At 73.1% G+C, this 55,038-nt stretch carries 56 protein-coding genes and 3 pseudogenes (1 of these 59 only partly in view); 26 read left to right on the top strand and 33 right to left on the bottom strand.

Features of this window, described 5'->3' with window-relative positions:
* On the top strand, window positions 1–183 hold the 3' end of the coding sequence (locus tag E4198_RS00480) for an XRE family transcriptional regulator (protein WP_136185093.1). The gene continues 390 nt to the left of window position 1, outside the view; only the last 183 of its 573 coding nucleotides appear in the window; its start codon lies off the left edge, out of view; it ends in the stop codon at window positions 181–183.
* Window positions 184–268: 85 nt separating this feature from the next.
* Here the strand turns inward: E4198_RS00480 and E4198_RS00475 are convergent, their stop codons facing one another.
* Window positions 269–682 carry a CoA-binding protein gene (locus tag E4198_RS00475; protein WP_027764748.1) on the bottom strand — a complete coding sequence of 138 codons (414 nt, stop codon included), beginning with the start codon at window positions 680–682 and terminating at the stop codon, window positions 269–271.
* 61 nt (window positions 683–743) lie between these two features.
* Between E4198_RS00475 and E4198_RS00470 the strand changes: the two genes are divergently transcribed.
* The 3 genes from E4198_RS00470 to E4198_RS00460 all read left to right on the top strand — a co-directional run bounded on the left by E4198_RS00470 (window position 744) and on the right by E4198_RS00460 (window position 5,866).
* On the top strand, window positions 744–1,439 hold the full coding sequence (locus tag E4198_RS00470; RefSeq protein WP_136181365.1) for a YigZ family protein: 696 nt from the start codon (window positions 744–746) through the stop codon (window positions 1,437–1,439).
* Window positions 1,440–1,529: 90 nt separating this feature from the next.
* Entirely contained in the window at window positions 1,530–2,705 is a 1,176-nt protein-coding gene (locus E4198_RS00465) for an exonuclease SbcCD subunit D (protein ID WP_136181364.1), read from the top strand.
* Window positions 2,702–5,866, top strand: coding sequence for an SMC family ATPase (locus E4198_RS00460; RefSeq protein ID WP_136181363.1), 3,165 nt, complete (start codon window positions 2,702–2,704; stop codon window positions 5,864–5,866). The genes E4198_RS00465 and E4198_RS00460 overlap by 4 nt, the downstream gene beginning before the upstream one ends.
* 57 nt (window positions 5,867–5,923) lie before the next feature.
* Here the strand turns inward: E4198_RS00460 and E4198_RS00455 are convergent, their stop codons facing one another.
* Entirely contained in the window at window positions 5,924–7,642 is a 1,719-nt protein-coding gene (locus E4198_RS00455; RefSeq protein ID WP_136181362.1) for a DUF885 domain-containing protein, read from the bottom strand.
* 77 nt (window positions 7,643–7,719) lie between these two features.
* The gene (locus tag E4198_RS00450; RefSeq protein ID WP_136181361.1) at window positions 7,720–8,193 is read right to left on the bottom strand and encodes an Lrp/AsnC family transcriptional regulator; all 474 of its coding nucleotides are present in this window, start codon (window positions 8,191–8,193) and stop codon (window positions 7,720–7,722) included.
* Between the two features lie 59 nt (window positions 8,194–8,252).
* On the opposite strand from E4198_RS00450, the gene E4198_RS00445 reads away from it, so the two are divergent.
* Complete coding sequence (locus E4198_RS00445) at window positions 8,253–9,464, top strand: PLP-dependent transferase (protein ID WP_136181360.1); 1,212 nt, start codon at window positions 8,253–8,255, stop codon at window positions 9,462–9,464.
* Here the strand turns inward: E4198_RS00445 and E4198_RS00440 are convergent.
* The 3 genes from E4198_RS00440 to E4198_RS00430 form a co-directional block, all read right to left on the bottom strand.
* A complete protein-coding gene (locus E4198_RS00440; protein ID WP_136181359.1) occupies window positions 9,379–10,023 on the bottom strand; it encodes a GNAT family N-acetyltransferase in 645 nt (214 codons plus the stop codon). The two genes, E4198_RS00445 and E4198_RS00440, sit on opposite strands and share 86 nt — an antisense overlap.
* Window positions 10,024–10,147: 124 nt before the next feature.
* Window positions 10,148–10,675: a DUF1990 domain-containing protein gene (locus E4198_RS00435; RefSeq protein WP_136181358.1), complete on the bottom strand. Its 528-nt coding sequence runs from the start codon at window positions 10,673–10,675 to the stop codon at window positions 10,148–10,150.
* Window positions 10,676–10,778: 103 nt separating this feature from the next.
* Entirely contained in the window at window positions 10,779–11,606 is an 828-nt protein-coding gene (locus tag E4198_RS00430; RefSeq protein ID WP_247597831.1) for an alpha/beta fold hydrolase, read from the bottom strand.
* 194 nt (window positions 11,607–11,800) lie between these two features.
* On the opposite strand from E4198_RS00430, the gene E4198_RS00425 reads away from it, so the two are divergent.
* A complete protein-coding gene (locus E4198_RS00425) occupies window positions 11,801–12,697 on the top strand; it encodes an RNA polymerase sigma-70 factor (RefSeq protein WP_247597489.1) in 897 nt (298 codons plus the stop codon).
* A 27-nt stretch (window positions 12,698–12,724) separates the two neighbouring features.
* Here E4198_RS00425 and E4198_RS00420 read toward each other — a convergent pair whose 3' ends face one another.
* On the bottom strand, window positions 12,725–13,501 hold the full coding sequence (locus E4198_RS00420) for an SDR family oxidoreductase (protein ID WP_247597488.1): 777 nt from the start codon (window positions 13,499–13,501) through the stop codon (window positions 12,725–12,727).
* Between the two features lie 209 nt (window positions 13,502–13,710).
* Between E4198_RS00420 and E4198_RS00415 the strand changes: the two genes are divergently transcribed.
* Window positions 13,711–14,448, top strand: a complete 738-nt coding sequence (locus tag E4198_RS00415; RefSeq protein ID WP_136181354.1) for a GntR family transcriptional regulator — start codon at window positions 13,711–13,713, stop codon at window positions 14,446–14,448.
* Window positions 14,449–14,507: 59 nt separating this feature from the next.
* On the opposite strand, the gene E4198_RS00410 is transcribed toward E4198_RS00415, so the two are convergent.
* Window positions 14,508–15,668, bottom strand: coding sequence for an ROK family transcriptional regulator (locus tag E4198_RS00410; RefSeq protein WP_136181353.1), 1,161 nt, complete (start codon window positions 15,666–15,668; stop codon window positions 14,508–14,510).
* A 216-nt stretch (window positions 15,669–15,884) separates the two neighbouring features.
* Here E4198_RS00410 and E4198_RS00405 point away from each other — a divergent pair, with 216 nt between their 5' ends.
* A complete protein-coding gene (locus tag E4198_RS00405) occupies window positions 15,885–16,271 on the top strand; it encodes a hypothetical protein (RefSeq protein ID WP_136181352.1) in 387 nt (128 codons plus the stop codon).
* Window positions 16,272–16,331: 60 nt separating this feature from the next.
* On the opposite strand, the gene mug is transcribed toward E4198_RS00405, so the two are convergent.
* The 5 genes from mug to E4198_RS00380 form a co-directional block, all read right to left on the bottom strand.
* Window positions 16,332–16,913 carry a G/U mismatch-specific DNA glycosylase gene (gene mug, locus E4198_RS00400; RefSeq protein WP_136185092.1) on the bottom strand — a complete coding sequence of 194 codons (582 nt, stop codon included), beginning with the start codon at window positions 16,911–16,913 and terminating at the stop codon, window positions 16,332–16,334.
* The gene (gene purB / locus E4198_RS00395; protein WP_136181351.1) at window positions 16,910–18,340 is read right to left on the bottom strand and encodes an adenylosuccinate lyase; all 1,431 of its coding nucleotides are present in this window, start codon (window positions 18,338–18,340) and stop codon (window positions 16,910–16,912) included. The genes mug and purB overlap by 4 nt, the downstream gene beginning before the upstream one ends.
* Window positions 18,341–18,350: 10 nt before the next feature.
* Entirely contained in the window at window positions 18,351–19,139 is a 789-nt protein-coding gene (locus E4198_RS00390) for an SGNH/GDSL hydrolase family protein (protein ID WP_136181350.1), read from the bottom strand.
* A gap of 125 nt (window positions 19,140–19,264) precedes the next feature.
* Complete coding sequence (locus E4198_RS00385) at window positions 19,265–20,284, bottom strand: hemolysin family protein (protein WP_136181349.1); 1,020 nt, start codon at window positions 20,282–20,284, stop codon at window positions 19,265–19,267.
* Entirely contained in the window at window positions 20,281–21,627 is a 1,347-nt protein-coding gene (locus E4198_RS00380) for a hemolysin family protein (protein ID WP_136181348.1), read from the bottom strand. Before E4198_RS00380 ends, E4198_RS00385 begins: the two co-directional genes overlap by 4 nt.
* A 284-nt stretch (window positions 21,628–21,911) precedes the next feature.
* Here E4198_RS00380 and E4198_RS00375 point away from each other — a divergent pair, with 284 nt between their 5' ends.
* The gene (locus tag E4198_RS00375; RefSeq protein WP_136181347.1) at window positions 21,912–22,148 is read left to right on the top strand and encodes an antitoxin; all 237 of its coding nucleotides are present in this window, start codon (window positions 21,912–21,914) and stop codon (window positions 22,146–22,148) included.
* Window positions 22,145–22,516 carry a fic family toxin-antitoxin system, toxin component gene (locus E4198_RS00370; protein ID WP_136181346.1) on the top strand — a complete coding sequence of 124 codons (372 nt, stop codon included), beginning with the start codon at window positions 22,145–22,147 and terminating at the stop codon, window positions 22,514–22,516. The genes E4198_RS00375 and E4198_RS00370 overlap by 4 nt, the downstream gene beginning before the upstream one ends.
* A 73-nt stretch (window positions 22,517–22,589) precedes the next feature.
* On the opposite strand, the gene bioD is transcribed toward E4198_RS00370, so the two are convergent.
* The 3 genes from bioD to bioB are packed head-to-tail and all read right to left on the bottom strand — an operon-like array spanning window position 22,590 to window position 25,751.
* Window positions 22,590–23,324, bottom strand: a complete 735-nt coding sequence (gene bioD / locus E4198_RS00365) for a dethiobiotin synthase (RefSeq protein WP_136181345.1) — start codon at window positions 23,322–23,324, stop codon at window positions 22,590–22,592.
* Window positions 23,321–24,694 carry an adenosylmethionine--8-amino-7-oxononanoate transaminase gene (locus tag E4198_RS00360; protein WP_136181344.1) on the bottom strand — a complete coding sequence of 458 codons (1,374 nt, stop codon included), beginning with the start codon at window positions 24,692–24,694 and terminating at the stop codon, window positions 23,321–23,323. Before E4198_RS00360 ends, bioD begins: the two co-directional genes overlap by 4 nt.
* A complete protein-coding gene (bioB, locus tag E4198_RS00355; protein WP_136181343.1) occupies window positions 24,687–25,751 on the bottom strand; it encodes a biotin synthase BioB in 1,065 nt (354 codons plus the stop codon). The genes E4198_RS00360 and bioB overlap by 8 nt, the downstream gene beginning before the upstream one ends.
* Window positions 25,752–25,905: 154 nt before the next feature.
* Here bioB and E4198_RS00350 point away from each other — a divergent pair, with 154 nt between their 5' ends.
* Window positions 25,906–27,075: an 8-amino-7-oxononanoate synthase gene (locus E4198_RS00350; RefSeq protein ID WP_136181342.1), complete on the top strand. Its 1,170-nt coding sequence runs from the start codon at window positions 25,906–25,908 to the stop codon at window positions 27,073–27,075.
* 41 nt (window positions 27,076–27,116) lie between these two features.
* Here the strand turns inward: E4198_RS00350 and E4198_RS00345 are convergent, their stop codons facing one another.
* From E4198_RS00345 to E4198_RS00335, 3 genes are read right to left on the bottom strand one after another with little or no spacing between them, the layout of a single operon-like run.
* Window positions 27,117–27,653, bottom strand: coding sequence for a DUF6328 family protein (locus E4198_RS00345; RefSeq protein WP_247597487.1), 537 nt, complete (start codon window positions 27,651–27,653; stop codon window positions 27,117–27,119).
* Window positions 27,654–27,681: 28 nt separating this feature from the next.
* Window positions 27,682–28,002, bottom strand: a complete 321-nt coding sequence (locus tag E4198_RS00340) for a hypothetical protein (RefSeq protein WP_136181341.1) — start codon at window positions 28,000–28,002, stop codon at window positions 27,682–27,684.
* Between the two features lie 4 nt (window positions 28,003–28,006).
* Window positions 28,007–28,648 (bottom strand): ATP-dependent Clp protease proteolytic subunit, encoded by a 642-nt coding sequence (locus tag E4198_RS00335; RefSeq protein WP_136181340.1) that lies wholly within the window; start codon window positions 28,646–28,648, stop codon window positions 28,007–28,009.
* Window positions 28,649–28,738: 90 nt separating this feature from the next.
* Between E4198_RS00335 and E4198_RS00330 the strand changes: the two genes are divergently transcribed.
* Entirely contained in the window at window positions 28,739–29,059 is a 321-nt protein-coding gene (locus tag E4198_RS00330; RefSeq protein ID WP_136181339.1) for a type II toxin-antitoxin system Phd/YefM family antitoxin, read from the top strand.
* A 78-nt stretch (window positions 29,060–29,137) separates the two neighbouring features.
* Here the strand turns inward: E4198_RS00330 and E4198_RS00325 are convergent, their stop codons facing one another.
* The 6 genes from E4198_RS00325 to E4198_RS00300 all read right to left on the bottom strand — a co-directional run bounded on the left by E4198_RS00325 (window position 29,138) and on the right by E4198_RS00300 (window position 34,031).
* Window positions 29,138–29,869, bottom strand: coding sequence for a lysophospholipid acyltransferase family protein (locus E4198_RS00325; protein WP_136181338.1), 732 nt, complete (start codon window positions 29,867–29,869; stop codon window positions 29,138–29,140).
* Between the two features lie 77 nt (window positions 29,870–29,946).
* Window positions 29,947–30,084: a hypothetical protein gene (locus E4198_RS24725; RefSeq protein ID WP_168711331.1), complete on the bottom strand. Its 138-nt coding sequence runs from the start codon at window positions 30,082–30,084 to the stop codon at window positions 29,947–29,949.
* 160 nt (window positions 30,085–30,244) lie between these two features.
* Window positions 30,245–31,195: a cytochrome c oxidase assembly protein gene (locus tag E4198_RS00315; protein ID WP_136181336.1), complete on the bottom strand. Its 951-nt coding sequence runs from the start codon at window positions 31,193–31,195 to the stop codon at window positions 30,245–30,247.
* 119 nt (window positions 31,196–31,314) lie between these two features.
* On the bottom strand, window positions 31,315–32,043 hold the full coding sequence (locus tag E4198_RS00310) for a glutamine amidotransferase (RefSeq protein WP_027764720.1): 729 nt from the start codon (window positions 32,041–32,043) through the stop codon (window positions 31,315–31,317).
* Window positions 32,044–32,062: 19 nt separating this feature from the next.
* Window positions 32,063–33,301: a MurT ligase domain-containing protein gene (locus E4198_RS00305; protein ID WP_136181335.1), complete on the bottom strand. Its 1,239-nt coding sequence runs from the start codon at window positions 33,299–33,301 to the stop codon at window positions 32,063–32,065.
* Between the two features lie 85 nt (window positions 33,302–33,386).
* Entirely contained in the window at window positions 33,387–34,031 is a 645-nt protein-coding gene (locus E4198_RS00300) for a TetR family transcriptional regulator (RefSeq protein WP_136181334.1), read from the bottom strand.
* A 170-nt stretch (window positions 34,032–34,201) separates the two neighbouring features.
* On the opposite strand from E4198_RS00300, the gene E4198_RS00295 reads away from it, so the two are divergent.
* The 3 genes from E4198_RS00295 (at window position 34,202) to E4198_RS00285 (ending at window position 37,290) form a co-directional block, all read left to right on the top strand.
* Window positions 34,202–35,467, top strand: coding sequence for an acyl-CoA dehydrogenase family protein (locus E4198_RS00295; protein WP_136181333.1), 1,266 nt, complete (start codon window positions 34,202–34,204; stop codon window positions 35,465–35,467).
* 36 nt (window positions 35,468–35,503) lie between these two features.
* On the top strand, window positions 35,504–36,217 hold the full coding sequence (locus E4198_RS00290) for a hypothetical protein (protein WP_136181332.1): 714 nt from the start codon (window positions 35,504–35,506) through the stop codon (window positions 36,215–36,217).
* A gap of 134 nt (window positions 36,218–36,351) precedes the next feature.
* A complete protein-coding gene (locus E4198_RS00285) occupies window positions 36,352–37,290 on the top strand; it encodes a helix-turn-helix transcriptional regulator (protein ID WP_136181331.1) in 939 nt (312 codons plus the stop codon).
* Window positions 37,291–37,297: 7 nt separating this feature from the next.
* On the opposite strand, the pseudogene E4198_RS00280 reads toward E4198_RS00285, so the two are convergent.
* Together E4198_RS00280 and E4198_RS00275 are read right to left on the bottom strand one after the other, a co-directional pair.
* A pseudogene (locus E4198_RS00280) lies at window positions 37,298–38,459 on the bottom strand (AMP-binding protein); the annotation flags it as partial.
* Between the two features lie 73 nt (window positions 38,460–38,532).
* Window positions 38,533–39,750 (bottom strand): IS110 family transposase, encoded by a 1,218-nt coding sequence (locus E4198_RS00275; RefSeq protein WP_136181330.1) that lies wholly within the window; start codon window positions 39,748–39,750, stop codon window positions 38,533–38,535.
* 645 nt (window positions 39,751–40,395) lie between these two features.
* On the opposite strand from E4198_RS00275, the gene E4198_RS00270 reads away from it, so the two are divergent.
* Window positions 40,396–41,217: a DUF4397 domain-containing protein gene (locus E4198_RS00270; RefSeq protein ID WP_136181329.1), complete on the top strand. Its 822-nt coding sequence runs from the start codon at window positions 40,396–40,398 to the stop codon at window positions 41,215–41,217.
* Between the two features lie 74 nt (window positions 41,218–41,291).
* On the top strand, window positions 41,292–41,921 hold the full coding sequence (locus E4198_RS00265) for a class F sortase (protein WP_247597486.1): 630 nt from the start codon (window positions 41,292–41,294) through the stop codon (window positions 41,919–41,921).
* Between the two features lie 739 nt (window positions 41,922–42,660).
* Here the strand turns inward: E4198_RS00265 and E4198_RS00260 are convergent.
* Complete coding sequence (locus E4198_RS00260; RefSeq protein WP_136181328.1) at window positions 42,661–43,761, bottom strand: hypothetical protein; 1,101 nt, start codon at window positions 43,759–43,761, stop codon at window positions 42,661–42,663.
* Window positions 43,762–44,178: 417 nt separating this feature from the next.
* Between E4198_RS00260 and E4198_RS00255 the strand changes: the two genes are divergently transcribed.
* The 3 genes from E4198_RS00255 (at window position 44,179) to E4198_RS00245 (ending at window position 46,717) form a co-directional block, all read left to right on the top strand.
* Window positions 44,179–44,685, top strand: a complete 507-nt coding sequence (locus tag E4198_RS00255; RefSeq protein WP_136181327.1) for a hypothetical protein — start codon at window positions 44,179–44,181, stop codon at window positions 44,683–44,685.
* 128 nt (window positions 44,686–44,813) lie between these two features.
* A complete protein-coding gene (locus E4198_RS00250; RefSeq protein WP_136181326.1) occupies window positions 44,814–45,557 on the top strand; it encodes a DUF5819 family protein in 744 nt (247 codons plus the stop codon).
* Entirely contained in the window at window positions 45,554–46,717 is a 1,164-nt protein-coding gene (locus E4198_RS00245; RefSeq protein WP_136181325.1) for an HTTM domain-containing protein, read from the top strand. The genes E4198_RS00250 and E4198_RS00245 overlap by 4 nt, the downstream gene beginning before the upstream one ends.
* Before the next feature lie 183 nt (window positions 46,718–46,900).
* On the opposite strand, the gene E4198_RS00240 is transcribed toward E4198_RS00245, so the two are convergent.
* The 3 genes and pseudogenes from E4198_RS00240 to E4198_RS00230 form a co-directional block, all read right to left on the bottom strand.
* Window positions 46,901–48,172: a DUF6596 domain-containing protein gene (locus tag E4198_RS00240; protein WP_136181324.1), complete on the bottom strand. Its 1,272-nt coding sequence runs from the start codon at window positions 48,170–48,172 to the stop codon at window positions 46,901–46,903.
* A gap of 2 nt (window positions 48,173–48,174) precedes the next feature.
* A complete protein-coding gene (locus tag E4198_RS00235; RefSeq protein WP_136181323.1) occupies window positions 48,175–48,525 on the bottom strand; it encodes a YciI family protein in 351 nt (116 codons plus the stop codon).
* A 579-nt stretch (window positions 48,526–49,104) separates the two neighbouring features.
* A pseudogene (locus E4198_RS00230) lies at window positions 49,105–49,281 on the bottom strand (leucine zipper domain-containing protein); the annotation flags it as partial.
* 380 nt (window positions 49,282–49,661) lie between these two features.
* Here E4198_RS00230 and E4198_RS00225 point away from each other — a divergent pair.
* Complete coding sequence (locus tag E4198_RS00225; protein ID WP_281727953.1) at window positions 49,662–50,165, top strand: IS110 family transposase; 504 nt, start codon at window positions 49,662–49,664, stop codon at window positions 50,163–50,165.
* Here the strand turns inward: E4198_RS00225 and E4198_RS00220 are convergent.
* On the bottom strand, window positions 50,132–50,365 hold the full coding sequence (locus E4198_RS00220) for a hypothetical protein (protein ID WP_136181322.1): 234 nt from the start codon (window positions 50,363–50,365) through the stop codon (window positions 50,132–50,134). The two genes, E4198_RS00225 and E4198_RS00220, sit on opposite strands and share 34 nt — an antisense overlap.
* A 175-nt stretch (window positions 50,366–50,540) precedes the next feature.
* Here E4198_RS00220 and E4198_RS00215 point away from each other — a divergent pair, with 175 nt between their 5' ends.
* Complete coding sequence (locus tag E4198_RS00215) at window positions 50,541–50,741, top strand: alpha/beta hydrolase (RefSeq protein ID WP_136181321.1); 201 nt, start codon at window positions 50,541–50,543, stop codon at window positions 50,739–50,741.
* 411 nt (window positions 50,742–51,152) lie between these two features.
* Here E4198_RS00215 and E4198_RS00210 read toward each other — a convergent pair whose 3' ends face one another.
* Complete coding sequence (locus tag E4198_RS00210) at window positions 51,153–51,782, bottom strand: type III effector protein (RefSeq protein WP_136181320.1); 630 nt, start codon at window positions 51,780–51,782, stop codon at window positions 51,153–51,155.
* Window positions 51,783–51,910: 128 nt separating this feature from the next.
* Between E4198_RS00210 and E4198_RS00205 the strand changes: the two genes are divergently transcribed.
* From E4198_RS00205 to E4198_RS00185, 4 genes and pseudogenes are all read left to right on the top strand, one after another.
* A complete protein-coding gene (locus tag E4198_RS00205) occupies window positions 51,911–52,342 on the top strand; it encodes an Hsp20/alpha crystallin family protein (protein ID WP_136181319.1) in 432 nt (143 codons plus the stop codon).
* Window positions 52,343–52,447: 105 nt separating this feature from the next.
* On the top strand, window positions 52,448–52,843 hold the full coding sequence (locus tag E4198_RS00200) for a DUF2267 domain-containing protein (RefSeq protein WP_136181318.1): 396 nt from the start codon (window positions 52,448–52,450) through the stop codon (window positions 52,841–52,843).
* Between the two features lie 54 nt (window positions 52,844–52,897).
* Window positions 52,898–53,341, top strand: coding sequence for a DUF2267 domain-containing protein (locus E4198_RS00195; RefSeq protein ID WP_136181317.1), 444 nt, complete (start codon window positions 52,898–52,900; stop codon window positions 53,339–53,341).
* Between the two features lie 101 nt (window positions 53,342–53,442).
* Window positions 53,443–54,427, top strand: a pseudogene (locus E4198_RS00185) (IS481 family transposase).
* Window positions 54,428–55,038: the final 611 nt, after the last annotated feature.

Below are 55,038 nucleotides of genomic sequence, written 5' to 3'. Positions count from 1 at the left end.
GGCACGACGGAACTCGTCCACGTCACCGCCGGCGAACTCATCCTGACCGCCGACGGCGAGGACTACGCGCTGCCCGCGGGGACCTCGGCGTCCTTCGAGTCCCACGTACCGCACGGCTACCGCAACGACGGCACGCAGCCCGTGGAGATGACCATGGCGGTCGCCGTGCCCCCGCCCCGGTAAAGCCTCCGCCCGTCCCGGTCCCGCCTGAACCCCACCCGGGCGGGAGGGCCCCGGCGTGCCCGTCGGCCGAGGGCGGAGGCCGCGTTCAGCCCAGGCCGAGCCGCGGAATCTCGATGGCCGGGCACCGGTCCATCACCATGTCCAGCCCCGCCGCGCGCGTCCGCTCGTACGCCGCCTCGTCGACCACGTCCAGCTGGAACCACACGGCCTTCGCGCCGGCCGCCACCGCCTCGTCCGCGACACCGCCCGCGAGGGAGGAGTTCACGAACACGTCCACCACGTCCACCGGGAACGGCACGTCGGCCAGCTTCGCGTACCCCGGCTCGCCGTGCACGGTCTCCGCCCGCGGATGGACGGGCACCACCCTCTTGCCGAACCGCCGCAGCACCTGAGCGACGCCGTAGGCGGCCCGCGAGGTGTTGCCGGACAGCCCGACCACCGCCCAGGTGTCCCCGGAGGAGGTCAGGACGCGCCGCATGGTCTCCGTCTCGCTGCTCATGCCGTGCACAACCCGCGCACCGGCCCGCGGCATTCCCCCGCCGCCCGCATAGGCTGCCGTCATGCCGCACGAACGGGACCGGAGCGACGAGAAGCAGGACGGCTACCTCACCGTCGCCGCCGAGGGCGTGCACGAGACGGAGGTGAACCGCTCGCGGTTCCGCTGCCTGCTGGCCCCGGCCGCCACCGAGGAGCAGGCCCAGGAGGTGATCGCCCGCGTCCGCCGTGAGCACCCGACCGCGAGCCACCACTGCTGGGCGTACGTCATCGGCGCCGACGCGGGCGTGCAGCGCTCCGGCGACGACGGCGAACCCGGCGGCACCGCCGGACTGCCCATGCTCCAGATGCTCACCCGTCGCGAGACCCGCTGCCTCGTCGCCGTCGTCAGCCGCTGGTTCGGCGGCACCAAGCTCGGGGCGGGCGGACTCATCCGCGCCTACGGGGGCGCCGTCGGTGCCGCCCTCGACGCGGTCGGCACCGTGGAGCGGCGCCGCTGCCGCCTCGTCACGGTCACCGTCGGCCACGAACGGGCCGGGCGCCTGGAGAACGACCTCCGCGCCGCCGGTGACGCGGCCGTCCTCGACGTGCGCTACGGCGCGGAAGTCACCCTCGACCTCGCGCTGCCGGCCGCAACGGTGGAGGACTTCCGCGCCCGGCTCGCCGACGCCACTGCCGGCACCGCCCGCCTCGAACTCGGCGGCGACACCTACGCCGCGGGCGGCACGCCCCCCGTCACCGGAGGCGGCACGGCCGCCTGACCCCCCGTCGGCTGCGGACGGACCCGTCGGTTCCGGGACGCCGCAGGCCGCGAAAGACGATGTCAGTGGCCGCACCTAGAGTCTGTGACCATGCGTCTGCTGCACACCTCGGACTGGCACCTGGGCCGCTCCTTCCACCGCGTCGGGCTGCTCGACGCCCAACGCGACTTCCTCACGCACCTGGTGGCCACCGCCGAGGAACAGCGGGTCGACGCCGTCCTCGTCGCGGGCGACGTCTACGACCGGGCCGTGCCGCCGCTGGCCGCCGTGGAACTCTTCGACGACGTCCTGCACCGGCTCGCCGCCCTCGGCATCCCGACCGTCATGATCTCCGGCAACCACGACTCGGCCCGGCGCCTCGGCGTCGCCTCCGGCCTCATCCGCAGCGCCGGCGTCCACCTGCGCACCGACCCCGCCGGCTGCGGCACCCCCGTCGTCCTCCACGACGAGCACGGCGACGTCGCCTGCTACGGGTTGCCCTACCTCGAACCGACGCTCACCCAGACCACGCTCGGCGCCGGGCAGCGTAGCCACGAAGCCGTGCTGACCGCCGCGATGGACCGGGTGCGCGCCGACCTCGCCGGCCGCCCCGCCGACACCCGGTCCGTCGTCCTCGCGCACGCCTTCGTCACCGGCGGCCGGCCCTCCGACAGCGAACGCGACATCACCGTCGGCGGCGTCGAGTCCGTGCCCGCCGCCGTCTTCGACGGCGTCGACTACGCAGCCCTCGGCCACCTCCACGGCTGCCAGACCCTCACCCCGCGGGTGCGCTACTCCGGTTCGCCCCTGGCCTATTCCTTCTCCGAGAGCGAGCACCGCAAGTCCATGTGGATGATCGACCTCGACGCGGAGGGCGCGGTACGCGCCGAGCGCCTCGACTGCCCTGTCCCGCGCCCCCTCGCCCGCCTCCGCGGCACCCTCGACGACCTCCTCGCCGCCGAAGCGCACTCCCGGCACGAGGACGCCTGGGTGGAGGCCACGCTCACCGACGCCGTCCGCCCCTCCGAACCCATGGCCCGCCTGGCCCGCCGCTTCCCGCACGTCCTCAGCCTCGCCTTCGACCCCGAGGGCGCTCCCGACGACCCGCACACCGGGTACGCGGCCCGTGTCCGCGGGCGCACCGCACAGCAGATCGCCGAGGACTTCGTCCTGCACGTGCGCGGCGGCCGGGCCGCCGACGCCCACGAACGCGGCCTGCTCGGCGACGCCCTGGACGCCGTCCGTGCCCGGAGCACCGAGACCGCGGGAAGCGGAGCCGCCCGATGAGACTCCACTCCCTGACGCTCACCGCGTTCGGTCCCTTCGCCGGCACCCACCACGTCGACTTCGACGACCTGTCCGCCGGCGGGCTGTTCCTGCTGCACGGCGCGACCGGCGCCGGCAAGACCTCCGTCCTCGACGCCGTGTGCTACGCCCTGTACGCCGCCGTGCCCGGCGCCCGGCAGCAGCCCGGCGGCGTTCTCCGCAGCCACCATGCCGACCCGCACACCGCCACCTGCGTCGTCCTCGACCTCACGGTGGGAGACCGCCGCCTGGAGATCACCCGCGCCCCCGACCAGCTCCGTCCCAAGAAGACGGGCACCGGTTTCACCCGGGAGCGCGCCCGGTCCACCCTGCGTGAGCACGACCCCTCCACCGGCGGGTGGAAGGCGCTCAGCCTCTCCCACCAGGAGATCGGCGAGGAGATCACGCAGCTCCTCGGCATGAGCCGCGACCAGTTCTGCCAGGTCGTCCTGCTGCCGCAGGGCGACTTCGCCCGCTTCCTGAGGGCCTCCGCCGAAGAGCGTGCCAAGCTCCTCGGCCGCCTCTTCGACACCGCCGCCTTCGCCGCCGCCGAGGAGGAACTCGCCCGGATGCGCAAGGAGACCGAGCAGGACGTCTCCGAGAGCGACCAGGCCCTCACGGGCTACGCCCACCGCATCCGCCAGGCGGCCGGTGCCGACATCCTCGCCGACCTGGAACAGCCCGGCGGAGCCGATGAGCCGGCCCGCGCACGGCGACCGGCCGCGTCCGTACCCGACCCGCGCACCCCCGCCGCGACCGCTCCCCCCGCATCTGCCTCCGTCCCCGCTTCTGCCTCCACCCCTGCCGACGGCGAGACCACCGCACCCGCCACCACCGACGGGCTCCTCGCCTGGGCCGCGCAGGCCCGCTGCACCGCCCGCGAACGGCACGAGATCGCCGTACTCGCCTCCCGCGCCGCCGACGCCCGTCACGAAGCCGCCGCCCGCGAGGCCGAGCAGACCCGTGAACTCGACCGCCGCCGGCGCCGGTACGCCGAAGCCCGGCAGCGCCACACCGCCCTCGAGGCCCGCGCGGTCGAACGTCGTGACGCCGCCGCACGCCTCGCCGCCTCCCGCGCCGCCGACACCGTCGCTCCTCTCCTCGACCACGGCGACCGGGCCGCCGCCGACCACGACCGCGCCGCGGCGGCGGAGGCGCGCGCCCGCCACGACCTTCCCGCCGACGTCGCCGACGCCGGCCCGGACCGGCTCACCGACCTCGAACGCGCCACCCGCCGCGACCTCGGCGCCCTGGAAGCGGCCCGCCGCTCCGAGCAGCGCCGCACCGACCTGCACGCCCAACTCGCCACCCTGGAACGTGAAGCCCGCGCCGACGAGGAGGGTCTGCGCGAAGCCGCCGCCTGGCTCGCCGACTGGGACGCCACCCGCGCCGCACTCCAGCAGCGCGTGGACGCCGCGCAGGAGGCCGCCACCCGGGCCGAACACCTGGACGGCCGCCTGGGGACGGCGCGCCGCAGGCTGGAGGCCGCCCACCGGCGTGACCGGCTCGCCGAGGAGGAACCCCTGGCCGGCGCGGCGCTCCTCCGCGCCCGCGAGGAGGCCGCAGACGCCCGCGAGAACTGGCTCGACGTCAGGAACCGCCGGCTCGCCGGCTACGCCGCAGAACTCGCCACCGCCCTTCGCGACGGCGAACCCTGCGCGGTCTGCGGTGCCACCACCCACCCCGACCCGCGCGAGCCCGCCGACGACCACGCCGACCAGCGCGCCGAGGACGCAGCCCTGGACGCCCACCAGCGCGCCGACACCGCCCGCGAGGAAGCCGCCGGCCGGCTGCGCACCCTCCGGGACCACCTCGCCGCCGCCCGCGCCGAAACCGGCGACGCCACCCACGCCGCCCTCGAACAGGCCGCGACCACCCTGGAGGAACAGCACGCCGCGGCACGCACCGCCGCCGGCGGGGCCCACTCCGCCCGCGAGGCCCTCGACAGCGCCGACCGCGAACACGCCCGCCGCCGGTCCGCGGCCCAGGACGCCGAACGCCGCAGCGCCGCCCGCGCCTCCCGCCGTGAAGCGCTCCAGGTCGAGGAGGCAGCCCTCACCCGTGAACTGGAGCGCTTCCGGGCGGGGACCGGCACCTCCCGCACCACCGGCGCCGAGGGAACGCTCGCCGAGCACGCCGACCTCCTCGAACGCCGCGCCCGGCTGCTCGCCACCGCGGCCGACGCCGCGCGCACCCGTCTCACCGCGGCCCGCCATCAGGACGACGCGGACACGCGCCTCGCCGAAGCCCTGCGGGCAGCCGGCTTCCCCACCCGCGAAGCCGCCCGGGACGCCTTCCTCGACGCTGCCACGCAAAGCCGTCTCCAGCGGGACCTCGACGCCTGGCACACCGAGGAGAAGGCCGTCGCCGACGCCCTCTCCGACCCCGAACTCCTCGCGGCGGCCCAGGCACCCCCGGCCGACCCTGTCCGTGCGGAGACCGCCGCACGCGAGGCCGACCTGGCCCGGCGCCTCGCGGACACCGCCCTGGACGCCGCCCGCGCCCGGTGTCGCGAACTCGACGAACTCGGCGCCCGGGCCACCGCTCAGATCCGCCGCACCGCGCCGCTGCGCCGGGTGCACGAACGCGTCGCCGCCCTGGCCCACCTGGCGGCCGGCACCTCCGCGGAGAACCGGCACCGGATGCGCCTGGAGACCTACGTCCTCGCCGCACGACTGGAACAGGTCGCCGCCGCGGCCAGCGCCCGCCTCGCGCGCATGTCCGCCGGCCGCTACACCCTCGTGCACTCCGACGAACGCGCCTCCGGGCGCGGCCGCTCCGGCCTCGGCCTGCACGTCGTCGACTCCTGGACGGGGGTGCAGCGCGACACCGCCACCCTCTCCGGCGGCGAGACGTTCTTCGCCTCCCTCGCCCTCGCCCTCGGCCTCGCCGACGTCGTCACCGACGAGGCCGGCGGCACCCGCCTCGACACCCTTTTCATCGACGAGGGTTTCGGCAGCCTCGACGAGCAGACTCTCGACGAGGTCCTCGACGTCCTCGACGCACTCCGCGAACGCGACCGCTGCGTCGGCATCGTCAGCCACGTCGCCGACCTGCGCACCCGCATCCCGGTCCAGCTGGAGGTGCTCAAGACCCGTACCGGTTCCACCGTGCGCCACCGCGCCGCCCCGCTCACCTCGTGAGCGGTGGCGGCGGCCCGGCGCGCGCAGCGCGGAGGAAGGCCGTGCGCGCCGGGCGGCTCAGAGCGCCGACAGCTCCGCCACCAGGTCGTCGAGCCCCAGCGACCCCTGCGACAGGGCCGCCATGTGCCAGCGCTTGGCGTCGAACGCGTCGCCGTGCGCCGCCCGCGCCGCGTCCCGGCCCTTCAGCCAGGCACGTTCGCCCAGCTTGTAGCCGATCGCCTGCCCCGGCATCCCCAGGTAGCGCACCAGCTCGCTCTCCACGAAGTCCGCCGGACGCCCGCAGTGCATGCCGTAGAACTCCTGCGCCAGCTCAGGTGTCCACCGCTCGCCCGGACGGAACGGCGAGTCCGCCGGAATCTCCAGCTCCAGGTGCATGCCGATGTCCACGATCACCCGCAGCGCCCGCATCATCTGCGCGTCCAGGTAGCCCAGCCGGCGCTCCGCGTTCCGCAGGAACCCCAGCTCGTCCATCAGCCGTTCCGCGTACAGCGCCCACCCCTCCGCGTTGGCGCTGACCATCCCCACCGTCGTCTGGTAGCGGGACAGTTCACCGGCGACATGCGTCCACTGCGCCAGCTGGAGATGGTGGCCCGGCACGCCTTCGTGGTACCAGGTGGACACCAGGTCGTAGACCGGGAACCGGGTCTCGCCCAGCGTCGGCAGCCAGGTGCGGCCCGGGCGGGAGAAGTCGAGCGACGGCTGCGTGTAGTACGGCGCCGCGGCACTGCCCGGCGGCGCGATCCGCGACTCCACCCGCTTGACCCGCTCGGCCAGGTCGAAGTGGGTGCCGTCCAGCGACTCGATGGCCTCGTCCATCAGAGCCTGCAGCCAGTCCCGGACCTCCTCGACCCCCTCGACGGCCTCGCCCGCGGTGTCCAGATGGCGCAGCGCCTCCCACGGCGTGGCCGCACCGGGCAGCACGTTCTCCGCCTCGGCACGCATCTGAGCCAGCAGCCGGTGGAACTCCGCCCAGCCGTACGCGTACGCCTCGTCCAGATCCAGGTCCGCGCCGTTCCAGTACCGGGACCACCGGGCGTACCGCTCCCGGCCCACCGTCTCCGGGGCGCCCTCGACGGCCGGCCCGTACACCTTCACCAGCCACGCGCGCAGCTCCCGCACCGCCCCTGTGGCCTCGCCGGCCGCGGCGGCCAGCTCCTCGCCGAGCCGTTCCGGGCCCTCACCGGCGAACGAGACGAACCAGCTCTCCCCGCCGCCCTCGCCGGTCCACTCGGCCAACTGCCCCACGACCGTGGCGACCTGCCGCGGACCCGCCGCCAGACCCCGTTCCAGACCCTGCGCCAGCGACGCCCGGTAGCCCTCCAGCGCGGCCGGGACCGCCCGCAGCCGCCGTGCAACCGCCGCCCAGTCCTCCTCGGTCTCCGACGGCATCACCGTCAGCACGCCGCGCACCGCGTGCACCGGCGAGTGCAGGTTGCTGACCGCCCGCAGGCCCTCGCCCGCATCGTGCAGGGCCAGTTCGGCGGACAGCCGCTCCCGCAGCAGCCGGGCACACCGTCGTTCCGCGTCGCTGCCGGCCCGCGGACGCTGCTCGGCCTCGGTCAGCCGCGCGAGCGTGTCACGGCCCAGCCGGGCCAGTTCCTCCTGCCCGTGCGGCGAGAAGTCGGGGAGTCTGCTGTGGCTCTCGGACACACCCAGGTACGTTCCGGTGATGGGGTCGAGCGCGACGAGGGCGTCGACGTACGCGTCCGCGACCTGGCGGGGGAGTGGCCCCTCGGCGGACTCGGTGGACTGCGCGGCATTGGTTGCATCGGACATGCGGTCCATCCTCGTACGCGAGCGAGCCCCACGTCACGCCCATCGGCCGCCCCCGTTCGTGATCGGGTGCGCCGCGGTCAGGCGGGCGGGAGCAGCGGACCGCACGCCCACTGCTGGAAGATGAGCCGGGTCTCCACCCGCGCCACCTCCCGCCGGGAGGTGAATTCGTCGAGCACCAGCCGTTGCAGATCGGCCGTCCCGGTGACCGCGACGTGCACCAGGTAGTCGTCCGGGCCGGTCAGGTGGAACAGCGCCCGCGATTCCGGCAGCGCGCGGATGCGGTCCACGAACGGCCCGATCAGCTCCCGGCGGTGCGGCCGTACCTGCACCAGCAGCAGCGCCTCCAGCGACCGCCCCAGCCGCGCCGGGTCCAGCCGCAACTCATGCCCGAGGATGACCCCGCTGCGCCGCAGCCGGCCCACCCGGTCCAGACACGTCGACGGCGCGATGCCGACCGCGGCGGCGAGGTCCCGGTTGGTGGTCCGGGCGTCGTTCTGCAACAGGCGCAGAATCTCCAGATCCACCGGATCCAGAGCGACGGAATCGGTCATACTCCGAACGTAGCACGGCCGGATCCCGCTAAGTACCGGTCGCTGTTCAGTATCGGAGCATGGAGACGACCACTGCGGCCACCCGATCGCTGGCCACCGAAGCCGTGCACGCCGGACGCGAGGACCTCGCCGCCCTCGGCCTGCACGCGACGCCCCTGGACCTTTCCACCACCTACCCGTCGCACGACAGCCGCGCCGAGGCCGCCCGCATCGACGAGTTCGCCGCCACCGGTGCGCGCCCGGAAGGGCCGCCGGTCTACTCCCGCCTCGACAATCCCACCGTGGCGCGTTTCGAGGACGCCCTGGCCCGTCTCGAGGGCACCGAGGCGGCCGTGGCGTTCGCCAGCGGCATGGCCGCCCTCACCGCCACCCTGCTGGTACGCGCCTCGGCCGGACTCCGCCACGTCGTCGCCGTACGCCCGCTGTACGGCTGCAGCGACCACCTGCTGACCAGTGGCCTGCTCGGCACCGAGGTCACCTGGGTCGACCCGGGCGAGATCGCCGAGGCGATCCGCCCGGACACCGGCCTGGTCATGGTCGAGAGCCCCGCCAACCCCACCCTGGCCGAGCAGGACCTCGCCGCCGTGGCCGAGGCCGCCGGCTCGGTGCCGCTGCTGGTGGACAACACCTTCGCCACCCCCGTTCTGCAGCGGCCGTGCGAGAGCGGTGCACGGCTGGTGCTGCACAGCGCCACCAAGTACCTCGGCGGACACGGCGACGTGCTCGGCGGCGTCATCGCGTGCGACGAGGAGACCGCCCGGCAGCTCCGCCAGATCCGCTTCGCCACCGGCGGCGTGCTGCACCCGCTGGCCGGATACCTGCTGCTGCGCGGCCTCTCCACGCTGCCCGTCCGGGTGCGTGCCCAGTCCGCGACCGCCGCCGAACTCGTCCGCCGGCTGACCGAGGACCCCCGCGTGACCCGCGTCCACTACCCGAGGATCGGCGGCGCCATGGTCGCGTTCGAGGTGGCCGGCGACCCGCACGAGGTCATCTCCGGCGTGCGGCTCATCACCCCCGCGGTCAGCCTCGGCAGCGTCGATACGCTCATCCAGCACCCCGGCTCGATCAGCCACCGCATCGTCCCCGAGGACGACCGGCGCAGCGGTGGGATCGACGAGAAGCTGCTGCGCATGTCGGTCGGCCTGGAGGACGTCGAGGACCTGTGGCACGACCTCGACGTGGCGCTCAGCGGAGCCGGCAGCGTCGTCCCAGCCCCGGCGGACCGGCAGGCCGCGCCGGCCCACACGGTGCCGGAACCCGCGATGCCGTGACGACGACGGCGTCCTCCTCGTGACGGAACTCCAGCGGCAGCCCCAGCGTGCGCAGCACCGCCGCCGCGCCGGAAGCCGGTCGTGTCGCGACGGTGTAGACCCGGCCGAGCCCGCGCTCTCCGGCCGTGCTCACCAGCCGCCGCAGCAGCCCGGCGCCGACGCCCCGCCGCTGCCAGGAGTCCGCCACGAGGAGGGCGGCCTCCGCCTCGTCCGCGCCGTCCCACAGCAGGTGCCCCAGGCCGACCACTGCGCCGTCGGACCGGAACGCGCCCAGGGTGTGGCCCATGTGCGGAGCGAGCAGGTGCGACAGCAGCACGTCGGCCTCCCCGCGCAGCCGCGCGCCGGTCGCCGCGCCCGGCGCCCGGTAGCGGGCCCGCAGCGCGGCGTCGGAGCAGAGAGCGTGCAGTGCCGTCACGGCGTCCGCGTCGCGGACGTCCACCGGCCGCACCGTGAGCGTGTCGCCGCCGCGCGGCAGCAGCACGTCCCGCGGGGCGTGCCCGGCGGACCGTCCGCGCCGCCGGCTGCCGGGGCGGTTGCCCGCAGTCGTCGTCTCGTCCACCCGGCCACGTTCGCCCGGCCGTGTTGCCGCGTCCTCACCGTGGTGTGACGACGGGGTGAAATCCGCCCAGCCCGGGGCCGGTCGGGCGCCTCGCCGCTCCGGCGGGACGTTTCGGGGAGCCCTGTCAGTCCCCGGCACGTCCGCCCTCCCGCACCAGTCGCCGCAGCACGGTCCCGCACCGGTCGGCGTACCGGCGCTGGAACACCGGCACCAGCCCGCCCGCGGCGCGCGTCCACCACACCGCGGGCCGGCTGAAGGCCAGGACCGTCAGCCACACCGTGCCCGAGCCGTCGCGGGTGACGACGAACGCCTCCTCCCCGCACTGCGGGTGCCCGGCCAGCGTGCCGTACGCCCAGCCCGTGCGCCGCCGTTCGTCAAGCGTCCACACCACCCGGCACGGCGCGTGCAGCCGTAACGGTCCGATGCCCAGCCCCACGCGTACCCGCGCGCCCTCGACGGCCGACTCGGCGTCGGCGTCGACGCGCACTCCCATCGCCCGGTGCATCCGCCACCCGGACACCGCGCACGCGGCCGTCCGGAAGTCGGTGTCGCCCTCACCGATCCGCGTCCGCACCCACAGCCGGGAGAAGCCCTCCGGCTGCCGGTCCGTCGCGGTCGCCCCCACGTCCGCGTAAGTGAAGTCCCCATCCACGGCGCCAGTATGGCGCGGGCCGCGCGTCCGCGGGGAGCCCGGCCCCCGAACGGCACGCCGCACCCCCTGCGCCCGGACCCCGGCCGGTGTCGCGGCGTCACGGTCACACCGTGGCGCGCGCCACCGTGTCCAGGACGACCCGCGTCACCCTCGCGGGGTCGTCGTTCATCGGCACGTGCCCGCAGCCGTTCAGCCGGACCAGCCGCGCTCCGGGGATCGTCTTCTTGGCGCGTACCCCCTGACGCGGCAGCAGCAGCCGGTCCCGGTCGCCCCAGGCGAGGGTCACCGGGACGTCGGCGAGGTCGCTGGTGAAGCGGACGTCGCCGCGCCGCCCCGCAGCCAGAGCCGGGGCGAAGCCGGCCGCGTCCCGCAACGCCCGTGTCTCGGCCACCACCGCTTCCGGGGAACGCCGCCCCGGCCGGGCGTAGATGGTGCTGGTCAGCGCCGCGCGCCCGGCCGCGGTGCGGGCCAGCCGGCGCACCGCGCCGTCCGGAAGGGCCGCGGCGCCCGCCCGCATGCCGCGCAGCACCCCGAACGCATACCGTCGCTCCGGCTCGGTCCAGAACCCGGCGGGGGAGAGGGCCGTGACCGAGCGGGCGTGCCCGTGCCGCCCGAGCTCCAGCGCCAGGAGGCCGCCGAGGGAGTTGCCCACCACATGCGGCCGCTCGATGCCCAGCGCCTCCAGGGTGCGGGCCAGCAGCGGCACCACCGTGCCCAGGTCGTAGTCGTACGGCGGAGGCAGTGCAGGCGAGGCGCCGAAGCCCGGCAGGTCCACGGCCACCACCTCGTGCGAGGCGGCCAGTGCGGAGAGCACCGGTTCCCAGGCCTGCCAGTGGTGCCCGATGCCGTGCAGGAGCAGCACGGGAGCACCGCTGCCCCGCCGTTCGTGGACCACATCGAACGCCGGCCCGCCGGGCGGGCGCACCCGCACGGAGGTGTCGGAGACGGGCACGGCTGCGTGGACGGGGGCGACGGTCACGGCGGACTCCCTGCGCGCTGGTCGGAGTTGTCGGAGAGACAGTCCTAGACACCATGTCAGCAAGGGGTGGAGGAGGGAAGTGCGAAACCCGCAGCGAGCCGCCCACCCGGCGACGTCGTCGCCCGCCCGGATGCCATCATGGAGCCGTGGCAGCCGAGAACTCCACCACCGCCCCCGCCCGGGAATTCCAGCAGCACCGCGACGTGCTCCTCGCTGTCGCCTACCGCATGCTGGGCCGCGTTGCGGACGCCGAGGACGTCGTCCAGGAGGCCTGGCTGCGCTGGTCCGCCGCCGACACCACCGCCGTGCGCGACGCCCGCGGCTACCTGGTCAGGACCACCACCCGCCTCGCCATCGACCGGCTCCGCCAGGTCCAGGCGCGCAAGGAGACCTACGTCGGCCCCTGGCTGCCCGAGCCGTTCCCCACCGACCTCGCCTCCGCCCCGGTGCCCGACGGCGCCGACCGGGTGGTGCTGGCCGAGTCGGTCTCCCTCGCCCTCCTGGTGGTGCTCGAGTCGCTATCCCCGCTGGAACGCGCGGTATTCGTACTCCGCGAGGCCTTCGGCTACCCGTACACCGAGATCGCCGCCACCCTGGAGCGCGCCGAACCGGCGGTGCGGCAGTTGGCCGGACGGGCACGTCGGCACGTCGCCGAGCGCCGGCCGCGGTTCGAGGTCGACCCGGCACAGCAACGCGACCTGACCGAGCGCTTCCTGGCCGCCGCGACCGCCGGCGATCTCGAGGGGCTGCTGGCCGTCCTCGCGCCCGACGCCCACCTGGTCGGCGACGCCGGAGGCAAGGCGAAGGCGCCGCGCCGCGTCATCGAGTCGGCCCGCAAGGTCGCCCGCTTCCTCGCAGCCATCGGCCCCAAGGAGATCCCCGACGTGCGGTGGACCTTCCTCGAACTCAACGGCGCCCCCGCGGTCCTGGTCACCAGCGGTGGGCGCCCGCACACCGTCATGTCGGTGGACGTCATCGACGGCCGCATCCGCACCCTGTACCTGATGGCCAACCCGGACAAGGTCGCCCACCTGGCCCCGTGACCCCGCAGCCGTCCTCGGCGCGGGGTCTCACAGCCCGCCGGACACCCGCAGCACGGCGCCGGAGGTGAACGACGCCTCGTCCGACAGCAGCCAGGCGATCGCGTCCGCGATCTCGCGCGGCTCGCCCGGCCGCCGCAGTGGCGTGACCTCGGCCTTCCGCCACGCGCGGTCCGGGTCGCCCATCGCCGCGTGCATGTCGGTGAGGACCGACCCGGGCTGCACCGAGTTCACCCGCACGCCCTCCGGCCCGTACTCCTTCGCCAGCCCCACCGTCATCGCGTCGACGGCCGCCTTCGTCGCCGCGTAGTGCACGTACTCGCCAGGGCTGCCCAGCGTCGCCGCGCACGAGGAGACGGCGACGATCGCGCCGCCCGCCCCGCCGTGCGCGGTCGACATCTCGCGCAGCGCGCGACGCGCACACAGCAGCGTGCCCAGGACGTTCACCTCGGTCACGCGGCGCATCACGGACGCCGGGGTCTCGGTGAAGCGGCCCAGCGGTCCGGTGACGCCCGCGTTGCACACCGCTCCCGTCACCGGCCCCAGGCGCTCGCGCACCTCGGTGAACAACGCGTCCACCTGGTCCTCGTCGCTGACGTCCAGGCGGAAGGTCACCGCTCTCCCGCCCGCGTCCCGCACCGCTGCGGCCGTCCGCTGCGCCGCCTCCGCGTCGCGTTCGTAGCCGATGCCCACGTCGTGCCCGGCCCGCGACAGCCGTAGCGCGGTCGCCGCACCGATGCCCCGCCCGCCCCCGGTGACCACCGTCACCGGCCGGGTGGCGCCCTCCGCCCGCGTCACTCCCGTCACCCCCGCCCTTCTGCCGACACCCGATCGATGATCGAGCATCCCACCGGCGCCCGGCCGTGGACAACACCGAGCGCGACCCCTCGCGGTCGATTGGTCTTGACCAGCGCACCACGCCGTCCTATGGTCGGGCTTACGCAACAACCTTTCATAAAGGACCACGCGTAAAGAACCCGACTGCCGCCCCCGCGCGGCGACATGCGGAGGCAAGGGTGGGGACGACACAGCTCGAACAGGTTCCGGAGCCGAAGTACTGGCACCTGAAGACCGTCCTGACCGACGCGCTCGACTCCGAGTTCTCCGTCGGCGAGATCCTGCCCAACGAACGGGAACTGGCAGCCCGGTTCGGGGTGGCCCGCGCCACCCTCCGTCAGGCCCTCGAACAGCTCGAACTCGAAGGACGGCTTCAGCGCCGCCGCGGCGTCGGCACCACCGTGGCGCCCCCGCGCGTGGGCGTCGACGTCGGTCCCGAGCCCCACCGCTGGCCGGGCCTGCCCGGCGAGGCGTGGCAGACCGACGGCGTCGAGCCGGCCGCGCCGCCCGCTCCTGTGGCCCGGCTGCTGGCCACCACTCCCGGCACGCAGGTGCACGCGGTGCGCCGCACCCGCATCAGCCACGGACAGCCGGTCGCCACCGAGCTCCTCTACCTCCCCGCCGCCTCGCTGCCGGGTGCGCCCGACCTCACCCACGGCGACGCCGACGCCGCCCACGCACTGCTGCGGCTGCTGCACACCAACGCGCTGGAGGGCCAGGACCGCGCGGTCGAACTGGGCTCCGCCCGTGCGGAGGACGCCCGTCAGCTCGACCGGCTGCCCGGCGCGCCCGTCCTTGTCGTCACCACCCGCTACTTCTCCGCCGGCCGCACCGCCGCCGTCGCCGTGGCCACCTACCGCGCCGACACCTGCCGGCTCACCTTCGCCGAGACCGGTCCGCTGCCCCTGGCGGGCTGACCGGCCCCCGCGGGGCGCGGGGCAACCGGGGAAACGGCGAGCCGTGCTCGCGTCCCGCCTCAGCCGCCGACCGTCGTGCCCTCGACCGCGAACAGCCGCTCCTCCCAATGGTCCACCGCCAGCCGCAGCGCGCCGGTCGCGACCGCCGCCTCACCCAGCTCCGACAGCGCCACCCGCGGCGGCCGCAGGCAGTACCGCTCCAGCTCGTCACGCAGCGGACCCAGCACCCCGTCCAGCCCGGAGGCCCAGCCGCCCACGACCACCAGCTCGGGGTCCAGGGCCAGGACCAGTGCCGCCACGTCGTGCACCAGCCGCCGGATGAACCTGCCGACCGCCTCCGTCGCCCGGGGGTCGCCCTCCCGGGCGAGCTCGAAGACCCGGGCCACCGCCTCCTCGTCCAGCGGGTGCAGCGGCTCGCCCGTCGTGGACAGCAGACGCTCCGGGGTGGCCTCCCTGCCCAGCAGGTGGAGCGCCCCGATCTCCCCCGCCGCGCCGCCGAACCCGCGGTGCAGCCGGCCGCCGATCAGCGACCCGGCGCCCGGGCTCAGACCCGCCAGGACGAACACCACGTCGTCGGAGCCGGCGGCCGCGCCCTTCCAGTGCTCGGCGAGCGCCGCCGCGTTTGCGTCGTTCTCCACCAGCACCGGGCAGCGAAAGGAGCGCCGCAGCCGGTCGCCCAGAGGGAGGCCGGTCCATCCCGGCAGCGCCGTGCCCAGCCGTACCCGGCCGTCCGCCTCCACGATGCCGGGGCTCCCCACGCCGACCGCGCGCAGCGAGGTGCGGGCCACCCCCGCCCGGCGCAGCAGGTCCGCGACCAGCGTGCGGACGTGCTCCAGCCGCCGGCCGGCCTCGGCGTCCTCCGCGACCGGCCGTGCCATCGTCGAGGTGGTGCGCCCCGTCAGGTCCGCCAGCACCGCGGCGACGCGGTGCGGTCCGATCTCCACGCCCAGCAGGTGCCCCGCCTCGGAGCAGAACCGGAACCGGCGTGCGGGCCGCCCGCGGCGGGCGTCGCCGCCGCCCTGGGTGTCCTCGGCGACCAGTCCGGCATCCGCCAGGCCCTCCACCACACCTTCGACAGTGGGGCGCGACAGGCCCGTCGCGTGGGCGAGGTCGGTAAGCGTCAGCGTCGGCGGTTCGTCCGTCCCGCGCAGGGCCCGCAGCACGACGGCGGAGTTGATACGACGCAGCAGCGACGGGTCGCCGCCGGTGAGCCTCCCCACGTCCGCCTCCCTGGTCGTGCGCGTGCAGCGGATCGTATCCGCTCCGCCGCGGCCCTGCGAGCAGCGCCGCCCTCACGAAACGGACCCGTGGCGGGCCGCGCGGACTCCCCCGGGGCCGGGCCGGGGGCGGCATCCCGGCGGCTCCCGTTCCGGCGTCGCGGAAAGCCCGTGCCTGAACCGTCGTCAACCCACCCCGGAGGACGGTTTACTGGTCCCATGATCCTCGCCCACCACGCCGCCGCCGTCGAGCGCCTCCTGGCGGTGCCCGGACCGCGCACCGCGGACCTCGCCGTCGGCGCGGACCCGTCCGAGGACGACCCGAGCGCGGGTCTGGAGGCGGAGGAGGCCTTCGGCGCCGACTGCGACGCGCTGGTGGAGCTGCTCACTCGCCGCTGGGGCGAGCCCGAGGTACTCGACCTCACCGACGACCTGGTGCGGCTGGCCTCGGGGGAGCCGGTCCCCGAACCCCTGCGCACCCTCTGTGCCTCCGTCCGCGTCCTGCGCCGCTGGCAGGTCGGCGACCGCTGGCTGGGTGTCGGCGTGGGCCGGCAGGGCGACAATCTGCCCTTCCACCTGGTCGCCGCCGTCGGCGACACCGACTGACACCGGCCGACACCGACTGACACCGACCAGCAGCGGCCGACGCGGCACACAGCGCGCGGCTCAGCCGTCCGCCCGGTCCGCCTCCGAGGCGGCACGCAGCCGGCCGAACTCCTCCGCCATCGCGGCCGGTTGCCAATGGGCGTTGAGGCCGCTGGGGTTGGGCAGCACCCAGATGCGCGTGCCGCCCATGGTCCGCTCCTGCGGGCCCACGCCCGCCCGCCGTTCGCCGAACGCCGCCCGGTACGCGGTCACCCCCACCACCGCCAGCCACGCCGGACGCCACCGCGCGACCCTGCGCTCCAGCGCGCGCCCGCCGGTCTCGTACTCCTCGCGGGTCAGCTCGTCCGCACGTGCACTGGCCCGGGCGACCACGTTGGTGATGCCCAGGCCGTGCTCCAGCAACTCGCGCTCCTCGTGCGGCGCCAGCTGCCGCGGTGTGAACCCGGAGCGGTGCAGGACCGGCCAGAACCGGTTGCCCGGCCGCGCGAAGTGGTGGCCGGTCGCCGCCGACCAGAGCCCGGGGTTGATGCCGCAGAACAGCACCCGCAAGCCCCCCGCGACCACGTCCGGCACCAGGCGGTCGCGCGCGGCCTCCAGGTCGGCGGGGGAGGGGCGGAACGGCGGCGGGGGCGGGCTGCTCAGAGGATCGACCCCGGCGTGTAACCGGCCGCCTCCGGGTGGCGCTTGACGATCTCCTCGATCCTCGCCGCCACGGCGGCCGTCTGCTCGCCCGCTGCGCCGGTGAACGACAGCCGGTCGGCCATCAGCGCGTCCAGCGCCGCACGGTCCAGCGGGATGCGGCGGTCGGCGGCGAGCCGGTCCAGCAGCTCGTTGCGCTCCGCGCCCTGACGCATCGCCAGCGCCGAGGCGACCGCGTGCTCCTTGATCGCCTCGTGAGCGGTCTCCCGCCCCACACCGGCCCGCACGGCGCCCATCAGCACCTTCGTCGTGGCCAGGAAGGGCAGGTAGCGGTCCAGTTCGCGGGCGACCACGGCCGGGAAGGCGCCGAACTCGTCCAGCACCGTCAGGAAGGTCTCCAGCAGCCCGTCGAACGCGAAGAACGCGTCCGGCAGCGCCACCCGGCGCACCACGGAGCACGACACGTCACCCTCGTTCCACTGGTCGCCCGCCAGCTCGCCGGCCATCGACGCGTACCCGCGCAGGATCACCGCGAGGCCGTTGACCCGTTCGCAGGAACGTGTGTTCATCTTGTGCGGCATCGCCGACGACCCGACCTGGCCCTCCTTGAAGCCCTCGGTGACCAGCTCCTGGCCCGCCATCAGGCGGATCGTCTTCGCCAGCGACGACGGCGCCGCCGCGAGCTGCACCAGGGCCGTCACCACGTCGTAGTCCAGCGACCGCGGGTAGACCTGCCCGACGGAGGTGAAGGCGCGTGCGAAACCGAGGTGCCCGGCGACGCGACGCTCCAGCTCGGCCAGCTTCCCCGCGTCGCCGCCCAGCAGGTCCAGCATGTCCTGCGCGGTGCCCACCGGGCCCTTCACCCCCCGCAGCGGGTACCGGCCGAGCAGGTCCTCCAGCCGCTCGTAGGCGGCCAGCAGCTCGTCCGCCGCGGTCGCGAACCTCTTGCCCAGCGTCGTCGCCTGCGCGGCCACGTTGTGCGAGCGGCCGGCCATCACCAGCTCCGCGTGCTCGCCCGCCAGCCTCCCCAGCCGCGCCAGCAGCGCCACCGTGCGGTCCCGCACGTGCTCCAGCGACAGCCGCACCTGCAGCTGCTCGACGTTCTCCGTCAGGTCCCGGGACGTCATGCCCTTGTGGACCTGCTCGTGCCCGGCGAGCGCGTTGAACTCCTCGATGCGGGCCTTCACATCGTGCCGGGTGACGCGTTCCCGCGCGGCGACGGACTCCAGGTCCACCTGCTCCAGCACCCGCTCGTAGTCCTCGACGGCCCCGTCCGGGACCTCCACACCCAGGTCCCGCTGGGCGCGGAGCACCGCGAGCCACAGCCGCCGCTCCAGCGTGACCTTGTACTCGGGAGACCACAGGACGGCCAGCTCCGTCGAGGCGTAGCGGCCGGCCAGAACGTTCGGGATGCGGGGCTTGTCACTCACACCGCGGATTCTACGGGGTGTCCTCGCAGGCCAGCGGGGTGAGGTCCGGGCGCTTGGGCGCACGTCCGTCGCCGGAGGAACGCCCGGTGAGCCGGCGACCGACCCACGGCACCAGATGTTCGCGCGTGAACCGCAGGTCCGCGCGCCGCCGCAGCAGCCAGCCGGGCGGCGCGGACTCCGGCAGCGGCGTCTCCCAGTCGGTCTCGGCGGGCAGCCCGACCGCCTGCCACACCGCCTCGGCGACCCTGCGGTGCCCCTCGTCCGTCAGATGCAGCCGGTCGTCCGCCCACAGCCGCGGGTCGGTCAGCGACGGGGCGGAGTACAGGTCGACCACCGTCGCGCCGTGCCGGCCGGCGAGATCGTCGACGAAGGAGAAGAGCTGCTCCATCCGGGGCCGGCAGCGCTCCAGCCCCGGCCCGCGCCGCCCGGGGCTGCGCATCAGCACCAGCCGGCCGCAGTACGGCGCGAGCCGTTCCACCGACTCCTCCAGCACGCCGCACACCCGGCCCATGTCGCAGCGCGGCCGCAGCACGTCGTTCAGCCCGCCGACCAGCGTCGCCAGGTCCGGGCGCAGCGCCGCCGCGACCGCCACCTGTTCGTCGGCGATCTGACGGATCAGCTTGCCCCGCACCGCGAGGTTGGCGTAACGGAAGCCGCCGGACCGCGCGGCGAGCCGGGTGGCCAGCAGATCCGCCCAGCCCCGGTAGCTGCCGTCCGGCAGCAGGTCCGACATGCCTTCGGTGAAGGAGTCGCCCAGGGCGACGAAGCTGGTGATCGGGGGCGCGGCGGCGTTGTCCATGGCCGCCCCAGAATACTGGTTGCCCCGGTCAAGCAGATCGCCGGTACGTCCCGCCCGGCCGCCCGGCTCACAGGGGTCCACCGCTGCGGCACGCCGGCCCCGGCGTGCCGCAGCGGGTCCGCACGTCACCCGCCGGGAAGCCTGCCCACCAGCTCCCGCAGCACGTCCTCCATGGTGACCAGGCCGGCCGCCTTCCCCTCGGCGCCGATCACTGCCGCCAGATGCGTACGGCTGCCGCGCATCGCGCCCAGCACGTCGTCCAGGGGCGTCGCCCCGCGCACCAGCGCGATCGGGCGCAGGGCGCTCCGTGGGAACGCCTCGTCGCGCGGCACCGCGTCCAGGGCGTCCTTGACGTGCAGGTAGCCCATCGCACGTCCGCTCGAGTCGACGACCGGGAAGCGAGAGTAACCGGAGTCGGACGACAGCCGTTCCAGTTCCTCCGGCGTCACGCCCAGCGGCGCCGACACCACCCGCTCCAGCGGCCGCGCCACGTCGGAAACGGGGCGGCGGCCCAGTTCCAGTGCGTCCCGCAGCCGTTCCGTGGACCGGTCGTCCAGCAGTCCCGCTTCGCTGGAGTCCGCGACCATGCGGGCCAGTTCGTCGTCCGAGAACGTCGACTCGACCTCGTCCCTGGGCTCCACCCGGATCAGCTTCAACAGCGTGTTCGCGAACGCGTTCACCGTGAAGATCACCGGACGCAGTGCCCGGGTCAGCGCCACCATCGGCGGCCCAAGGACCATGGCCGAGCGGTACGGCGCGGCCAGCGCGATGTTCTTCGGCACCATCTCGCCGACCAGCATGTGCAGGTAGGTCGCCGCGGACAGGGCGATCGCGAACGCGATCGGATGGATCAGGCCCTCCGGCATCGACACGGCGTGGAACAGCGGCTCCAGCAGGTGGGCGATCGCCGGCTCCGCGACGACGCCGAGTACCAGCGTGGACAGCGTGATGCCCAGTTGCGCGGCGGCCAGGATCTGCGACACGTGTTCCAGGCCCCACATCACGCTCCGCGCCCGGCGGTCGCCCTCCTGCGCACGCGGTTCGATCTGGCTGCGGCGCACCGAGACCATGGCGAACTCGCCGCCGACGAAGAAGGCGTTGGCCACCAGCGTCAGCAGGCCGATGAACAACTGCAGCGCGGTCATCGCCAGGCCCCCTCGTCCTCGTCGTGTTCGGCGTGCGGCAGCGGCCCCGTGAGGCGTACGCCCGCCGCGCGCCGCCCGGAGGCGTCCCGCACCTCCAGCCGCCATCCGGCGACCTCCAGCACGTCGCCCTCGGACGGGATCCGCCCCAGCTCCGTTGCGACCAGGCCGGCCAGCGTCTCGTACGGCCCCTCCGGTGCCCGCAGGCCGATCTGCGCCAGTTGGTCGGTGCGTGCCGCGCCGTCGGCGTCGAACAGCCTGCGACCGTCCGCGTCCTGCCCGGCGGGTGCGAGGTCGGGCGCCTCGTGCGGGTCGTGCTCGTCCCGCACCTCACCGACGACCTCCTCGACGATGTCCTCCAGCGTCACCACCCCGGCGGTGCCGCCGTATTCGTCGATGACGACCGCGATCGACCGATCGCCGCCCGGCATCCGGTCCAGCAGGCGGTCCACGGTCAGCGACTCCGGGACCAGCAGCGGCTCCCGCAGCAGCTCCGTCACCGGCAGACGCGGCCGTTCCTCAGCCGGGACGGCCAGCACGTCCTTGATCCGCACGATCCCCACGACGGTGTCCAGGTTGCCGCGGAAGACGGGGAAGCGGGACAGGCCGGTCGCCCGGGTCGCGTTGGCGACGTCCTCCGCGGTGGCCTGTACCTCCAGCGCGGTGACCTGCACACGCGGCGTCATCACGTTCTCCGCGGTCAGCTCCGCCAGATGCAGGGTGCGCACGAACAGGTCCGCCGTGTCGGCCTCCAGCGCCCCCTCCTTCGCGGAGTGCCGGGCCAGTGCCACCAGCTCCTGCGGGGACCGTGCGGACGCCAGCTCCTCGGTGGGCTCCAGGCCCATCCGGACCACCACGCGGTTCGCGGTGTTGTTCAGATGCCGGATCAGCGGCCGGAAGGCGGCCGAGAACAGCCGTTGCGGCGTGGCGACCGCCTTCGCCACCGGCAGCGGGCGGGAGATCGCCCAGTTCTTCGGCACCAGCTCGCCGATCACCATCATGACCAGCGTGGACAGCGCGGTACCGATGATCAGCGCCACGGACGACGACGCCGACTCGGGAACCCCCAGGTCGCCGAGCGGGCCGGCCAGCAGCGCGCCGATGGACGGCTCGGCCAGCATGCCGACCACCAGGTTGGTCACGGTGATGCCGAGCTGCGCGCCGGAGAGCTGGAACGTGAGGGAGGTGACCGCGCTCATCGCGCTCCGCGCGCCGCGCTCGCCGCGGTCCACCGCGTTCTCCAGCTCGGCGCGTTCGACGGTGGTCAGCGAGAACTCGGCCGCCACGAAGGCGCCGCAGGCAACGGCGAGGAGGAGCGCCACCAGAAGCAGGAGCACTTCGGTCATCGTGCCGTCACCCCCCACCCGGGATCGGGCACGCTGGCGGGGCAGCACGTGTGGCGGCCCTGACGGCCGCCGGAGTCGGTACTGGGAGGCTCGCCCATGGGCGGACGCTCACACCTTCCGGTCGATCTGGAACCCCGGACGACTGTCCGGTGAGCCACCCATCGTAAAGCGTCCGCAAAGCAGCCCGCACGGAGCACCCCTGGTCACGCGCCCGCGCCGTCCCGTCTCCGCTTCCGCGGTCGCCACTGCTTGCCGTGATAGCGCTCACGCGCTAGCGTGGGAGCGTGGCCAAGACCCAGCTGAACGTCCGGGTGGACGAGGTGACGGCGGAGACGGCGCGCGAGCGCGCGTTGCAGAGGGGCATGAGCATGAACCGCTACATCGAAGAGCTGGTGCAGCGCGACGCCGGCGAGGTGGGGCACACCTTCGTGGAGGCCGCCGCCGATTTCATGAAGAGCTACGAGTCCGTCTTCGCCGAGGAGTTCGGCACCCCGGAGAGCGAGGGCCGCAACGCCGCGTGACCGTCCGCATCGACCTGGCCTGGCTGCTCATGATCGCTGAGGAGAAGGCCCCCGGCGACCCCCGTGTCACCGACTACGGCGCGCTCGTCGCCGCCGTCAGCCGGCACGACGCGACCATATTCGACCGGCCCGTCTACCCCGAGCCGCACGACCGGGCCGCCGCGCTGCTCCAGCTGCTGCTGCACGTCCCGGCGCTGGAGCGCACCAACGCCCTGTTCGCCTCCGCCGTCGCGTATGCCTACCTGGTGGCCAGCGGCATGCGGGTCGTCATCTCGCCCGAACGCATCCGGGACCTGGCCCGGCTGGTGAAGGACGGCTCCGCGGACGTCCACGCCATCGCCGACGAGCTCCGCACCTGGAGCGACTGACCACCGCACGTACGGCAGCCCACCCGGCCGGGCCGCCCGCGGCACGCCGGACCGGCCACCGGCCGCGGCACCGTCAGCCGCCCGCCCCGGTTTCCCCGGTCGCCGGCGCGCACGGCCCCCCGTCCCACGTGCCGCCCAGCGACGGCGCCAGCCAGCCCGCAGCCGCAGCCCGGAAGGCCTCCGGCGACATGCCGCCCGCGCCCTGGGGCAGCAGCCCGGCCAGCGGTGCGCCCGCGACCACCGGGAGATCCTCCAGGTTGCACCGGTGGTCCAGCCCCGGCGCGGCCGGCCACGCGCCGACCACCACACCCGCGCAGTCGAGCCCGCGCGCCCGCAGCGCCTCCGCGGTGAGTGCCGTCGCGTTCAGCGTTCCCAGTGCCGCGTCCGCGACCACCACCACCGGCGCCGAGAGCAGCCGCGCCGTGTCGGCGAGCGTGGTGCCCTCCTGGTCGAACCGCACCAGCAGCCCGCCGGCGCCCTCGACGAGCACCAGATCGTGCCGCCCGGCCAGGTCCCGCACCGCCGCGGCGACCCGCGCCGGCGGCAGCGTGTCCATCCCGGCCCGGCGCGCGGCCGTGGCCGGAGCCAGCGGCTCGGGGTAGCGGGCCAGCTCCGCGGTCTCCACCGCGTCCCCGGCCAGCCGTGCGACCTCCGCCACGTCACCGGCCTCACCGGGCGCGACGCCCGTCTGCGCTGGCTTGACCACCGCCGTCGAACGCCCCGCCCGAACCGCGGCGGCGGCGAGCGCCGCGGTGGCCACCGTCTTGCCGACCCCGGTGCCCGTACCGGTGACGACCAGGACCGTCATCGCGCCGTCCCCGTTGCGCCCGTGGCCTCCACCGAGGCGGCCACGGCCGCCCGTACGCCGGCACAGACGCGTGCCACGTCCTCGTCGCCGGTCACGTAGGGAGGCATCGTGTACACCGTGTCGCGGAACGGACGCAGCCACACGCCCTCGCGTACGGCCGCCCGCCCGGCCGCGGCGGTGTCCACCGGGTCGTCCAGCTGCACCACCCCGACGGCACCGAGCACCCGCACGTCCCGCACCCCGGGCAGTGCCCGTACCGGCTCAAGACCGGCGCGCAGCCCCGACTCCACCCGTGCGACCTCCGCCGCCCAGTCCTGCCCGAGCAGCAGATCCAGCGAAGCGTCGGCGACCGCCGCCGCCAGCGGATTCCCCATGAACGTCGGTCCGTGCGCGAGCACCGGCACCTCGCCCCGCGAGATCCCCTCGGCCACCCGCGACGTGCACAGCGTCGCCGCCATCGTCAGGTAGCCGCCCGTCAGGGCCTTGCCCACACACAGCACGTCCGGCGCGATCCCGGCGTGCCCGGAAGCGAACAGTGCGCCCGTACGGCCGAAGCCGGTGGCGATCTCGTCCAGCACCAGCAGCACGTCGTGCTCGTCGCACGCCTCCCGCAGCACCCGCAGATAGCCGGGGGAGTGGAAGCGCATGCCGCCCGCGCCCTGCACCACCGGTTCCACGATCACCGCGGCCAGTTCGTCCGCGTGCCGCGCCACCAACTCCCGCAGGTGCGCGGCGTACACCGGGTCCACCGCGGCGTCGAAGCCGGACGGCGGCGCGTCCGCGAACACCTGACGGGGCAGTACCCCGGCCCACAGGCCGTGCATACCGCCGTCCGGATCGCACACCGACATCGGGTTCCACGTGTCGCCGTGGTAGCCACCTCGCCAGGTCAGCAGCCGCTGCCGGCGCGGCTGGCCCCGGGACCGCTGGTACTGCAGACACATCTTGAGCGCGACCTCCACCGACACCGAACCGGAGTCGGCGAGGAAGACGTGCTCCAGCCCCTCGGGGGTGATGTCGACCAGCCGCCTGCTCAGCCGCACCGCCGGCCCGTGCGTCAGCCCGCCGAACATCACGTGGCTCATCCGCCCCAGCTGCTCGGTCACGGCGGCGTTGAGCACCGGGTGGTTGTAGCCGTGGACGGCCGACCACCACGACGACATGCCGTCCACCAGCTCACGGCGGCCCTCCACCGGCTCGGCCAGCCGCAGCCGCACACCCGACGCGGACTCCACCAGCAGCGGCTCCTCCCGCCCGGGCATCGGCCCGTACGGGTGCCACACGTGGCGCCGGTCCAGCGCCAGCAGTTCGGACGCCGTGAGCCCGCCTCCGCCGACGGGGTGGCCTCCTCCGGTGAACGGCTCAGGCATTGGGCGGCAGTCCGGTGCCGGCGCCGCGCCGCCGCACGGACACCAGCCCGTCGGTCCGGTGCTCGGGCAGGGTGGTGGTGTCCGCGCCCTCCACCTCGAAACCGGCGTCGGCGATCATCTCCAGGTCCGCCTTGCCCGCCTGCCCCTCGCTGGTGAGGTAGTCGCCGAGGAAGATGGAGTTCGCCAGGTGCAGCGCGAGCGGCTGCATCGACCGCAGCTGAACCTCGCGGCCCCCCGCCAGCCGGACCTCGGCGTCCGGGCACACGAAGCGCACCATCGCCAGGATGCGCAGGCAGCGCTGCGGCGTCAGGTTCCACTCGCCGGCGAGCGGAGTGCCCTCGAACGGGATGAGGAAGTTGACGGGCACCGAGTCCGGGTCCATCTCACGCAGCCCGAACACCACGTCGACCAGGTCCTCGTCGGACTCGCCCATGCCGGCGATCAGCCCGGAACACGCCGACAGCCCGGCCTGCTGGGCCTGCTGCACCGTCTCCACCCGGTCGGCGTAGTCGTGCGTGGTGCAGATGTCCTTGTACGTCGACTCGGAGGTGTTGAGGTTGTGGTTGTAGGCGTCCGCTCCGGCGTCCTTGAGGCGGCTGGCCTGCCCGTCGGAAAGCAGTCCGAGGCACGCGCACACCTCCACGTCCCCGTGCTCGCCCTTGACCGCCGCGATCGTCTCCGACACGCGGTCCACGTCCCGGTCGGTGGGGCCCCGCCCGCTGGCCACCAGGCACACCCGCTTGGCGCCGCCCGCCACCCCGGCGGCGGCGGCCTGCGCGGCCTCGTCCGGCTTCAGCCACGTGTACTTGAGGATCTCCGCCTTCGAACCCAGGCGCTGCGAGCAGTACGAGCAGTCCTCCGGGCACAGCCCGGACTTCAGGTTGATCAGGTAGTTGAGTTTGACCCGCCGTCCGAACCAGTGGCGCCGTACCTTCCCGGCCGCGGCGACCACGTCGAGGAGTTCGTCGTCCGCCGTCGCCAGTACCGCCAGCGCCTCGTCGCGCGTCGGCAGTTCGCGCCGCAGCCCCTTGTCCACCAGAGTGTTCAGCAGGTCCATGGCGCTGATACTCGCCTACGCCGGGCGCGCCGCGAAAGGAGAGAGTCCACAAGATCGGCGGAAACGGGTGTGTGTATCGCCACACCCCGGCCTGTCCGGCCCGCGGCTACCTTTGTCGGAAGCCTACGACCGCAGACGAGGACAGGACCCCGCCATGCCCGGCCGGCCCCGCGACCCCTTCCACTGGCTGGAGGAGGCCGAACGCCTGCGCCACCGCGCCGGACTGAACCGGACGCTGAGGCCGCGCGCCGCGGACCGCTCCGGTGTGGACCTCGCGGGCAACGACTATCTCGGCCTCGCCCGTCACCCGCAGATCACCGACGCGGCGGCCGCTGCCGCCCGCCGCTGGGGCGCCGGCTCCACCGGCTCCCGCCTCGTCACCGGCTCCACCGAGCTGCACGCCGAACTCGAGGCCGAACTCGCCGCTTTCTGCGGCTTCGAAGCGGGCCTCGTGCTCGCCTCCGGCTACGCCGCCAACCTCGCCGCCGTCACCGCACTGACCGACTCCGGCACGCTGCTGGTCTCCGACGCAGCCAACCACGCCTCTCTCATCGACGGATGCCGGCTCTCCCGCGCCCGCACCGTCGTCGTCCCGCACAGCGACCCGGACGCGGTGGGTAAGACCCTCGACGGGCACCCGGGGCGGGCCCTGGCGCTCACCGACTCGGTTTTCTCCGTCGACGGCGATGCCGCGCCCCTGGGCGCCCTCGCGGCCGCCTGCCGCGCGCACGGTACCGCGCTCCTCGTCGACGACGCCCATGGTCTCGGCGTGCTCGGCGACGGCGGACGCGGTGCCCCGCACGCCGCCGGTCTGGCCGGCAGTCCCGACACCGTCGTCACCGTCACCCTCTCCAAGTCGCTGGCCGCCCAGGGCGGGGCCGTCCTGGGGCCCGCACGCGTCATCGACCACCTCGTGAGCACGGCCCGCACCTTCATCTTCGACACCGGCCTGGCGCCCGCCGCCACGGCCGCCGCCCTCGCCGCGCTCCGCCTGCTCCGCGCCGAGCCCGCCCGCGCCGCGCGGGTACGGGCCGCCGCCGCCGGACTGCACGACCGGCTCACCGCTGCCGGCCTGATCGGGGCACGTCCCGACGCCGCGGTGGTCTCCGTGCACGCCCCCACGCCGCAGGAGGCGGTCCGCTGGCAGGCCGAGTGCGCGTCCCGTGGGCTGACCGTGGGCTGCTTCCGCCCGCCCTCCGTCCCTGACGGCATCTCCCGCCTGCGCCTCACCGCCCGTGCCGACCTCACCGGCGCCGACCTCGACCACGCCGCCGATGTCATCGTCTCCACCGCCCCGCCAGGAGCCCGGTACGGTCACCGCTGACCGCCCCGGGGCGAGCCGCCGGACCAACGCGCCGGCGCCGCTCAGCGCACCGAGCCGGCGGCCGGGCCCGGCCCGTCGCCCGGCCGGCGCGTCCCCTCGGGCTCGTCGGGATCCCGGCGTACCCGGCCCCGGCGCAGCCACAGCGGAAGCAGCGCCCACGATCCTGCGCACACCGCGAGCGCCGCCACCGCCACCGATACGCCCGCACTCCGGCCCAGTACCACGTCCACCACCAGCAGCACCGCGCCCGCCAGTGCCAGCGCCAGCGCGAACAGCCCGGCGGCGGCGAACCGTGCGGAGACGTCCACGATGAGCCGCTTGGCTCCCCGCCGGAACAGCGTGCGGTGCAGTGCCGCCGGGGCGGTGAACAGGATCGCCGCCAGCACGGACAGCAGGAGCGTCGCGATGTAGGTGCCGCGCTGGAAGGAGTCCAGTTCCGGGAACCGCGCCGTGAACGCGAGGGTGAGCAGGAACGCGAAGAGGATCTGCACACCGGTCTGGATGACGCGGAGCTCCTGGAGCAGTTCCAGGAAGTTCCGGTCGGCGCGTTCCGCGGGCGTCTCGTTGCGGGTGGTCATGCCCGTCATGTTGCCGCGTGGTGCCCGTTCACTCCTTCGTGGCACCGTTTCCCGTCGCGGGCAGTGTCACCCGAGCGGCGCGCCGCTCACCGTCCAGCACCCGCAGCGCGCGGGCCAGCGTCGCGGCGTGCAGATCCCGCTCGCCGCGCTGCTGCATGAGCGTCAACGCGTCCCGCAGCGCGGCCGCCCGGCCGGTCAGCGCCTGTGCGGCACGCAGCGCGCCGTAGGTGTCGCTGCCGCGGGCGGGGTTGATGCGGCCCAGCAGGTCGACGACCTCGAGGTAGGAGTCGACCACTGCCCCCTCGGCCCGGGTGAGTGACGGCAGCGGCGGGAGTTCCGGCGGCAGCACGCCCTCACCCCCGCCCGCGCGCCGCGAACGCACCTTTGCGGGGGACCGTGATCCGGTCGACCAGGCCGTGCGCCACGGCGCCCTCCGCGTCCAGCACCGTGTCCCGGTCCAGGTCGGCCCGTACCGCCTCGGCGCTGCGGCCGGTGTGCCGCACGTACAGCTCCTCCAGCAGGGCACGGGTCCGCAGCAGTTCCCGGGCCTGGATGGCCAGATCCTCGGCCTGCCCCTGCACCGGCTCGTCGAACGCCGGTTCGTGCAGGAGCACGCGCGCACCGGGCAGGGCGAGCCGCTTGCCGGGCGTCCCTGCCGCCAGCAGCACCGACGCCGCCGACGCGGCCTGTCCCAGGCAGACGGTCTCGATGTCGCACTCGATGAACCGCATCGTGTCGTACACCGCCGTCATGGCTGTGAACGAGCCGCCGGGGGAGTTGATGTACAGCGAGATGTCCCGGTCCGGCGCGGCATGTTCGAGATGCAGCAGCTGCGCCATCACGTCGTTGGCGCTGGTGTCGTCGATGCGGGTGCCGAGGAGGACGATCCGCTCGTCGAGGAGTTTGGAGTACGGGTCGTGGGTTCGGGTCCCCGAGGTGGTGCGCTCGGTGAACTCCGGAAGGACGTAGCGCGCAGTCGGCACCGGTCGGCGCATCGCGGACACCTCTGTTCGGGTACGTCGGGGCACCTGTGCCCCCGAATCTGTACAGAAAATACAGGAAGTACAGTCCGTATGCTGGTGAGCATGGCCTACGAGATTCCGGTGACGCAAGCCCGCGCTGAGCTCGCGGATCTGATCAACCGCGTCGTCTACGGCGGTGAACGTGTCGTCGTGACCCGCCACGGCCGGCCCCTGGTCGCGCTCGTCTCCGCCGCTGACCTGGAACGACTTCAGCAGCCGGCCGAGGAGCACGACGGGGTGATCACCACCGTCTCCACCGTCCGCCCCGCCCCGTCCGCTGCCGGCGAACGCCGCCGCTTCGGCATCGCCGCAGAACACCGCGGCGCGGCGGACGAACACCGCGGCCCGGCCGCCGGAGACCGGCGGCCGGGCCGTGAGAAGTGAAAGGCCGCCCTCCGCCACCCCAGGACGGCTGAGGAGAGGTGCCGGGCCCGGAGGCGCGCTGCTCCCGCCCGGCGGGACCTACCGGCCCTGCTCGTCCTCGGCGCGCGCGTCGCCCGCGCCCGCCTGCTTCGCCGCCTGCGCGGCAGCCTTGGCCTCGGGCGCGTACAGGTCGACGTACTCCTGGCCGGACAGCTCCAGAACGGCGTGCATGATCTCGTCCGTGACCGCCCGGAGCACGGTGCGCTCACCCTCCATCCCGGCGAACCGGGAGAAGTCCAGCGGCTCGCCGAACCGGATCGTCACACGCCCCATCCGCGGCAACCGCCTTCCCGGCGGCTGCAGTTCGAAGGTGCCGAGCATCGCGCACGGCACCACCTTCACCCCGGTGCGCAGCGTCATCGCCGCCACCCCCACCCGGCCCTTGTACAGACGGCCGTCGTGCGACCGGGTGCCTTCGGGGTAGATGCCGAGCAGTTCGCCCCGCTCCAGCACCCGCACGCCCTCCTCGACCGCAGCCTGACCCGCACCCCGGCCCGAGCGGTCCACGGGGATCTGCCCCACGCTGCGGAAGAACGCCGCGGTCAGGCGCCCCTTCAGCCCCGGGCCGGTGAAGTACTCGGCCTTCGCCAGGAAGGTGATGCGCCGTCGCAGGATCGCCGGCATCAGGAAGTGGTCGGAGAAGGACAGATGATTCCCCGCGACGATCGCCGCGCCCTCCTCGGGTACCCGTTCCAGCCCTTCGATCCGGGGCCGGAACAGCAGTCGCAGCAGCGGCCCCAGGATGACGTACTTGCAGAGCTGGTAGAACACGCGTCGGCCTCCCCCGTTGGTCAAGGTGCCGCAGCACCCTAACTCCTGTCCCACGGGTAAGGGAGAGGCGGGGCGGCTCAGCCCCGCCGTGTCGAGATCACCCCGGCCGTCGCCAGGCCCAGGATTACCCACGAGAACCACAGCCAGCCGCTTCCGCCCAGCCCCACCGTGTACGCGGTCACCACGATCAGCGCCGCCACGGTGGTCACAGACATCGCCTTCGCCGCTCCCGGCATGGCAGCCTCCTCCCGGCGGCCGGGCACCGTCAGGCGTCCGCCTGAGCGCCCTGCCGCGGCCAGGTCTCCATGGTCACCGGCCACGGCCCGGACCGCTACCGAGCGCGTACCCCCTGTGGCCCCGGGCAACCCGTGCCCTTCACCGTCCGCGTGCGTCCAGCGCCGCCAGATAGGCGTTGTAGGCGGCCAGCTCCTTGTCGCCGTCGCGGTCCGCGGCCCGGTCCCTAGCGCGCGCGGCGCGCTCCTCGGAGAAGTACCACTGGAACACCAACGCGATCAGGACCAGCACCGACGGGATCTCACTGAAGGCCCACGCGATGCCCCCCGCCCACTCCTGGTCCTCCAGTGCGGTGACTCCCAGCGAGGCGGGCGGGTCCGCGTACGTGCCGATCAGCGGCTCGCTGGCCATCATCAGCGCGATGCCGAAGAACGCGTGGAAGGGCATGCCGGCGAACAGCTCCAGCATCCGCATCACGTAGCCCGGGCGGTGGGGGCCGGGGTCGACTCCCATGATCGGCCAGAAGAACACCAGGCCGACCGCGAGGAAGTGCACCATCATCGTCAGGTGTCCCGCCCGCGACGACATGAGCAGGTCGAACAGCGAGGTGAAGTAGAGGCCGTACAGGCTCGCGATGAACAGCGGGATCGTGAACGCCGGGTGCGACACCACGCGCACGTACCGGCTGTGCAGCAGCGCCACCAGGAGCTCGCGCGGCCCCCGACGCCCCCGCCCGGCGGCGGGCAGCGCCCGCAGCGCCAGCGTCACGGGAGCGCCCAGCAGCAGGAGGATCGGCGACAGCATGCTGATGATCATGTGCTGCACCATGTGGGCGCTGAACAGGACCATCCCGTACTCGTTCAGCCCGGTGCACATCACCAGGCCCACGCTCAGCACGCCCAGCACGAACCCGGCCGTCCGGGACACCGGCCACGCGTCGCCGCGCCACCGCAGCCGCACCACGCCCGCGCCGTACAGCAGCAGCGCGAGCAGACAGCCCACGAGGAAGAAGGGGTCGGCGGAGAACTCCAGAGCCCGCCCCAGTGTGATCGGCGGCAGATCCATCGTCATGCCGTGTCCGCCGTGATCCATCCCTACGCTCCCGGTTCGTACCGATCCGCCCGCACCAGACTAGGACCGCCCTCCGCAGGCGACGGCGCCGGGGCACCCGCGCGCTCCGCGGGTGCCCCGGCGCCGTACCGCAGCGCGGCTCAGGCGGGCTGGACCGCCGCCGCGATGCGCTCGCCGCGCAGCGCCTCGTACCACCGGTCGTCCACCGGCGGCAGTGCGTTGACGTCCAGCGCCAGCTTGATCAGCAGGTCGGCGATCAGCGGGTTCCTGGCGAGCACCGGGCCGTGCATGTAGGTACCGAAGACGGTGTCCTGCCAGGCGCCCTCGGTGCCGTCGCCGGTCCCGTTGCCCTTGCCCAGCCGGACCCGGGCGAACGGCCGGGCGTTCGGCCCGACGTGCGTGACGCCCTGGTGGTTCTCGAAGCCTGTCAGCTGCGGCAGCCCCAGCCGGTCGTCGATGTCGGCCAGCACGTCGCCGACGCACCGCTCGGCCTCGCCGCGGCCCGACGTCACGTCCAGCAGCCCCAGGCCGGGCTCGCGCTTGCCGAGGTCGTTGATGAACTCGTGCCCGATGATCTGGTAGCCGGCGCACACCGAGAACACGATCGCTCCGTTGTCCACCGCGCGGTTCAGCCCGCCGTCCCGCCGCAGCCGCTCCGCGGCCAGCCGCTGCGGCCGGTCCTCGCCGCCGCCGATCAGGTAGATGTCGCCCGAGGTCGGCACCGGCTGGTCGGAGCGGATGTCGATGCGCTGCACCTCCAGGCCGCGCTGCTGCGCGCGCCGCTCCACCACCAGGGCGTTCCCCTGGTCCCCGTACGTGCTCAGCAGGTCCGGGTAGACCCACACCAGACGCAGACTCGTGTCACCCATGCTCGTCTCCTCGCCCCGCTCAGTTGCCCACGACGCGGCGCAGGTCCTGGAACGCCGTGTAGTTCGCGATCGCCTCGATCCGGCCCGGTGGGCACGCCCGCACCGCCTCCTGGGCGCTCTGACAGACCTGGAAGTCGACGCCCGCGACCTCCAGCCGCACCGCCAGGTCCAGCTTGCGGTCGCCGATCACGCAGATCGGGTGACCGGCCAGCCGCGAGTAGTCCACGTCCCACAGCCAGGAGGTGTCGGTGCCGTCCGCGCTGCGTGCGTTCACGGACAAGATCACCGGCGCCGGGGGCGGGTCGATCAGGGAGAACGTCTCCAGCCAGCCGGCCGGGTTCTTCGCCAGGAGCAGTCGTACGTCGCGACCCTGGTACGACACCACGTCGTACCGGCCGGCTACGGCCGTCACCGCGTACATCCGCTCCAGGGCCACCTGCGGCGCCACGCCGAAGCTGGCCGCCACTGCGGCCGAGGTGGCGGCGTTGGCCTTGTTCGCCCGGCCGGGCAGTTGCAGCTTGATCGGCCACGCCGAACCGTGCGGGTCCAGCACGTGGTCCCCGGACAGGGCCCAGGTCGGCATGGGGCGGCGGAAGCCGCACTCGCCGCAGAACCAGTCGTCGCCGGGTCGCTGCATCACACCGCCGCACGCGGGGCACGACCAGGCGTCGTCCTTCCACTCCTGGCCGGCGGCGACCCACACCACGTTAGGAGAGTCGGAGGCGGCCCACACCACCAGCGGGTCGTCCGCGTTGGCGATGATGACGGCCTTCTGCCCGGCCAGCCCCTCCCGCCAGTGCTCCGCCAGCATCCGGGTCTCCGCGGCGCGGTCCAGCTGGTCCCTGGAGAGGTTCAGCAGCGCGATGGCCTTCGGCGTGACGTCGCGGGCCACCCCTGCCAGGTACTTCTCGTCCACCTCGATCACACCGAAGCGCGCGGACGACCCGCCCGCCAGCGCCGAGGTGATCCCGGCCGGCATGTTGGCGCCCAGCGCGTTGGAGACGACCTCGCCGCCGGCCCGCAGCGCCTCGGCGATCAGCCGGGTCGTGGTGGTCTTGCCGTTCGTCGCCGACACCAGCACCACGTCCAGGTGCCGTGCCAGCCGTGCCAGCAGGTCGGGGTCGAGTCTGAGGGCCACCTTGCCGCCGATCACCGATCCGCTGCCGCGGCCTGCTGCCCGCGAGAAGGCCGCCGCGGCCCGTCCCGCCGTCACGGCCAGCTTCGCCCGCGGCGTCAGCGGCTCCGTGTTCCCTGCCATCTTCCTTGGTCCTCCAATGCGCCTGGGTCGGGGGCAAGCCTATCGAGAAGGCCGACTGCCCCCGAATCGCGGCACGGAGGGGCGTTCAGAAGCCGGGACCGCCGCGCACGTCACCGGCGACGGCCAGCCTCCCCCACAGCAGATCCGCCAGGGACCGCACCAACTCATGCCGTGAACACGGACGTTCCGCCAGCCACCAGTCGCCGGCGGCGTGCATCATCCCCACGATCCCGTGCCCCCAGACCCGCGCCACCCGCTGGGCGTCCGGGCCCAGCTCCACCCGTTCGGCGATCACCGAGGCGAGCTCCTCGCCGAGCCGGCGCAGCAGGGGAGCGGAATGACGGCCCACGTCGAAACCGCGCTCGCCCGTGGTGGTCTCCTCCGCCGGGTGCATCAGGAAGCGGTAGACCTGCGGCCGGGCCTCGATCGCGGCCAGGTAGGTGTCCAGGGTCGCCTCGACCCGCTCGCGGCGGCCGGCCGGGGCGTCCAGGGCGCCGCGGAGCGCGTCCAGCAGTGCGTCGGTGTGCCGTACCGCCAACGCACGGTACAGTCCGCCCTTGTCGCCGAAGTGCCGGTACAGGATCGGCTTGGTGATCCCCGCCTCCGCGGCGATCGCGTTCATCGACGCGCCCGGGCCGTCGCGCAGCACCACCCGGTCGGCGGCCTCCAGCAGTTCCCGCCGTCTGCGCTCGGCCGTATCGTGCCGGTCCTCGCGCCGTGTGGTGCCCATCGCCGTTCTCTCCCCGCCCGTCGTCGCCGGTCCCCTGCGCAACGTAACACCCGCGGGGGAGGGGCCGCGCGGCGGCGAGCGGGTGAGTTGACAGCCCTTACTCGCCGGTAACAGACTGTCCGGCGGGATGACCTGTTACTGCAGGTAACACGCTTCGGGAAGGGCCTGCCATGGCGGAATTCGCATTCGACCTCAACGACGACCAGAAGGCCGTCCGCGACTGGATCCACGGGTTCGCAGCCGATGTGATCCGTCCGGCGGCCGCCGAATGGGACGAACGGGAGGAGACCCCCTGGCCCATCATCCAGGAGGCGGCCAAGATAGGTCTCTATTCCCTCGACTTCTACGCCCAGCAGTTCTTCGACCCCACGGGCCTCGGCATCCCCATGACCATGGAGGAGCTGTTCTGGGGCGACGCCGGCATCGCCCTGTCCATCGTCGGCACCGGCCTGGCCGCCGTCGGCGTCCTCGCCAACGGCACCGAGGAACAGATCGGCACCTGGGTCCCGCAGATGTACGGCGACGCCGACGACGTCAAGGTCGCCGCCTTCTGCTCCTCCGAGCCCGACGCCGGCTCCGACGTCGCCTCCATGCGCACCCGCGCCGTCTACGACGAGGCCAAGGACGAATGGGTGCTCAACGGCACCAAGACCTGGGCCACCAACGGCGGCATAGCGAACGTCCACGTCGTCGTCGCCGTCGTTGACGCCGAACTCGGATCCAAGGGCCACGCCTCCTTCATCGTCCCGCCGAACACCCCCGGGCTCTCCCAGGGCCAGAAGTTCCTCAAGCACGGCATCCGCGCCTCCCACACCGCCGAAGTCGTCCTCGAGGACGTCCGCGTCCCCGGCTCCTGCCTCCTCGGCGGCAAGGAGAAGCTCGACGAGCGCCTCGCCCGCGCCCGCGAACGCGCCCGCAAGGGTGGCGAGCGAAGCGAGACGGGGGTTCCCCAGGCCGGAGGCAGGGAGAGGCTGAAGAACGCCGCCATGGCCACCTTCGAGGCCTCCCGCCCCGCCGTCGGCGCCATGGCCGTCGGCACCGCCCGTGCCGCCTATGAGGTGGCACTCGACTACGCCCGGACCCGCGAGCAGTTCGGCCGCCCCATCATCGACAACCAGGGCGTCGCCTTCCAGCTCGCCGACATGCGCACCCAGATCGACGCCGCCCGCCTCCTGGTCTGGCGCGCCTCCTGGATGGCCGCCGCCGGCAAGCCCTTCGAGTCCGCCGAAGGCTCCATGTCCAAGCTGTACGCCAGCGAGATCGCCAAGTCCGTCACCGGCCAGGCCATCCAGATCCTCGGCGGCAACGGCTACACCCGCGAATACCCCGTGGAGCGCATGCACCGCGACAGCGCGATCTACACCATCTTCGAAGGCACCAGCGAGATCCAGCGCCTGGTCATCTCCCGCACGGTCTCCGGCGTCCCCGTCCGCTGACCCGCCCCCGTCACAGCGGCGCCGTACCCTGCCGGTATGACGCCGCCCCGCGCCGGCCGGGACACACCCGGCCGGGGACACGGCCGCCCGCCGCTGACAACCGCTCAGCGCCGGGCGGTCACCGCAGCCGACCCGGCCACCGGCGAGATCCGCGCGAGCGCCGCCGTCACGGCGCGCCTCACCGCCCTCGGCCTCGCCCGCCGCCACGGCACCCGCGGCGCCCACTACCTCACCCCTGCCGGACGCACTCTCCGCGACGGCCTGCTCCGCACCACCGCGGACCCCGACCACCACCACCCGGGGACACCGTCCTCCGGCTTCACCCCCGCCACCGGTGACGGCCCGCCGCACGCCGGAGCCCGTCACCCCGAGGCCGCCACCCGGGCCTGGCGCTCCCTCCTGGAGATTCGCCGCCTCACCGGCACCCCTGGCACACCCGCCGACTGGGAACGCGCCCGCCCCGTCCACGCCGTCGCCCTCACCCTCGAAGCCGCCGGCCTGCCGCCCACCGCACTGGACGACACCGGACGGTGCACCAGCAGCGGCTACCGCGTGACCGCTCGCCACGCCGACCCCGGCACCGTGCGCGTCGCCTGGCACACCGCCGACGACGACCCGGACCGGCGGCAGGGCCGCGACGGTCTCGACGACTGCGCCCACCTCCTGTCCACCCATGGCTGGGACGCCGACCGCTACACCGACACCCGCCGCCGCCCCTACCTCCTGGTCACCCCCGGACCCCGCCGCTGACAGACACTGCCCCGTTCCCTACATTGGCAACGGGCGCCGCGAAGACCGTGCTTGTGGAAAAGTGAACGCTGCGACACGGCGGGGCAGAACACCAAGGTGGACCGTTGCGGCGTTCGTGGACGGAGAGCGAGACCATGCGAAGCACACACGGCACCAGAACCAGCCCCGCCGGCACCGCCCGGCCCACCCATGCCACCACCCCGGCCGGACCGGCCGTGGCCCGCATGGTCCTCGGGAGCCGGCTGCGCGAACTGCGCGAAGCCCAGTACGTCTCCCGGCAGGAGGCCGCCGAGGCGATCCGCAGCACCGACACCCGCCTCGCCGGGGTCGAACTCGGCCGCACCGGCTGCCGGCTCCGCGACGTCGCCGACCTGCTGACCATCTTCAGCGTCGACGACGACGCCGAGCGTGCCGTGCTCCTCGGCCTCGCCGAACAGGCCAACCGGCCCGGCTGGTGGGACGACTACCGCGACATCGTCCCCGCCTGGCTGGAGACCTATCTGGGCCTCGAGCAGGCCGCCTCCGTCATCCGCGCCTACGAACCCCAGTTCGTGCCCGGGCTGCTCCAGACACCCGAGTACGCCCGCGCACTCTTCGCCCTCGGCCATCCCGGCACCAGCACCTCCGAGCGCGAACGCCGCGTCCGGCTGCGCACCCGCCGCCAGGACGTCCTGCACCGCACGGATCCCCCGCACCTGTGGGCCGTCGTCGACGAGGCCGCTCTCCGCCGCCCGGTCGGCGGCCCCGACACCCTGCGCGCTCAGCTGCACCATCTGGCCGCAGTCAGCCGTCTGCCGCACGTCACCGTCCAGGTACTGCCCCTGCACACCGGCGGGCTCGTGACCGGCGGCGGTGCCGTCAGCCTCCTCCGGTTCGCCGAAAGCGGCCTGCCCGACGTGGCCTACCTCGAGCAGCTCCGCAGTGCCCGCTACCCCGAGGACCCCGAGGAAGTCGAGTTCTACCGGCACCTGATCGACCGGCTCGTCACCCTTGCCGAACCGGCCGCCCGGACCCCGGCCCTCCTGCACGAGCTGATCCACGACTGCTGTCCCGACCCAAGCGGCGCCGCCTGACGCCTCGTCAGCGCGCGTACAGCTCGTCGATCTCCTTCGCGTACCTCTCCGCCACGGCCTGCCGACGGACTTTCAGCGCCGCAGCCGCGCATGCCGTCGGTTTCGGTGAACTCGCCGTCCACGAACACGAAACGCCGGATCGAATCCGCCCGCGAGGCCGCCTCGCTGGCGTGGTCCGCCGCACGCTGCAGGTCCGCCAGCAGCTCGGGGTCTTCCCGTAGCCGGGCACGCGGTGTTTCCGCCGGTCGCCCGCGCACCGCCAGCCAGTGCCGTATCGCCTCCTCCTCCAGCGTCATCAGCGCCGCCACGCAGGGTCGGCCGTCGCCCACCATGCACTGCCCCACCGGTGGCCCGGCCCCGCAGCCGGTCCTCCAGCACGCTGGGGGAGACGTTCTTGCCGTCGGAGGTGACCAGGATGTCCTTCTTCCGCCCGGTGATCGTCAGGAACCTCTCGTCGTCCAGCGCGCCCAGGTCGCCGGTGGCGGGCCAGCCGTCCGCCAGCACCTCCTCGGTGGCGGCCGCGTTCCGCCGGTCGGAGTCGAAGACGATCCCGCCGCGCACCAGTACCTCGCCGTCGTCCGCGACCCGTATCGCCGTGCCCGGCACCGGCGGCCCCACCGTGCCCGGCCGCGGCTCGAGAGGCGGTACCAGGGTCACCGCGGCCGTCGTCTCCGTCAGCCCGTAGCCCTCGTAGACCACGACTCCGGCGGCGAAGAAGAACAGGTTCAGCCGGCGGTCCAGGGGCGAGCCACCGCTGATGGCGTAGCGCAGCCGGGCCGCCCAGCTTCTTGCGCACTCGCCGGTACACCAGCAGGTCGTACAGCGCCCACGCGGCGCGAACGCCCACCCCCGGCCCCGGGCCGGTGCCGAGGAACCGCGCCAGCGCCGCCTCGGCGAACCGCACCGCCACCCGGTCCGCCCGGTCGCACGACGCCCCACGGTCCACTTCGTGGTGGTGTGTGCGGTGTTGTGGATCTTTTCGGACGGGTACGGCGCCCCCCGCCGTGAACGTTGGTGGGAACTCCCGCAGCTTGGGCTGCAGTTCGTCCGGCTGGATGTTCGGGCAGGGTCCCGCCTCGATGTGTGCCAGTAGGCAGGCGATCTGGATGGCGGCCCAGGATGTGTGTCAGCGGCAGGAACAGTGGTGTTGTCGCGGTCTGCCCGGTCACCGCCGGGGGGGTGCCTCTATGTCTTTCGTCAAGGCGCCCCTGTCGGGTTTGGGGTGGTTCAGGGTTGCTGAGGTCATGCGGCGAGTTCGACGTCCTTGGGGACGCGGGGTTCGTAGAAGGTGCCGTCGCGGAGCATGGCAAACAGGACGCTGATGCGTTGACGGGCCAGTCGGAGGAGGGCCTGGGTGTGGGTCTTGCCGCGGGCTCGTTGCTTGTCGTAGTAGGTGCGGGAGGCCGGATCGGCGTTCATGCAGGCGAAGGCGGACAGGAACATGGCCCGTTTGAGCTGCCGGTTTCCGCCTCGTGGTGCGTGTTCGCCGTGGATCGAGGTCCCGGACGACTTCGTGGTCGGGGCGAGGCCGGCGTAGGAGGCGAGGTGGGCTGCGGTGGGGAAGCTGGTGCCGTCGCCGACGGTGACCAACAGGACGGCGGCGGTCCTGACGCCGACGCCGGGCATCGACGTCAGGACCTCGGAAAGAGGGTGAGCCTCCAGCAGGGCGTTGATCTGGGCTTCCAGGGCCCGGCGCTGGGTGTGGACGGTGGCCAGATAGGCGGCCAGGGTGGGGATCACGAGGTCGAGGGTGCCGGTGCCCGGGACCACGACGGTCTGCTCGTCGAGCGCATCGAACACCTCGTCGATCAGCCGGGCGGCCATGCGCGGAGCCTTGGGCCGGATCACCTCAACGAGCCTGCGACGACCGGCCTTTCGCAGGGCGGCCGGGGATCCGTAGCGTTCCAGCAGCCAGGTCACCGCGGGGTGGTCCAGACGCGGGCCGAGGACGCGCTCCAGGCTGGGGTGGAACTGGGTGAGCAGGCCGCGTATCCGGTTCGAGGTGCGGGTCGCCTCGGCCGCCAGGTCCTGGTCGAAGCCCACCAGCACGGTCAGCTCGGCGGTGATCTCGTCGGTCAGTTCCAGGGAGCGCAGGGTGTGCGGCATGGTCCGGGCGGCGTCCGCGATCACCGCGGCGTCCTTCGCGTCGGTCTTCGCCTCGCCCGGGTAGAGGTCGGCGATCCGCCGCATGGACAGACCGGGCAGATAGGCGACCTTGCAGCCGGCGTCCCGGGCGACGGTCAGGGGCAGGGCTCCGATCGAGGCGGGCTGGTCCACGATCACCAGCACGGTGCCGAACTTCGCTGCCAGCTTGTCGAAGACGGCCCGCAGCTTCGGCTCGCTGTTGGGCGGCTGCTTGTCGAAGACCTTCTTGCCAGCCGGGGTGAGCCCGTGGCCGTGATGGGCACTCTTGCCGACGTCCAGGCCGAGGAACACGCCCACGTCTTCGATCTCGAACATCGCACCCCTCCGGGTGAGTTGATCGTGCCGGCCTCGGCGTCGGTGTCGTATGCGCGCATCCACGTTATGCAGACCTGCCATCCGCGAGCTGCCCAGCATTGCGCCGGACCGGGTGGCGGCCGGACCTCTCATCAGCGTCTCCGACGGCGCCTCTTGGGCCCGGTGACACCACCCCCCAGGTCATCTGTTCGACAGGGGGGAACAGTCATGCCGGGCCCGGAGGCCAGCGGCCCTCTTGCAGGACCGCGGAAAACATAACGGGGGCGGATGTGGTAGTGGCGCGGTGTTCGTGGCTTCCGGTCCAGAGGTTGCCGTGGGTGAGCACGTAGCCCTTTGGGGTGGCCGGTCGACGGGGGCTGCATCAGGACCGCGATGCCGCCGTGCAGCCCGATAGTTCTGTTTTGCTCTTGGTGTTCACCTGAATGGGGGGCGCTGCTTCGCGGTTCCTTTCCCGAGCCCGTGTCTGGCCTTTCTCTGCTCCGGGCGCGGGTTTGCTGCCGTTTCCGGTTGTGTGCCGGCGGGGCTGCTTCGATCGTGATCGGTGAGCCGCTCACGACCGGAGCAGTCGACCCCGGTGGCTCGGCAGGCTGGCCGTACTGCCAGCCGGTTGGGTAGGCCGGAAGGGCTGTGAGGAAGGGACGTCATATGAGCAGTCGTATCGTGCGTGCCGCGTGCACGCTCGCCGCATCCGGAGTACTCGCTCTCGCTCTCGCGCCCGTGGCCCCGGCCGCCCCGGCGGAGGGCGCGGCGACGGTCACCGTCTTCCATGGCATCCCCGGCACGCCGGTGGATGTGTACGCCGACGGCAAGGAGCTGCTGTCGGACTTCCAGCCCGGCACACTGACCGACCCGCTGACGCTGCCGGCCGGGTCCTACGACATCGAGGTGTTCGCGGTGGGCACCTCGCCCTCCTCCGGCGATCCCGTCGTGGAGAAGCAGATCGATGTGCCGGGCGGGGCGAACGCCTCGGTGACGGCGAACCTCAGCGAGGGCGGCCAGCCGGCCCTGAACGCCTACGTCAACGACGTCTCCACCGTGCCCGACGGCAAGTCGCGGCTCACCGTGCGCCACGTCGCCGCCGCTCCGGCCGTCGATGTACGGGCCGACGGCCAGGCCGTCTTCAAGGACCTGAAGAACCCCGGCGAGGCCACTGGCGAGGTACCCGCGGGCACGGTCAACGCCGACGTGACGCTCGCCGGCACCGGGGAGGTGGTGATCGGCCCGGCGAAGCTCGACCTCGCCGACGGAGCTTCGACCATCGTCTACGCCTGGGGCAGCGCCGAGGACGACAACCTCGCGCTCAAGGTGCAGACGCTCACCACCGGCTCGAAGACGCCGGGCGCGCCGTCCGCGGGCGGCGCGGGGGCGGCCGTCGCGAACGACGACGCCGCGCTGTACGCCGCTGCGGCGGGCGCGGGCCTCGTAGCCCTGATCGCCGGCGTCCGACTGGCCCACCGCAGGCGGTGAACCAGCCCTGCGAGGCGGATCCGGTGGTGCCGGGACCGGAGAGTCCCGGCACCACCGGCCGACCGCGCCCACCCGTGCGCGCGGTGGGCTGGTGGGCGGTACTGGTGGCCGCCCTGCTCACCTCGGCCACCACGCTGGTCCTTGCGGCGGCGCCGCAACAGGCTCCGTCCGACTTCGGCCGCGCCCCTACGGCCGGCCATGACGGTCGCCACGGCGGCGCTGCGGCGTCCGGCAGCAGACGACCGGGCGTGCCGGTGCGGTTGCGGCTTCCCAACCAGCATGTACGGGCGGACGTGGTGCCGGTCGGCGTCACCTCCGCAGGCGACCTCGCCGTTCCGGGCGACGCCGACGACGTCGGCTGGTACCGCCCCGGCGCCCGCCCGGGCTCCCGCCACGGTTCCGCGGTCCTGGTCGGGCACGTGGACTCCCGGTCCGGCGAGCTGGGGGCGCTGGCCGCCCTGGCCACCGTCCGACGCGGCGACCCGCTGCTCGTCCGCCAAGACGACGGCACCCATACCCGCTACCGCATCACCGCGCGCCGCACGGTGAACAAGACCGCCCTCTCCGACCGCGTCTTCCGCACCACCGGGCCACCCGTCCTGACGCTGATCACCTGCACCGGCCCCTTCCAGCCCGAAGACGGTGGGTACCAGCAACTCCTCCTGGTCACCGCCACCCCCGCCGGTCCGCGCGCGAAGGGCTGAGGGCGGCTCCTCCGCGCTCGCCCGTCTCCGTAGCGGAGGCAGGTCAGTGAGCCGCGGTCGTCAAGGCCCCGTCCGGCTCAGGGCGGGGGGCCTCTGCTCCTTCAGCCGGCGCATCAACCGGGGCCGTCGCCGCGCTCTTGGCGTGCGTGGTTTCGGGGACCGCCGGCGGAGTGCCGCCAACAGCCACGCGAGGCCGGTATCCAGATGCGGCGGCCGGTCGTCCAGTACCTGCACCCTGCGCCGGCGTTCCTCGGCCCGTACCGCGGAGAGCCACTGGGACAGGGCAGCCTTGGCCGCGCCGTGGTCCGCTACGCCCGGCATCGCGTTCCACCGGCACGCCATCCACCGCGCCGATGGCGCCGCCGCGGCCGACGAGCGGCAGCGCGGTGCGGAAGGGTGGTGCGGAGGGTGGCGATAGGGGCGGCGCGCCCCCACACGTCGTCGATGGCATGCCGGCCTCGGGCTTCGGGGCCGCGCGCGCATCCACGTCATGCAGACCTGTCGCCCGCGGAGGACCTGGTGTTGCACCAGGTCAGGCGACGGCCGGTCCTCTCATCGGCGTCTCCTGCGGTACCCCCCGGGCCCGGTGACACCAACCCCAGGTCCTTCGAGCTCATTCGAGCGACAGGGGGCAGCAGTCATGCCGGGCCCGGAGACCGACGGTCCCGTTGCAGGGCCGCGAAGCAGATGACGGCGTAGGACGAGGCACGACTGCCGGCCTTTCGTGAAGGGCCGCCAGTCAGCCACCGCATCTGGAACCCAGGGCATGAGGCAGGTCACCGCTGTCGTTTGGCCGTGCTGCGGGGGGTGGGAGCCAGCCTTGGTGTGCGGCGGTTGCGATGAGTTCGCAGCGGCTGTCGGCGTGCAGGAGGTTCATGGCCTGGGTGATGCGGCGACGGACGCTGCGTGTGGATACGCGTGTGCGGCGTGCGATCGATGCGTCTTTGTGTCCTCGGGCCAAGAGGATCAGGGTGTCCAGTACCTGTGGTGGCAGGGGTGAGGGGGGATGCGCGGCGGTGTCGGATGTGCTCGCTTCCTGGGGCGACAGGGCTCTTTTGTGTGGTTCGTCTGGTTCTGGTCGGCGGATTCGGGCGGTGGACCAGATGGTCTCGAACAGGGCGGCCGCCGGCGCCACGAGCGCCGTCCCGTTTATCAGGTAGGCGCCGTTCGACGGGTGGGGGCCGGCCGGTATCACCGCCGTCCGCTCGTCGAGGATCAGGAGCCGCGTCGGCAGGGCGGGAGCGGTCCGCACCTGTGCCCGGGCCTCGGTCAGTGACGCGCACGGGTGGCGTAGGTGCGTGGCCTCGAGAGCAGTCTGTGAACACAGCGTGCGGATCACCGGTACCCGTTCGAGGGCGTCACGGTCCAGGTGGAATCCCGAGGACGGTTCGTCGCTGGTCGACCCGTCGTCGGGGAGTATCGACTGGACCGTGCGGCGGACGCTACGGGCGAGTCGGTACAGCGTCGCTGTGGCCACCGTGGCATCCGGGAGTAGCTCGACACCCGCTTCGACCTGGTGGCTGCGCGCGGATGCGTAGTCGTGAACCAGGTCTTCCAGGGCGTCCTGAGCTTGCCTCAGCACATGCTGCCGCTGCTTCAGGCGGCCTTCTTCCTCGCGTAGCAGAGTGAGCACCGCGTCCTGGGGCGGGCGGAGGTCCGGGGGCTCCGACAGATCCTCGCCGGTCGGCCGCACGAGGAGACCGGCCCCGGCCAGTGTGCGTAAAGCGTTCTTCAGCTCGGCCTCCCCGAGACCGAGCAGGGTACCGATCTGTGCAGCGGTGCGGTCGGGATGGGCGAGGGCGGTGCGGTAGACGGATTCCGCCAGCGCACCGATACCCAATCTGTCCAGCATGGTGTCCTCCGGGGTAACCAGAATCGACAAGCGACTTGTTTGGAACCGCCGTTCTCGAAGAACGGCTCCCGGCCCCCGCCGAGGAACATCTCGTGCGGCACCGTCAGTGACCAGTTCCGCACCCGCAGTGTCACAGTGGGCTGCCGGTTGTACAAGACGGCAACGCACCCCATGTGCCGCCGGCTGAGGGAACTGCCGGGGCCGGGAGCGGGCGGTGCCCGCCGCACGCCGAACCGGGCGCCGCGCCTGTGTCCGGATCCGGCAATGGCCGCTTGTGGCCGCCGGTGCGCTCTTCTCGTCGGGCCGGGTGATCGGGAGTGTGGTGGGCTGCGGGCGGCCCACGGCGTGTCCGGACGCGTCACGACCGCCTGCGTCATCCGTGTTCCCCACCCAGAAGGAGTTCCCATGCGGAACAAGAGACTGTGGACGGCCACCACGGTGGTTGCCTGCTCGCTGGGCCTGATCACCGGGCCTCTGGGCATGACCGCGGCAGCCGATGCGAAGGGTGCCGCCGCGCCCGCCGACGCCCGCCCGGCGAGCCAGGCCTTCGCGGCGGCGGCAGCCGGCGACGGCGCCGGCCTGGCCCCGGGCGAAGCCCCGAACGCCTGGGCCAGCGACATGGGCAAGGCCGCGGCGGCCGGTTTCGCGGGCGGAGTCGCCGCTGGGGCCGTGGACGCCGCTCGCGGTGCGATCGCCGGAGTCTCCACGCCCACCGACGCCGAGCTCGTCGACGAGCGGGCCTTCGATGCCCCCGCGGGCCCGAACGCCTGGGGCAGGGACATGGCGTCGGCGGCGGTCGGAGGAGCGGCAGGCGCACTCGGCGCTGGGGCCGTGGACGCCGCTCGGGGCGCCATCGCCGGGGTCTCCACGCCGCAGGCCGAGGACACCGCGGGCGAGACGCTCTTCGACTGACGGTACAGGGCCATGTCGGCTCCCGGGGCAGGGTGTGCGCCCGAGCGCAGCCTGTCCCGGGGGGCTCCGCACCCGGCTCTTCCCGCCTCGGTCCCTGAGGCGCCACCCTTCGAGAGGAGAACAACCGTATGAGTGCCCGTCCCCGCACCGCGGGCAGACGAGGGGAACGAGCCGTCGCCGCCCTGGCTGTGACCGCCGTGGGCGCCCTGCTGGTCCACTTCACGCTGAGTTTCCTGCATGTCGCCCCGGCCAATCCGGTGTCCCACCGGTACCAGAACCTCATCGATGGATACGTGCAGCCCTACTTCCTGCAGAACTGGCACCTGTTCGCACCCGAGCCGGTCAACACCGACCGCGGGGTCCTCGCACGGGCAGAGATCCGCACACCGGACGGCACCACCATCACGCCCTACCTCGACCTCACCTCGCCGGAACTCGACATGGTCGAAGGCCATGCCGCTCCCAGCCGCGCGGCCCGTCAGGTGAGCGGTGCACTGCAGATGTATGACGAGGCCGTCCGGCAGCTCACCAAGACCGGGGCGGGCCCCAAGACACAGGAGACCAGAGCCCCGGTCACCGGCCGCAAGGACCAAGAGGCCCCGAACCCCCCGGCCGAGGCAGACGTCCGCATCGGCCCGGACACCCCGCCCGTACTGGCACGGTTCTACGACCGCACGGTCGACCAGCTCGGCAGCCTCGCCCTCGACGGCCTCCAGCGCCGCTACGGCACACCGATCCACATCGAGGCCGTACAACTACGCGTCGTCGAGCACACGTTCCCGCGCTTCTCCCAGCGGGACGACCCCGGGATGGGCGAAGTCGCCTACCGCACCCTGCCCTGGTGGGACGCCGAGGAAGTGAGGAGCGCATGAGCGCGGCGGCTCGCGAGGCCCTGCGCGAAGAGATGACGCGTGCCGCGGCACGGCTGCGCGCACAGACCGGTGCCCTCTACGATTCGGCCACCGGGCGCCGCTGGGCCACGCACGGCCTGGCCGCGCTCCGCGTCGGCTACGGACTCGCCATCCTCGGCATCCTCCTCAGCAGCCTCAACGAATGGCAGCGGATCTGGGGCACCCAATCCCCCTTCACCCCCGAGCTGATGCAGCGGTACCTCACCGACGCTGGGGCCGTGACACTCTTCACGCTGTCAGACAGCGCATGGTGGAGCACCCTGCTGCTCGCCGCCACCGTGGCTGCCGCTCTCCTTTTCGCCCTCGGGTGGCGGACCCGACTGGTCACCCCGGTGCTGTTCGTTCTGGTGGTGTCCTGGCACGAACGCAACCCGCTTGTGGTGGACGGCGGTGACAACGTCCTCCGCCTGGTTCTGGTCTATCTGCTGCTGGCCGACTGCTCCGCCGTGTGGTCGCTGGACGCTCGCCGCCGCCGGCTGCAGGGACGGGCGGGTACCAGCGCCCCGACCGACGGCTCCCTCTGGCGAGCGTGCACCGTGCTGCACAACACTGCGATCGTGGCCGTCATCGTTCAGATCTGTTACGTCTACCTCGCCTCCGCCATGTTCAAGGTGCAGGGGTCCATGTGGCAGAACGGCACCGCGCTGTACTACACGCTCAGGGTCGCCGAATTCTCACCATGGCCGGGGCTGTCCGAGCTCCTCTACACGCACGCCTCGCTGATCACCGCTCTCACCTATGGAACGGTGTTCTTCCAGATCGCCTTCCCCTTCCTTCTGCTGAACCGCACGACCAGAGGACTCGCAGTTCTCGGCGGGATCGGGCTGCACGGCGGCATCGCGGTCCTGATGGGGCTGCCGTTCTTCTCCCTGGCGATGATCGCCACGGAGATGGTGCTGGTGAGCGAACGCCGCTGGCACGCCCTGGCGCACCTCGCCGGCCGCCTGCGGCAACGGCAGGGGCCGGAGGCGTCGCTGCGCAGCCCGCGCTCGGCGGTGTCCCCGCAACGGCATCCTGCGATTCCGGCCGCGAAGCTCCCTTCCCGGCCACGAGGCGTCGTGTCGGCCGACCAGGGCGTCCCGCTGGACGGTGGGGGAGTCCGGACCCGTACGGGCGACTGACGCGGCAGCGACGTCTGCCGGGGTGTCAGGACTCGTAGGCCCTGGGCGTTTTCGCAGTGGCCGTTGCTCGGGTGGGGAGCGGGTTGGCCGCGACGGACAGGCTCTTGTGCCGTTGGTGGAGGTGTTCGATGGCTCAGTTCCGCAGCCTAGGAGCCACGACATTCGGTGTCCGCACTGCGGCTGTCAGCCCGCTTCGGGCGGCGTCTCCACCGCCCGGATCCGGTGCCGCAGGTGGGCGCGCTCGGGTTCGGTGCCGGCCAGGGTGAGGGCCTCTCGGTAGGCCGTGGCGGCTTCCGGGCGGCGTCCCAGGCGTTGCAGCAGGTCGCCCCGGGCGGCCGGGTAGGGGTGGTGCCGGCGCAGCCGGTGTTCGTCGGCCAGCTCCTCCAGCAGCGCCAGGCCCGCCTCCGGGCCGTCCCTCATCGCCACCGCGCCCGCCCGGTTCAGCGCGACGACCGGCGAGGGGTCGAGTGCCAGTAGGACGTTGTAGAGCGCGACGATCTGTGGCCAGTCGGTGGACGCGAGGTCGGCGGCCTCGTCGTGCAGGGCGGCGATGGCCGCCTGCACACCGTACGGGCCGGGTGGGCCGCCGCGCAGCGCGGTGACGACGAGGCCGCGGCCCTCCTCGATCATCGCCCCGTCCCAGCGGGCGCGGTCCTGTTCGTCGAGCAGCACGAGTGCGCCGTCCGGGCCGGTACGGGCCTCGCGGCGGGCGTGGACCAGCAGCATCAGTGCGAGCAGCCCGGCGGCCTCCCGCTGGGCGGGGAGCAGCTGGTGCAGTATCCGGGCCAGCCGGATGGCCTCCTCGGCGAGGTCGAGCCGCTGCAAACGCGGGCCGGAACTGGCCGCGTACCCCTCGGTGAAGGTGGAGTAGAGGACCTGCAGCACCCCCGGCAGCCGCTCCGGCAGCTCTTCGGGCTCCGGCACCCGGAACGGGATGCGAGCCTCGCGGATCTTCCGCTTGGCGCGCACGATCCGCTGGGCGGTGGTGGCCGTGGGCGTCAGGAATGCCCGCGCCACCTCGGGCGTGGTGAGCCCGGCCAGGCAGCGCAGGGTCAGCGCGACACGGTCTTCGGCGGCGAGGGCGGGGTGTGCGCAGGTGAAGAAGAGCTGCAGGCGCTCGTCCGGCAGGCCGCCTTCGCCGTCCGTGCCGTTCGCGGTCGCGTTCGCGGACGCGCGGTCTGCCTCCGCCTGAAGGACGGCGAGGCGGGCGGCGTACACCTGGTCCCGCCGCAGCCGGTCCACCGCCCGGCGCCGCGCCGTGGTCAGCAGCCAGGCCCCGGGGCGGGCCGGCACACCCTGGGCCGGCCAGTGCGTGAGGGCGGCCTCGACGGCTTCGGAGGTGACCTCCTCGGCCAGGTCGAGGTCGCCGAAGCGGCGGACGAGGGAGGCGAGCAGCCGCCCGCGCTCCTCCCGGAAGACGGCCTCCAGGGAGGGCCCCACGTCCGCCTTGCCCATCGTCAGAGCCCGAAGTCCGCGACCGGGCGGACCACGACCGAGCCACCGCCGCGCGCCCCCGGGCAGCGGGCCGCCCAGTCCAGGGCGACGTCAAGGTCGGGCACGTCGACGACGTAGAAGCCGCCCAGGATCTCGCGGGTCTCCGCGTACGGCCCGTCGGTGACGGTGCGCCGGCCGTCCGCTCCGACCCGCACCTCGGTGGCGGTGACCAGGTCCGCCAGCGACTCGGAGGAGACCTGGATGCCCGCGTCCCGGACCTCCTTGTCGTACGCCATCCAGTCCTCGACTTCGCATCCGGCGGCGCCGCCGCTCTCGTCGGTCGTGGCGGCGTTGATCAGCAGCATGTACTTCATGGTCCTCAGCCTCCATGCGGGTTCAGCCGTGCTTGGCGCGCGGCGTACACCATGACGACGATCGGGGACTGGCCGTATCGACACGCCACCGCAAAGTTCTTCGAGACTTGCTGACGCCCAATGGCCGTGGCGCCGCTGGGCGGCGGCCGTGTTGACAGCGGGATTCCTCCCTCTAGCGTACGGAGCGCCCGGACAGGTGTGTCCACGAGGTGGAGTCGGTCGGCGGTGCCGGGAGGACAGGGGGTCTGCAGGTCCTCGGGCTGTAGGCGCCGCTGGGCCCTCACAGGTTTCAGGCCCACCGGCGCCTTGACGTGCGAGATCCCGGGCCATGACGGCGGGCCCGGGACCCGGTCAGAACCGAGGGTGGTCAGTCGGACCTGGCCCGGCAGCTGGGCCCGTATGCGGTCCGCGTGATGACGCCGCGCGGTTCCACCACCGTCACGGGTCTGGAGCTGATGACCGCACTGCACCCGCCCACCCGCCCCTCCGGACCGTGTGAAGGCGGCGTCCACCGGAGGTCTCGTCATCGACACCCGCGTCCGGATCGGCATCAGCATGCTCCCAGGTGCCGGTGGCGTGGCTGGGCCGGTCGAGCAGGCCGAGATCACCGTGGAGGCGGTACCGGCCCACCCACTTGCTGGCACAAGCCCTGGAGATGCCCATCTCCGCAGCGACGTGGGCGATGGGACGGTCCTGACAGCGGCGGACCAGACGACGACGGCCTTCGACCGAGAGCGGGGCATTACGGTGGGACACCGGGCGGGTCCTTTGTGACGGCGGACGAGTGACTTGGCGGTTCTCATCCTGCCGCTGAAGGACCCGCCCTCGTCGTACCGGCCCCAGCGTCTACAACCTCATGGCCCGCAACAACCGGCGGGTGAAACACCCCGGGCCCGGTTGTTCCGGTCGTCCCACAGGTTGGCCCGGCGCCGGTCCGGGACCAGGCTGGTATGACCTGGGGGGTGGTGTCACCGGTCCCGGGGGGTGCCGTCGGAGACGCTGATGAGAGGACCGGCCGTCGCCTGAGCTGGTGCAGCACCGGGTCGTCTGCGGGCGACAGGTCTGCATAGCGTGGATGCGCGCGTGCGGCCCCGAAGTCCGAGGCCGGCATGCCATCGACGACATGTGGGGGGACGGTGACCAGCATCGACGAAGTGGGCGTCTTCCTCGGCCTGGACGTGGGCAGGACCGCCCATCACGGTCACGGCCTGACCCCGTCCGGGAAGAGGGTCTTCGACAAGCCCCTGCCGAACAGCGAACCGAAGCTGCGGGCCGTCCCGGACGAACTGACGGCCAAGTTCGGCAGCGTCCTGGTGATCGTGGACCAGCCCGCCTCCATCGGCGCCCTGCCCCTGACCGTGGCCCGGGACGCGGGCTGCCAGGTCGCGTGCCTGCCCGGCCTGGCCGTGCGCCGGGTCGCCGACCTCTACCCCGGCGAGGCCAAGACTGATGCCAAGGACGCGGCCGTCATCGCTTCCATGCGGCGTGGCGGGTCTGCCCGCCTCGGAGAGGTGGGCAGACAGGCGCCACCGTCGGCGTCGACCGTTGGCGCTGTGCTCGTAGCGGCCCATCAGGGTGTCCTGCCCCGGCTCGACGACCGGTTGTCTCAGCGGCCGAAGGTTCCGTCGGCCTGCTCGTAGTGCGCCAGCGCCAGGCCGAGCCCGAAGAACGTCGGCGCCCACTCGCCCACGAAGATGCCCCACCGGTCCGCCCGGTCCCGGCCGGCGGCCTCCTTCTTCTCCGACACCGCCCACGACACAACGGACAGCGCGATCGAGACAAGACCAGCGGTATAGGCGTGCTCGCTGCGCACACCGGCGTCATGCAGCTTCTTGATCATTACAGGCTCCTGAGACGGGGAGAAGGGTGTCGACTTTGCCCGGTTCCCCGGCCCGCGGCATGTGAAGCACGGAAGACCTGAGCACCACTCCGTCGGCGCCGCATACCTCCGCCGGGGACGGCACCCCGGGCGCCCTCGACGCACCGGGCACCGAGCCGGGCCCCACATCCCCGGCTTGGCGGACCTCGCCCCCCTCTACCCGGACGAGGTGATCTCGCTGACCGAGGCCGTCATGGCCGACGAGTCCCGCGCCGTGGCCCGTCGCCTCAAAGAAGCCGGAGTCCGCGTCACGACCCACTTCTACCGAGGCACCCACAGCCCCGCGTACTGGGAACGCGAACTGGGACAGGTCATACCAGTACTCCTTGCCCCGTGAACCCCGCGATCTCGTGCTCGCACGCCTCCCCGCGCGTGCCGTGAATCGCGGGCTGTTGGCTCAGCTCAACCGTCACGCCGATCGATCCAGCGGCCGGTGGCCGGGCTGAAGGCGCGGGCGCCCGGGGCAGTGGCGGCGGGACCGCCCCCGGGCGCTGGAGGTGTGGCGAGTAGGACGCCGCTCCGCGAAACGATTGCGCCGCACGGAAGTGCGGGTGGAGGCTCTGCGGGTGGTGATCTGCGGACTGGCGGAGCCGGCCCGGCCGTGCAGCGTCCGCCGCATCCACTGCTTCGGCTTTGCCGGCTCGCCGCCCGGTGCCTGCGCCATCTAGGGGTGGGTGTTTGTGTGGGGATGAGGCGGTAGCCCCGCCTGTGGGGTTTTGTGGGGTGTTTTGTGGTGGTGGGGGTGGGGTCAGGGGGGTGTGAGGGTGTTGAGGCGGGTGGCGAGGTCGGGGTGGTGGGCGGTCAGGTAGGGGCGGGTGGCGGTCAGGGGGGTGATGAGGTCGGCGGGATCGTCGTGGGCGAGGGCTGCGTGGAGCTCGTCGAGGGGGCCGCGGGCGGCTGCGGGCAGGTCGGTGAGGGCGGTGATCTGGCCGGCGAGGCGGCGCAGGTCGGCGGCGTTGGCGCGGGCCCAGGTGGCGGTGGTGCGCCTCGCGGCCCGGGCCTGGCGGGTGGCCGTCACACGCTGCTCGCCGGTGGTCCCGGCGGGTCCGGGGCGGCCGCGCAGATATCGGCGTTCGGCGGCCTGGCGGCTGGTGACGCCGAGGGGGCGGGCGAGGTCGGCCCAGCTGGCGCCCGCGTCGCGGGCGGTTTCGATCAGGCCGGTCTCCCATCCGGCGAGCTGCTCGCGGACCTGCCGCAGCAGCATCAGGGACGTCAGGGCCTGCTCCGGGCCCGGCTCGGTGCCGGGGCTGCCAGGGGCCTGGTGCTGGGCTGTGTGCAGGGCATCGTTTATGGCGTCGAGGGCCGCCGCGGCGGCGAGGAACGACGCCGGGCTGTGGGCGTCGGTGCTGGTTGTGGACGGCTGGTCTGCTGCGGTCACGGGCACCTCCCTCGTTCTGTCATCACATCGACGACATCATGTTTGTCATCCATTGGATGACATGCTACAACGGTGTCAGTGCAGCGCATTGGCAGCAACTGCCTACAACCCGCTGGAGGTGTTTCACAATGTTGATGCGCACTGACCCCTTTCGTGACCTGGACCGGCTGGCACAGCAGCTGATGGGCCCGGGCACCTGGTCCAAGCCCTCGGCGATGCCGATGGACGCCTACCGCGAAGGCGACGACTACGTGGTGGCCTTCGACCTCCCCGGTGTCACCGCGGACGCGATCGACATCGACGTCGAGCGGAACATGCTCACCGTCAAGGCCGAGCGCCGACCAGTGGCGAAGGCCGACGACGTGCAGATGGAACTGTCCGAGCGGCCGCTGGGCGCCTTCTCCCGCCAGATCGTGCTCGCCGACACCCTCGACACCGAGCACATCCACGCCGACTACGACGCGGGCGTGCTCACCCTGCGCATCCCGATCGCCGAGCGCGCCAAGCCCCGCAAGATCTCCGTCGGCGTCGGCTCCGGCCGCAAGGAGATTTCCGGCTGACACCAGCAGGCCGGACCGGTGCGGAGGACAGGCACCCGATCTCCCCCTCATCACCCGTCCTCCGCACCCCTGGCCAGTCCGAACAGAAAAAAGGGGGCGGCCGAGATGACTCTGCGACACCAAGCGTTCCTCGACCACGTCAGAGAACGTGGTGAGTACCAGACCGTGCAGGAAGCGGAACGGGCGGCACGCGTAGTCCTCGCCCTCCTCGGCGCGCACCTGGTCGGCGAGACCCGAGCCCAGCTCGCCGCACGCCTGCCGGAGGAATTCGCACTGATCCTGCTGAACCCGCTGCAGAGCGCCGAACCCCTACCCCCCGAACGGTTCGTCCGCGCGACCGCAGCCTGGATCGAAGGCGCCACCGAACACACCGCGACCTGGGACGTCAGCGCCGTCCTGTCCACCGTCGCCGACACCGCCGGCGCAGACCTGATGGGGCAGATCCTGCTCCAACTCCCCACCGGCTACGACCTCCTCTTCGGCCGCCCCCAGCCCACCTGACCACCTATCACCCGGGGGTGCTGCACCCGGGCTCCACGAAAGGCAAACACCGCAGTGATCACCGACGTACGCGCACCCCAAGGGCACCAGCAGCCGTACTCGAAGGCCTACGAGCAGATGCTGGAGAAAGTCCGCTACGAGGGCGCCTACCCCACCCGCGAAAAGGCCGACGAAGCCGTCCGCCTGGTCCTCGCCGGATTCGGACGCCAACTGACCGGCGACGAACGCGTCGACCTGGCCGCCCGCCTGCCCCTGGAGGCCGCACGCATACTGACCGCACAGATCCCCGACAACCAACCACTGACCGGCTGGGCCTTCGTCAAAGACCTCGCCACCCGCTCCGGCGCCCCCCTGGCCACCACCCGCTGGGACACCGGCTCCGTCTTCGCCGCCGTCACAGCCCACGCCGGCCCCCACCTGACCACCCGCATCCTCCACCAACTCCCCACCGGCTACGCCCTCCTCTTCGGCCAAGCCGAACTCACCCCAGCCGCCTAGATGTATTGAGCACGAGCGTTGTTAGCGCTCGGGGGTATTGATCATGGCGAAGACCTCCGCTGTGGTGGAGCTGTCTAGGACTGCACCGCAGGGAGGTCTTCGTGTCCCACCGTAATGCCCGGCTGACCGTTCACGGCAGGCGGCTGCTGGTCGACCGTGTCCGATCGGGCCGCCCGGTGGCCCATGTGGCCGCCGAGATGGGAGTCTCCCGGCCGACAGCACACAAGTGGGTGCGCAGATGCGCCGCCGAGGGCGAGGCCGGTCTGGAGGACCGCTCCAGCCGCCCGATGACCACACCGCACCGAACCAGCGCGGCTGTGGAGGAACGGGTCTGCCGGCTGCGGCAGGAGCGGAAGCTGGGGCCCGCCCGCATCGGCCCCATCGTGGGCCTGCCGACCTCCACCGCCCACCGGATCCTGGCCCGCCACGGGCTGAACCGGCTGGCCTGGCTCGACCGCCCCACCGGCCGGGTCATCCGCCGCTACGAACGCGACCAGCCCGGCGAACTGGTCCACGTCGATATCAAAAAGCTCGGCAACATCCCCGACGGCGGCGGCTGGCGGGCGGTCGGACGCACCGCCGGAGACCGCAACAAGCAGGCCACCACCGCCCAGCGCAAGAACTGCCACCCGGTGATCGGCTACAGCTACATCCACTCCGCCGTCGATGACCACACCCGCCTGGCCCACAGCGAGGTCCTGCCCGACGAACGCAAAGCCACCGCCGCCGGCTTCTGGCAGCGCGCCCAGGCGTTCTTCGACCGCCACGGCGTCACCGTCCAGCGCGTCCTGACCGACAACGGAGCCTGCTACAAGTCCTTCCTCTGGCGCGATGCGCTGGCCGCGGCCGGGATCACCCACAAGCGCACCCGCCCCTACCGTCCGCAGACGAACGGCAAGGTCGAACGCTTTTTTCCGCACACTGCTCGACGAATGGGCCTACCTGAGGCCCTACGCCAACAACACCGAGCGCACCGCAGCCCTGGACAGCTTCCTGCACACCTACAACCATCACCGGTGCCACACCGCACTCGGAGGACAGCCACCGATCCGCCGCGTGAACAACGCTTCAGGTCAATACACCTAGACGGCGGGACCCGGAGCGCCGGGCGGACAGCGACGACCCCCGGCGCCGCTGTCCGCCCCGAACCCCAGGTCCCGCAGAGCCACCGTCACCGCTGCCTGTCCGGCCGCCCGCAACGACGCTCGCGTGCGCCGTTCAGCGCATCAGGCGCCACGAGATGAACCGCTGCCCCCAGCCGCAGACGAGGGGTGTCACCTCCGGCACAGTGCAACTGGGCCCCGGTCGGCGGCATACCGAGCGACCGCATCACCCCTACGGCTCCCTACTCCACCCAAAGAAGTCCGAGCCCGGCCAAGGCCGCTCGCCGCTCCTCGCTGAGCTTCGCCCGCCTGGTCTTGTGGTTGGTAAGCCATACCCCCAGCCGGAACAGCCACACGAGCGCCGTCCGGCTCGGTGGGGTGGAGGACCTCTTCGTGTTTCCTCGGCACGCTCAGGTGTCCCTCTCGGGCGAGGTACTGCCGGGCAGCGGCCAGGCCGCGCTCGAAGATGTCCAATCTCCAGAACCGGCACTCATTCCCAAGCCAGGTAGCCACGGTAGCTCGCGCACTGGCTACGCCTCAACGAGCGGGACGGCTTCGTACACCGACCGTACGATCGCCCGAGGGCGAAAGTTC

Origin of the sequence: Streptomyces sp. RKND-216 (genome assembly GCF_004795255.1) — a bacterium.
Classification (GTDB): domain Bacteria; phylum Actinomycetota; class Actinomycetes; order Streptomycetales; family Streptomycetaceae; genus Streptomyces; species Streptomyces hazeniae.
This window is presented reverse-complemented; position numbering and strand designations above follow the sequence as displayed.

Bases quoted from the DNA above. Each gene is read 5' to 3' on its own strand.
- E4198_RS00475 (WP_027764748.1), bottom strand. From the start codon at position 682: ATGAGCAGCGAGACGGAGACCATGCGGCGCGTCCTGACCTCCTCCGGG.
- E4198_RS00470 (WP_136181365.1), top strand. From the start codon at position 744: ATGCCGCACGAACGGGACCGGAGCGACGAGAAGCAGGACGGCTACCTC.
- E4198_RS00465 (WP_136181364.1), top strand. From the start codon at position 1,530: ATGCGTCTGCTGCACACCTCGGACTGGCACCTGGGCCGCTCCTTCCAC.
- E4198_RS00460 (WP_136181363.1), top strand. From the start codon at position 2,702: ATGAGACTCCACTCCCTGACGCTCACCGCGTTCGGTCCCTTCGCCGGC.
- E4198_RS00455 (WP_136181362.1), bottom strand. From the start codon at position 7,642: ATGTCCGATGCAACCAATGCCGCGCAGTCCACCGAGTCCGCCGAGGGG.
- E4198_RS00450 (WP_136181361.1), bottom strand. From the start codon at position 8,193: ATGACCGATTCCGTCGCTCTGGATCCGGTGGATCTGGAGATTCTGCGC.
- E4198_RS00445 (WP_136181360.1), top strand. From the start codon at position 8,253: ATGGAGACGACCACTGCGGCCACCCGATCGCTGGCCACCGAAGCCGTG.
- E4198_RS00405 (WP_136181352.1), top strand. From the start codon at position 15,885: ATGATCCTCGCCCACCACGCCGCCGCCGTCGAGCGCCTCCTGGCGGTG.
- E4198_RS00390 (WP_136181350.1), bottom strand. From the start codon at position 19,139: ATGGACAACGCCGCCGCGCCCCCGATCACCAGCTTCGTCGCCCTGGGC.
- E4198_RS00385 (WP_136181349.1), bottom strand. From the start codon at position 20,284: ATGACCGCGCTGCAGTTGTTCATCGGCCTGCTGACGCTGGTGGCCAAC.
- E4198_RS00380 (WP_136181348.1), bottom strand. From the start codon at position 21,627: ATGACCGAAGTGCTCCTGCTTCTGGTGGCGCTCCTCCTCGCCGTTGCC.
- bioD (WP_136181345.1), bottom strand. From the start codon at position 23,324: ATGACGGTCCTGGTCGTCACCGGTACGGGCACCGGGGTCGGCAAGACG.
- E4198_RS00360 (WP_136181344.1), bottom strand. From the start codon at position 24,694: ATGCCTGAGCCGTTCACCGGAGGAGGCCACCCCGTCGGCGGAGGCGGG.
- bioB (WP_136181343.1), bottom strand. From the start codon at position 25,751: ATGGACCTGCTGAACACTCTGGTGGACAAGGGGCTGCGGCGCGAACTG.
- E4198_RS00350 (WP_136181342.1), top strand. From the start codon at position 25,906: ATGCCCGGCCGGCCCCGCGACCCCTTCCACTGGCTGGAGGAGGCCGAA.
- E4198_RS00345 (WP_247597487.1), bottom strand. From the start codon at position 27,653: ATGACCACCCGCAACGAGACGCCCGCGGAACGCGCCGACCGGAACTTC.
- E4198_RS00335 (WP_136181340.1), bottom strand. From the start codon at position 28,648: ATGCGCCGACCGGTGCCGACTGCGCGCTACGTCCTTCCGGAGTTCACC.
- E4198_RS00330 (WP_136181339.1), top strand. From the start codon at position 28,739: ATGGCCTACGAGATTCCGGTGACGCAAGCCCGCGCTGAGCTCGCGGAT.
- E4198_RS24725 (WP_168711331.1), bottom strand. From the start codon at position 30,084: ATGTCTGTGACCACCGTGGCGGCGCTGATCGTGGTGACCGCGTACACG.
- E4198_RS00315 (WP_136181336.1), bottom strand. From the start codon at position 31,195: ATGGATCACGGCGGACACGGCATGACGATGGATCTGCCGCCGATCACA.
- E4198_RS00310 (WP_027764720.1), bottom strand. From the start codon at position 32,043: ATGGGTGACACGAGTCTGCGTCTGGTGTGGGTCTACCCGGACCTGCTG.
- E4198_RS00305 (WP_136181335.1), bottom strand. From the start codon at position 33,301: ATGGCAGGGAACACGGAGCCGCTGACGCCGCGGGCGAAGCTGGCCGTG.
- E4198_RS00300 (WP_136181334.1), bottom strand. From the start codon at position 34,031: ATGGGCACCACACGGCGCGAGGACCGGCACGATACGGCCGAGCGCAGA.
- E4198_RS00295 (WP_136181333.1), top strand. From the start codon at position 34,202: ATGGCGGAATTCGCATTCGACCTCAACGACGACCAGAAGGCCGTCCGC.
- E4198_RS00290 (WP_136181332.1), top strand. From the start codon at position 35,504: ATGACGCCGCCCCGCGCCGGCCGGGACACACCCGGCCGGGGACACGGC.
- E4198_RS00285 (WP_136181331.1), top strand. From the start codon at position 36,352: ATGCGAAGCACACACGGCACCAGAACCAGCCCCGCCGGCACCGCCCGG.
- E4198_RS00275 (WP_136181330.1), bottom strand. From the start codon at position 39,750: ATGTTCGAGATCGAAGACGTGGGCGTGTTCCTCGGCCTGGACGTCGGC.
- E4198_RS00270 (WP_136181329.1), top strand. From the start codon at position 40,396: ATGAGCAGTCGTATCGTGCGTGCCGCGTGCACGCTCGCCGCATCCGGA.
- E4198_RS00255 (WP_136181327.1), top strand. From the start codon at position 44,179: ATGCGGAACAAGAGACTGTGGACGGCCACCACGGTGGTTGCCTGCTCG.
- E4198_RS00250 (WP_136181326.1), top strand. From the start codon at position 44,814: ATGAGTGCCCGTCCCCGCACCGCGGGCAGACGAGGGGAACGAGCCGTC.
- E4198_RS00245 (WP_136181325.1), top strand. From the start codon at position 45,554: ATGAGCGCGGCGGCTCGCGAGGCCCTGCGCGAAGAGATGACGCGTGCC.
- E4198_RS00240 (WP_136181324.1), bottom strand. From the start codon at position 48,172: ATGGGCAAGGCGGACGTGGGGCCCTCCCTGGAGGCCGTCTTCCGGGAG.
- E4198_RS00235 (WP_136181323.1), bottom strand. From the start codon at position 48,525: ATGAAGTACATGCTGCTGATCAACGCCGCCACGACCGACGAGAGCGGC.
- E4198_RS00220 (WP_136181322.1), bottom strand. From the start codon at position 50,365: ATGATCAAGAAGCTGCATGACGCCGGTGTGCGCAGCGAGCACGCCTAT.
- E4198_RS00205 (WP_136181319.1), top strand. From the start codon at position 51,911: ATGTTGATGCGCACTGACCCCTTTCGTGACCTGGACCGGCTGGCACAG.
- E4198_RS00200 (WP_136181318.1), top strand. From the start codon at position 52,448: ATGACTCTGCGACACCAAGCGTTCCTCGACCACGTCAGAGAACGTGGT.